Source organism: Rhodococcus sp. ACS1, from assembly GCF_002300155.1.
GTDB lineage: Bacteria > Actinomycetota > Actinomycetes > Mycobacteriales > Mycobacteriaceae > Rhodococcus_F > Rhodococcus_F koreensis.
In genome coordinates this window covers 1-56,621 of the sequence record NZ_NSDZ01000016.1, presented here as the reverse complement: position 1 = coordinate 56,621, position 56,621 = coordinate 1, and the positions used below count along the sequence as shown (strand labels likewise).

Annotated in this window: 51 protein-coding genes and 2 pseudogenes; 38 read left to right on the top strand and 15 right to left on the bottom strand. The window is 66.1% G+C overall.

Annotation, left to right across the window (positions count from 1 at the left end; genetic code table 11):
* The first annotated feature begins 707 nt into the window (after positions 1 to 707).
* Positions 708 to 1,295, top strand: a complete 588-nt coding sequence (locus CJ179_RS49830; protein WP_095866432.1) for a Clp protease N-terminal domain-containing protein — start codon at positions 708 to 710, stop codon at positions 1,293 to 1,295.
* 62 nt (positions 1,296 to 1,357) lie between these two features.
* On the opposite strand, the gene CJ179_RS53655 is transcribed toward CJ179_RS49830, so the two are convergent.
* Together CJ179_RS53655 and CJ179_RS53650 are read right to left on the bottom strand one after the other, a co-directional pair.
* Positions 1,358 to 1,762: a histidine phosphatase family protein gene (locus CJ179_RS53655; RefSeq protein WP_257016433.1), complete on the bottom strand. Its 405-nt coding sequence runs from the start codon at positions 1,760 to 1,762 to the stop codon at positions 1,358 to 1,360.
* Positions 1,674 to 2,006 (bottom strand): histidine phosphatase family protein, encoded by a 333-nt coding sequence (locus CJ179_RS53650; protein WP_257016432.1) that lies wholly within the window; start codon positions 2,004 to 2,006, stop codon positions 1,674 to 1,676. The genes CJ179_RS53655 and CJ179_RS53650 overlap by 89 nt, the downstream gene beginning before the upstream one ends.
* A gap of 489 nt (positions 2,007 to 2,495) precedes the next feature.
* Between CJ179_RS53650 and CJ179_RS49815 the strand changes: the two genes are divergently transcribed.
* Positions 2,496 to 4,091, top strand: a complete 1,596-nt coding sequence (locus tag CJ179_RS49815; protein ID WP_095866431.1) for an alkaline phosphatase family protein — start codon at positions 2,496 to 2,498, stop codon at positions 4,089 to 4,091.
* A 406-nt stretch (positions 4,092 to 4,497) separates the two neighbouring features.
* On the opposite strand, the pseudogene CJ179_RS49810 reads toward CJ179_RS49815, so the two are convergent.
* The 10 genes and pseudogenes from CJ179_RS49810 to CJ179_RS49765 form a co-directional block, all read right to left on the bottom strand.
* Positions 4,498 to 5,328, bottom strand: a pseudogene (locus tag CJ179_RS49810) (PucR family transcriptional regulator); the annotation flags it as partial.
* Between the two features lie 377 nt (positions 5,329 to 5,705).
* Entirely contained in the window at positions 5,706 to 6,053 is a 348-nt protein-coding gene (locus tag CJ179_RS49805; RefSeq protein ID WP_095866430.1) for a YidH family protein, read from the bottom strand.
* Between the two features lie 510 nt (positions 6,054 to 6,563).
* Positions 6,564 to 8,084: pseudogene (locus CJ179_RS49800) on the bottom strand (ATP-dependent DNA helicase RecQ); the annotation flags it as partial.
* 20 nt (positions 8,085 to 8,104) lie between these two features.
* On the bottom strand, positions 8,105 to 8,635 hold the full coding sequence (locus tag CJ179_RS49795) for a hypothetical protein (protein ID WP_095866428.1): 531 nt from the start codon (positions 8,633 to 8,635) through the stop codon (positions 8,105 to 8,107).
* A 70-nt stretch (positions 8,636 to 8,705) separates the two neighbouring features.
* Positions 8,706 to 9,431: a hypothetical protein gene (locus tag CJ179_RS49790; RefSeq protein WP_306454283.1), complete on the bottom strand. Its 726-nt coding sequence runs from the start codon at positions 9,429 to 9,431 to the stop codon at positions 8,706 to 8,708.
* 20 nt (positions 9,432 to 9,451) lie between these two features.
* Positions 9,452 to 10,810, bottom strand: a complete 1,359-nt coding sequence (locus CJ179_RS49785) for a hypothetical protein (RefSeq protein ID WP_095866427.1) — start codon at positions 10,808 to 10,810, stop codon at positions 9,452 to 9,454.
* 80 nt (positions 10,811 to 10,890) lie between these two features.
* Positions 10,891 to 12,213 (bottom strand): chromosome partitioning protein ParA, encoded by a 1,323-nt coding sequence (locus tag CJ179_RS49780; RefSeq protein ID WP_095866440.1) that lies wholly within the window; start codon positions 12,211 to 12,213, stop codon positions 10,891 to 10,893.
* Between the two features lie 5 nt (positions 12,214 to 12,218).
* Positions 12,219 to 12,560, bottom strand: a complete 342-nt coding sequence (locus CJ179_RS49775) for a hypothetical protein (RefSeq protein ID WP_095866426.1) — start codon at positions 12,558 to 12,560, stop codon at positions 12,219 to 12,221.
* Positions 12,561 to 12,611: 51 nt separating this feature from the next.
* Positions 12,612 to 12,824 (bottom strand): hypothetical protein, encoded by a 213-nt coding sequence (locus CJ179_RS49770; protein WP_095866425.1) that lies wholly within the window; start codon positions 12,822 to 12,824, stop codon positions 12,612 to 12,614.
* Between the two features lie 33 nt (positions 12,825 to 12,857).
* Positions 12,858 to 14,936 (bottom strand): FtsK/SpoIIIE domain-containing protein, encoded by a 2,079-nt coding sequence (locus tag CJ179_RS49765; protein ID WP_095866424.1) that lies wholly within the window; start codon positions 14,934 to 14,936, stop codon positions 12,858 to 12,860.
* A gap of 1,198 nt (positions 14,937 to 16,134) precedes the next feature.
* On the opposite strand from CJ179_RS49765, the gene CJ179_RS49760 reads away from it, so the two are divergent.
* From CJ179_RS49760 to CJ179_RS49710, 10 genes are all read left to right on the top strand, one after another.
* Positions 16,135 to 16,467, top strand: coding sequence for a hypothetical protein (locus CJ179_RS49760; RefSeq protein WP_054248314.1), 333 nt, complete (start codon positions 16,135 to 16,137; stop codon positions 16,465 to 16,467).
* Between the two features lie 36 nt (positions 16,468 to 16,503).
* Positions 16,504 to 16,902, top strand: a complete 399-nt coding sequence (locus tag CJ179_RS49755) for a hypothetical protein (protein ID WP_095866423.1) — start codon at positions 16,504 to 16,506, stop codon at positions 16,900 to 16,902.
* Positions 16,899 to 19,937 (top strand): ATP-binding protein, encoded by a 3,039-nt coding sequence (locus CJ179_RS49750; RefSeq protein ID WP_095866422.1) that lies wholly within the window; start codon positions 16,899 to 16,901, stop codon positions 19,935 to 19,937. The genes CJ179_RS49755 and CJ179_RS49750 overlap by 4 nt, the downstream gene beginning before the upstream one ends.
* Positions 19,934 to 22,021, top strand: a complete 2,088-nt coding sequence (locus CJ179_RS49745; RefSeq protein WP_257016429.1) for a hypothetical protein — start codon at positions 19,934 to 19,936, stop codon at positions 22,019 to 22,021. Before CJ179_RS49750 ends, CJ179_RS49745 begins: the two co-directional genes overlap by 4 nt.
* Positions 22,021 to 22,863: a hypothetical protein gene (locus CJ179_RS49740; RefSeq protein WP_179377987.1), complete on the top strand. Its 843-nt coding sequence runs from the start codon at positions 22,021 to 22,023 to the stop codon at positions 22,861 to 22,863. Before CJ179_RS49745 ends, CJ179_RS49740 begins: the two co-directional genes overlap by 1 nt.
* Complete coding sequence (locus CJ179_RS49735) at positions 22,860 to 24,407, top strand: peptidoglycan DD-metalloendopeptidase family protein (RefSeq protein WP_095866421.1); 1,548 nt, start codon at positions 22,860 to 22,862, stop codon at positions 24,405 to 24,407. Before CJ179_RS49740 ends, CJ179_RS49735 begins: the two co-directional genes overlap by 4 nt.
* Positions 24,408 to 24,701: 294 nt before the next feature.
* The gene (locus CJ179_RS49730; RefSeq protein WP_095866420.1) at positions 24,702 to 25,289 is read left to right on the top strand and encodes a hypothetical protein; all 588 of its coding nucleotides are present in this window, start codon (positions 24,702 to 24,704) and stop codon (positions 25,287 to 25,289) included.
* Positions 25,290 to 25,350: 61 nt separating this feature from the next.
* The gene (locus CJ179_RS49725; protein ID WP_054248308.1) at positions 25,351 to 25,917 is read left to right on the top strand and encodes a hypothetical protein; all 567 of its coding nucleotides are present in this window, start codon (positions 25,351 to 25,353) and stop codon (positions 25,915 to 25,917) included.
* Between the two features lie 275 nt (positions 25,918 to 26,192).
* Positions 26,193 to 27,020, top strand: a complete 828-nt coding sequence (locus CJ179_RS49720) for an MBL fold metallo-hydrolase (RefSeq protein ID WP_095866419.1) — start codon at positions 26,193 to 26,195, stop codon at positions 27,018 to 27,020.
* A 44-nt stretch (positions 27,021 to 27,064) separates the two neighbouring features.
* Entirely contained in the window at positions 27,065 to 28,189 is a 1,125-nt protein-coding gene (locus CJ179_RS49710; protein WP_143549089.1) for a GAF domain-containing protein, read from the top strand.
* 383 nt (positions 28,190 to 28,572) lie between these two features.
* Here the strand turns inward: CJ179_RS49710 and CJ179_RS49705 are convergent, their stop codons facing one another.
* Positions 28,573 to 29,013, bottom strand: a complete 441-nt coding sequence (locus tag CJ179_RS49705) for a helix-turn-helix transcriptional regulator (RefSeq protein WP_063886898.1) — start codon at positions 29,011 to 29,013, stop codon at positions 28,573 to 28,575.
* Positions 29,014 to 29,963: 950 nt separating this feature from the next.
* Between CJ179_RS49705 and CJ179_RS49695 the strand changes: the two genes are divergently transcribed.
* The 25 genes from CJ179_RS49695 (at position 29,964) to CJ179_RS53635 (ending at position 53,655) form a co-directional block, all read left to right on the top strand.
* Positions 29,964 to 30,254 carry a hypothetical protein gene (locus CJ179_RS49695; protein ID WP_095866437.1) on the top strand — a complete coding sequence of 97 codons (291 nt, stop codon included), beginning with the start codon at positions 29,964 to 29,966 and terminating at the stop codon, positions 30,252 to 30,254.
* Positions 30,251 to 30,736, top strand: coding sequence for a hypothetical protein (locus CJ179_RS49690; RefSeq protein WP_095866415.1), 486 nt, complete (start codon positions 30,251 to 30,253; stop codon positions 30,734 to 30,736). The genes CJ179_RS49695 and CJ179_RS49690 overlap by 4 nt, the downstream gene beginning before the upstream one ends.
* Complete coding sequence (locus tag CJ179_RS49685; RefSeq protein WP_257016427.1) at positions 30,691 to 31,128, top strand: hypothetical protein; 438 nt, start codon at positions 30,691 to 30,693, stop codon at positions 31,126 to 31,128. The genes CJ179_RS49690 and CJ179_RS49685 overlap by 46 nt, the downstream gene beginning before the upstream one ends.
* A 361-nt stretch (positions 31,129 to 31,489) precedes the next feature.
* Positions 31,490 to 32,761 (top strand): hypothetical protein, encoded by a 1,272-nt coding sequence (locus CJ179_RS49680; RefSeq protein ID WP_143549088.1) that lies wholly within the window; start codon positions 31,490 to 31,492, stop codon positions 32,759 to 32,761.
* Positions 32,762 to 33,032: 271 nt separating this feature from the next.
* The gene (locus CJ179_RS49675) at positions 33,033 to 33,632 is read left to right on the top strand and encodes a hypothetical protein (protein ID WP_095866413.1); all 600 of its coding nucleotides are present in this window, start codon (positions 33,033 to 33,035) and stop codon (positions 33,630 to 33,632) included.
* 473 nt (positions 33,633 to 34,105) lie between these two features.
* The gene (locus CJ179_RS49670; protein ID WP_054247826.1) at positions 34,106 to 34,894 is read left to right on the top strand and encodes a ParA family protein; all 789 of its coding nucleotides are present in this window, start codon (positions 34,106 to 34,108) and stop codon (positions 34,892 to 34,894) included.
* Between the two features lie 209 nt (positions 34,895 to 35,103).
* The gene (locus CJ179_RS49665; protein WP_054247827.1) at positions 35,104 to 35,340 is read left to right on the top strand and encodes a hypothetical protein; all 237 of its coding nucleotides are present in this window, start codon (positions 35,104 to 35,106) and stop codon (positions 35,338 to 35,340) included.
* A gap of 196 nt (positions 35,341 to 35,536) precedes the next feature.
* Positions 35,537 to 36,757: a DUF2637 domain-containing protein gene (locus CJ179_RS49660; protein ID WP_054247828.1), complete on the top strand. Its 1,221-nt coding sequence runs from the start codon at positions 35,537 to 35,539 to the stop codon at positions 36,755 to 36,757.
* Positions 36,757 to 38,637, top strand: a complete 1,881-nt coding sequence (locus CJ179_RS49655) for a hypothetical protein (RefSeq protein WP_257016426.1) — start codon at positions 36,757 to 36,759, stop codon at positions 38,635 to 38,637. The genes CJ179_RS49660 and CJ179_RS49655 overlap by 1 nt, the downstream gene beginning before the upstream one ends.
* Positions 38,637 to 39,434 (top strand): hypothetical protein, encoded by a 798-nt coding sequence (locus CJ179_RS49650; RefSeq protein WP_095866411.1) that lies wholly within the window; start codon positions 38,637 to 38,639, stop codon positions 39,432 to 39,434. The genes CJ179_RS49655 and CJ179_RS49650 overlap by 1 nt, the downstream gene beginning before the upstream one ends.
* Positions 39,435 to 39,613: 179 nt before the next feature.
* Positions 39,614 to 41,605: a cutinase family protein gene (locus CJ179_RS49645; protein ID WP_095866410.1), complete on the top strand. Its 1,992-nt coding sequence runs from the start codon at positions 39,614 to 39,616 to the stop codon at positions 41,603 to 41,605.
* 43 nt (positions 41,606 to 41,648) lie between these two features.
* On the top strand, positions 41,649 to 41,924 hold the full coding sequence (locus tag CJ179_RS49640; RefSeq protein WP_095866409.1) for a hypothetical protein: 276 nt from the start codon (positions 41,649 to 41,651) through the stop codon (positions 41,922 to 41,924).
* 9 nt (positions 41,925 to 41,933) lie between these two features.
* Positions 41,934 to 42,692 carry an HNH endonuclease family protein gene (locus CJ179_RS49635; RefSeq protein ID WP_257016425.1) on the top strand — a complete coding sequence of 253 codons (759 nt, stop codon included), beginning with the start codon at positions 41,934 to 41,936 and terminating at the stop codon, positions 42,690 to 42,692.
* A complete protein-coding gene (locus CJ179_RS49630) occupies positions 42,676 to 43,158 on the top strand; it encodes a hypothetical protein (RefSeq protein WP_095866408.1) in 483 nt (160 codons plus the stop codon). The genes CJ179_RS49635 and CJ179_RS49630 overlap by 17 nt, the downstream gene beginning before the upstream one ends.
* Positions 43,159 to 43,567: 409 nt before the next feature.
* Positions 43,568 to 44,050, top strand: coding sequence for a hypothetical protein (locus CJ179_RS49620; RefSeq protein ID WP_095866407.1), 483 nt, complete (start codon positions 43,568 to 43,570; stop codon positions 44,048 to 44,050).
* A gap of 731 nt (positions 44,051 to 44,781) precedes the next feature.
* Positions 44,782 to 45,288: a hypothetical protein gene (locus CJ179_RS52440; protein WP_095866406.1), complete on the top strand. Its 507-nt coding sequence runs from the start codon at positions 44,782 to 44,784 to the stop codon at positions 45,286 to 45,288.
* Positions 45,289 to 45,353: 65 nt separating this feature from the next.
* On the top strand, positions 45,354 to 45,902 hold the full coding sequence (locus CJ179_RS54370; RefSeq protein WP_373560206.1) for a hypothetical protein: 549 nt from the start codon (positions 45,354 to 45,356) through the stop codon (positions 45,900 to 45,902).
* Positions 45,903 to 46,380: 478 nt separating this feature from the next.
* Entirely contained in the window at positions 46,381 to 48,387 is a 2,007-nt protein-coding gene (locus tag CJ179_RS49605; protein ID WP_095866404.1) for an ADP-ribosyltransferase, read from the top strand.
* A gap of 65 nt (positions 48,388 to 48,452) precedes the next feature.
* Positions 48,453 to 48,623: a hypothetical protein gene (locus tag CJ179_RS52030; protein WP_164709583.1), complete on the top strand. Its 171-nt coding sequence runs from the start codon at positions 48,453 to 48,455 to the stop codon at positions 48,621 to 48,623.
* Positions 48,620 to 49,714, top strand: a complete 1,095-nt coding sequence (locus tag CJ179_RS49600; protein WP_095866403.1) for an ADP-ribosylglycohydrolase family protein — start codon at positions 48,620 to 48,622, stop codon at positions 49,712 to 49,714. The genes CJ179_RS52030 and CJ179_RS49600 overlap by 4 nt, the downstream gene beginning before the upstream one ends.
* 208 nt (positions 49,715 to 49,922) lie before the next feature.
* A complete protein-coding gene (locus CJ179_RS49595) occupies positions 49,923 to 51,164 on the top strand; it encodes a hypothetical protein (protein ID WP_095866402.1) in 1,242 nt (413 codons plus the stop codon).
* A gap of 405 nt (positions 51,165 to 51,569) precedes the next feature.
* Positions 51,570 to 52,082, top strand: coding sequence for a DUF6884 domain-containing protein (locus CJ179_RS53645; protein ID WP_257016423.1), 513 nt, complete (start codon positions 51,570 to 51,572; stop codon positions 52,080 to 52,082).
* 76 nt (positions 52,083 to 52,158) lie between these two features.
* Positions 52,159 to 52,785 carry a hypothetical protein gene (locus CJ179_RS49585; RefSeq protein ID WP_095866401.1) on the top strand — a complete coding sequence of 209 codons (627 nt, stop codon included), beginning with the start codon at positions 52,159 to 52,161 and terminating at the stop codon, positions 52,783 to 52,785.
* On the top strand, positions 52,782 to 53,093 hold the full coding sequence (locus CJ179_RS53640) for a hypothetical protein (RefSeq protein ID WP_257016422.1): 312 nt from the start codon (positions 52,782 to 52,784) through the stop codon (positions 53,091 to 53,093). Before CJ179_RS49585 ends, CJ179_RS53640 begins: the two co-directional genes overlap by 4 nt.
* A 220-nt stretch (positions 53,094 to 53,313) precedes the next feature.
* Positions 53,314 to 53,655 (top strand): hypothetical protein, encoded by a 342-nt coding sequence (locus CJ179_RS53635; RefSeq protein WP_257016421.1) that lies wholly within the window; start codon positions 53,314 to 53,316, stop codon positions 53,653 to 53,655.
* Positions 53,656 to 53,817: 162 nt separating this feature from the next.
* Here CJ179_RS53635 and CJ179_RS49575 read toward each other — a convergent pair whose 3' ends face one another.
* Positions 53,818 to 54,597 (bottom strand): hypothetical protein, encoded by a 780-nt coding sequence (locus CJ179_RS49575; protein ID WP_095866400.1) that lies wholly within the window; start codon positions 54,595 to 54,597, stop codon positions 53,818 to 53,820.
* A 264-nt stretch (positions 54,598 to 54,861) separates the two neighbouring features.
* Here CJ179_RS49575 and CJ179_RS49565 point away from each other — a divergent pair, with 264 nt between their 5' ends.
* Positions 54,862 to 56,085 (top strand): cytochrome P450, encoded by a 1,224-nt coding sequence (locus tag CJ179_RS49565; RefSeq protein WP_095866398.1) that lies wholly within the window; start codon positions 54,862 to 54,864, stop codon positions 56,083 to 56,085.
* A 308-nt stretch (positions 56,086 to 56,393) separates the two neighbouring features.
* Here the strand turns inward: CJ179_RS49565 and CJ179_RS49560 are convergent.
* Positions 56,394 to 56,621 (bottom strand): AlpA family transcriptional regulator (locus CJ179_RS49560; RefSeq protein WP_143549087.1); only part of this gene is annotated, 228 nt, incomplete at its 5' end.

Sequence of the window (56,621 nt, the reverse complement as noted above, 5' to 3'; positions counted from 1 at the left end):
CCGCGGCGCTGCTCCCGGCGCTCCGCGCCGGGAGGCGGGGCGAGTCGCTTCGCTCCCCGCCAGGGAGCCGCTGCGCGGCTCGCAGTGGGTCGATTCCCGTTGCCGTCGATCGAGTCGCTTCGCTCCTCTGAGTTTCCGAAATTAGGTTCTCACCTGCGCCTTTAATCGCCCCGTTCGATTCGGTCCCCCACACCCCAACGAGGCTGGGGAATCGGGTGGGTGCGCCCGACTCGCCGCCCACTCGCCTTCCCGCGCCACTCAATGTCATATCCACAGCATACCACCCACCCCCCATGCAACCCAACACAATCAAAATCTAAAAACAGCCAAAAATGTTGATCCACAACAGATTACGAACCTTACAAGCTGACATTTGTGCACAAAACACGTAAAGTCCTATTCACCAATTGATTACCGAAACATGTTGTCAATCAGCATCTTTCAAAAAACAGCTCAAAACCGGACGGAACAGACACCCGCGCGCCCGCCGACACCCCGGCGCCGGCACCCCCCGAACAGGTCGCCGGCGCCCCCACATCACAAACCGGGGACATGTCATCACACCAGGTCACAGCACCATTACGCCCACGGGTGCCGATGTCGCATCGATCCCACCCATAACCACCTACACACCGCCCAGAATGGGCAGCAGAGATTCAGCAGCGGATTCGCGTCGCTCGCGGCGACGCATGGGGAGGGAGCGCGTCATGGTGTTCGAGAGATTCTCCGATCAAGCCCGTCAAGTGGTCGTCCTCGCTGCCGGAGCCGCCCGCACCCACCACCAGAACTCCGTCGGCACCGAACACCTGCTGGTCGGGATCTTTGACGCCGGCGGCCCCGGAGCGGCAGCGCTGACCTTATGGGGCGTCACCGCGCCGGCACTCGAGAGCAAGCTCGCGGGTGCCAGCTCACCGGCGGGATCCGCCCCGGCCGCGGGGCACATCCCATTCACGCCGAAGACGAAGAAGGTCCTCGAGGGCAGCCTGCGCCAGACGGCACTGCTCGGGCACGAGGAGATTGGCACCGACCATCTCCTCCTGGCACTGCTCGACGACCCTGCCTCCACCGGCGCTCAAATCCTCACCGACCTTGTAACCCTCAGCATCGGCGAGATGCGTGAGCACCTCAGGCGCGAATTGGCCCAGCAGCCCACTCCCGGCCCCGCCCACCGCATCCCCATCCGGCTCAGCGACGACGAATACACCCGCGCCCACGCTGCCGCCCGCACCGCCGGCCAGAACCTCGAAACCTGGATCCACGACCGCATCACCGACGCCCTCGAACAACCCGAATAGCAGGTTCAACCGCCTACGACGAATCATCCGGGACGTGTCATAAGACCAGTTCAGATGGTCTTTCAATGCGGATCCTGCAGCCCACCCTCCAGGTGAGAGGTATCCGCGAGAGCGACCACCGCCCTGTTGCGCCAGTAATCGTCGTGCCGCAAATGGGTAATCGCCCCGGGCCTGGTCGCGAACGACGCGAACCCGACTGCCTCCGTCGGAACCTGCAGCCACGTAGTGACGACAAACGTCTGCGCATAGCCGTGGGTGACGACGACGTGGTCGTGATCGCGGTCCGCCATCAACTCCCGCACACACGCTTGCACCCGCGTCGCGACCTCGCGTCGAGTCTCCGCGCCCGGGACCGGTCCCCGGTGATCGAGCCGATCGTCATCCGGTGCCGGAATCTGCCGACCGGGACAACCACGCGTTCGGTCGCCCCTCAGCCTCCCCGAAACTGATCTCCCGCAACCTCGCATCCGCCGTGACCTCAGCACCAAGTGCGTCGGCGAGGATTCGCGCAGTCTCCGCGGCGCGTGCGAGATCAGACGTCGTAATCCGCAGCGGCCGGCCCATCTCCTCGCGGCGACGACGCAGCTCCTGCGCGACCAATCCGGCATCACGACGTCCCCGCGGTGTCAGCCGCGAGTCGAACCAGCCGCCCACCAGATCACGCTCGGTGTGCTCAGCATGCGGATGCGTCACGACAAACAGCTCATGCATGAACGGCACCATAAACCCCACTCACGCAAGGACACCGGGACGTGCCATCTTTCCAGGTCAGAGCACTCTTCGAGGCGGCGGTTCTTGCCGTCCATCCACGCGATCACGTCGAAGACGCGGAGCGCGGAGATCTCTTCGGGGAGGCCGCGGTCTGGGTGGCCGATACCGTTCAGTCAGACCTCGCTGGCTACGACTTCGTGCAGTGGCCCTCACAGGGACAACGCATGCTGCTGCCGCGCAAGCGCGACGATGGTCCGGTTTGGATCGATCCCCCCTACCGACGACACGGTTGCCGCCGTTGGCGAGCTATGTCAGCACATCGACCGGTAGGGAAGACCCTGGTCCGTGGTGTCAGGGCGTCCTGATCGCCCGTCGCGGCCAGGGGCATCGGCACACCGTTCGGGGCGAACGGTACCGACGGGCCGGATCCTGGAGTACGGTCCGCAAGAGACCGTCTCCAGAAATCTCGACAGACGCAGAGGAATCCTCATGTCTGAGACTCGTGCGAATGCAATGGATCACATGATCGTGGTCTTGTTCGAGAACCGATCGTTGGACAACGTGCTCGGCCACCTTTATGGCCCCGAGGACGGCAAGATCTTCGACGGTGTGATCGGCAAGGACCTGTCCAACCCGATCCCCGACTGGGCCGAGCACGGCGCCGAGCGCAAGGTCGTGCCGTACACCGTCGCCACGGACATGGACCTGCCCAACCCCGACTCCGGGGAGGAATACCCGCACACCAACACCCAGCTGTTCAACATCCAAAACGAGCACAACCGCTTCAAGCTCGGCGACGACATCACCGCGCCGTTCAACGCACCCGAGCCCGGGCAGACCCCGACGATGGACGGCTACGTCACGTCCTACATCAGCTGCTTCACCGCCGAGGAGGGCCGGCAGCCGACGTACGAGGAGTACGCGCAGATCATGACGGGCTACACGCCTGAGCAGATCCCCGTGTTGAACGGACTGGCACGGGCCTTCGGTGTGTTCGATCACTGGTTCTGCGAGGTGCCGTCCCAGACGCTGCCGAACCGTTCGTTCTGGACGGCGGCGACCTCGTCGGGGTTCAGTGTGAACGCGCCGGTGAAGAACTTCGCCCTCGACAACACCGCCGAGACGATCTTCAACCGGCTCGACGATCACCGCAAGACCTGGAAGATCTACGTCGCCGAACCACAACGGCTCTCGGGGACCGCCTTGGCCCATTTCCAACGCCTGAAGGACCGCGCCGCCACGAACATCGTGCCGTTCAGCGAATTCGAGAGCGACGCCGCCAACGGGACCCTGCCGGACTTCGCCTTCATCGAGCCCTGCCTCACCCTGGGCCACGCCGACTACCACCCGGCCTGCGGGCGAGCCATGGGACACGGCATCGCGATCCCCAGCTTCGATCCGCCATCGTCGATCCTGGGCGGCGAAGCGTTCCTGTCGCGGATCTACGACGTCTACAAGAACATGCAGTCCCCGACGGGCGCGAACGTCTGGAACACGACCTTGCTCATCGGCTGGGACGAACCAGGCGGTACCTACGACCACGTCCCGCCCCCCGCGGTACCGCCGCCCGATCCATCGGCGCCGGCCGGCCAGCACGGATTCACGTTCGACCGTTCCGGCTATCGGGTCCCCGCCATCATCGTGTCGCCGTGGGTGGCGGAAGGCGAGGTGTTCAACGAGGAGCACCGCCACACCTCACTCATCGCCACGCTGCGCGAGCAATGGAAACTCGGTGACCCATTCACGCAACGAGATGCGGCGGCCCGCACCTTCTCCCATGCGTTCACCCTCGACACGCCGCGCGACCCGAACACGTGGCCGGATCCCACACCGCGCCCGGTCCCCAAGTTCACGATGGATGCCCTCGCCCTCGGAACGGTCGTCTCGGTGCTCGGCAAGAACTTCCTCGACGGGTTGCGCGGTTACGCACACGAGCACGGGCTCACGATCGAAGGCGTCCCCGACGATCCGGACGCCGAGATCCCGGCGGAACATGTCATCGAGGTTCTGCAGAACTCCATGGCAATGTTCTTCCCCAAGCTCGCCCCGAACGCTTCCAGCCCGAGCACCCCGGTCACCAGCTGAACCCACCCGGGACGGGCGCTCGTTGACCGGCGCCGTCCCGACTGGAAGCGGTCGAGGCTGTCGGTGATCTCGGGCGATGCGCGCCCGCTGCAACCGATCTTCGCGCCGATTTCCGCAGTTCGTAGCGGTTGTCGCATAACCATCGGTTTTCGACAAACTGTTTTGAACCGACCAGGGGCGATCGACTGTGGGTTGACCGGGGCGTCGCGAGAACACATGTCGGACAAATTCAAGACGTGATTGAGTATCAGCGACTTTGGTCGCCCGCCGGAACGTACCAGTGGGATCGCGAACACATCGTTTCCCCGAGATCGGTGGACGCGATGACGAGCTCGACGACCTGCACCGACGGCTGCTCACTCGGGCGGTTGCGGTGATCATCGGGTTCCTGAGTTGTTCGTCAGGTTCAGGTGAGGACCCGAGGCCCGATGTGGTGGGCGAGTTCGAGTGCGAGTTCGAGCGCCAGCCGGCGTTCGCCGGGGCGGTGGCCGAGGAGTTCGGTTGCCCGCGCGATGCGTTGCAGGACGGTGTTGCGGTGGGTGTGCAGGCGGATCGCGGCGCGGGGTGCGTTGTCGGCTTCGTCGAGGAACACCCGCACGGTCTCCCGGAGCCGCGCTGCGCTGGGTGTGTCCGCGGCGAGCGGGCCCAACGTTGTGGCGACGAATTCGGCGGCGCGGTCTGGGTTTTGCGCTGCCAGCGCGGTGACTTCGAGGTCGCGGTAGAGCGCCAGGCGTGCGCCGTTCGGGTGCCCGCCGAGCAGCCGCTGGATGGTCAGCGCCGCGTCGTGTGAGCGGCGGAAGCCGGTGACGCCGGGTTGGGTGGGGCCGCCCGCGACGCGGACATTGGGTTGCGCCCGGCTGACCGCGTCGCGTAGGGCGTCGGGTGCGGGGTCGGAGTCGGTGCCGAGCCAGGCCCATAGTGTCGAGGTGCCGGCGGGCAGGGTCAGTGGAGGGCGTGCACCGGCGGCTCGGGCGAGGATGGTGGCGGCGGACTCCAGTGCGCCCTGGACCTCGCCGGGTGGTTGGGCCCACAGCACGAGCGCGGTGTGGCGTCGGGCGAGTTCGTATCCGAGGCGTTCGCCGGCGCGGCGGCTGTCGATCGGGGCACCGTCGAGGATCAGTCGGACGGTCTCGGTGCGGCGTGCGAGCGCACCGCCGAGGACCTCCTCGCGCTCGCGCTGTGCGTCGGCGATGACACGGCCGATCACGTGGTCGACGTACTCGAACAGGTGCCGCGAGAATGCCTCCACGACGAGGATGACGTTCCCGGTCATATTGGCATCGAATACGCCGTCCATGCCGAGGCAAGTCGCTGCGTCTAGGACCCGGTGCCGAAGGAGACCGCTGTCATCGCCCAGAGTGCCACGCTCTGGCGTTGTATCAACTCAGCTTCCGTTCAGTTGTGTCAGCCCGTCGGAGCGGGGGTCGGATCCGACCAGGAATGAGTCGTCTGCGGGGTCACGCCGGACCACTTGGAGGTGTCCGACCGAATCATCAAGCGGTTCCAGCATTTTCAGCCGGAAGCCTGTATCGCTCAGATCGAATACTGCGGGCGCGGGGACAACCCCGAGGTAACGGACCCGCGATCTGTGCAGACGGACGCCGTTCCCCTCGGTCAGAGGAGAACCACCGCCGCGACGACCGCGAGCAGGGTGACGATGCTCGAGATGACGACAGCGGTGAAAGTGGCCGGTGCGAATTGCCCGGATTCGAGCTGCCGGCTGATGACCCGATAGCGGACCGTGCCGTAGACCGAGACCAGCAGGCCCGCGGCGAGCAGGATGAAGCCGGCGGCCACGGCGTGGTCGCCGCGGTGCGGTGCGAATTTGGCGACCGCCACACCGAGTGCGGCGACGCTGATCCCGGTGCGGTGCCAGGCGAGATAGGTTCGCTCGTTCGCGAGGTGGTCGCGGGCGGTGCTCCCGGTGTTCGGCTGGGTGGGTCCGAAGATGTTACGGCTCATGCGGCCTCCCCGCTCTCGGGCGCAGCGTCGCGACACGCCCACCGATCGTGTACCAGTGCAGTCCGCGTCCGGCAGACGGCTCGGTGAGTCGACGTGGGCACGGCTCCGACGGGTCGGCCTGCGGGGACCACCTGCCTCTCCATCGTCCGGCACACCGCGTCTCGGTGTCTTCGCCCACCACGCACCACAAGGCGCCCGCCCCGTTCCTCCGCTGCGAACACAGCTACGGTGCTGGTCCCGGGCGGTTACGACGGGTTCGTTCGAGTCCGGTCCGGGCGGCGGTGGCGAGGAGTTTGACCACGATCGGTGACCGGGGCGGATCGGCTGGGATGAGAGCTCGGGCGTCGCGTTGGCGCGCCCGAAAGCCCATATGGGGCATAGCTGCCCATATGGGCTATAGGTTCTCGCGGCGTGCCTGTTCCGATCCGTCTCTACCTGGCGAAACAGACTCAGTTATCGGACGTCCCGGAATTCCGCTGCAGGCGGGATCGGCTGATTCCTCGCGCCTCTCCCCGCGCAGGTGTCGCACCGTCCGCATTCTGTGTTGTCGTCGAGGTCTGGGTCGTCGAGTTGTCGGCGAAGGAAAGCCATGCGGCAGCTATCGGTGTGCTGGTAGTCGATCATGGCCTGTTGCTCGGCGTTCCGAGCGTCCTCGAGTCCCTCGTAGCGTTCCCGGTCGTAGGTCCACCGTGCTCCAGTGTCGATCCACCCGCCGCGTACTCGCCGCACTACGCCGTCTATCTCGAGGACGCGCAGGACCATCTCCGTCCTCCGGCGATGAAGTTCGGTTTTCTCCGCTAGTGCCTTGATCGTGTGGGGTTTCTTCTTGTCGAGTGTGTCGAGTAGTCGCCGGACAACCTCTTCGCGGGGGAATGCGAGGGATCCGAAGTAGTCCCAGATTTCCTGGTCCTCTCGGCCCGGAAGCAGGATCACCTCCGCTCGGTCCGTGGCGCGGCCGGCGCGGCCGATCTGCTGGTAGTACGAGATCGGTGACGCTGGTGCGCCCACATGGACGACAAACCCGAGGTCGGGCTTGTCGAAGCCCATGCCCAATGCGGATGTCGCGACAAGTGCTTTCACTCTGTTGGCCAGAAGATCCGCTTCGAGCGTGACGCGCTTGTCGGCGTCGGTTCTCCCGGTGTAGACGCACACACTGTGTCCGCGCTCCGAGAGTGCGGTCTCCAGTTCTCGGGCCGCGTCGATTGTCAGGGCGTAGATGATGCCCGAGCCCGGCAGGTCACCGAGCCGATCTGCCAGCCAGATGCCGCGGTCGACGTGATCGTCGAGGTGAGTTACGGACAGGTGCAGCGAGGGCCGGTCCAAACCGCCCCGCAGGACGATCGCGCCGTCGTTGCTGCCGCTGGCTCCGACGCCGAGCTGCGCGGCAACGTCGGCAATCACCCGGTCGTTGGCCGTGGCGGTGGTCGCTAGGACTGGAATGCCGTCCGGCAGCTGAGCGAGGAGGCCGGCGATGGCCCTGTACGAGGGCCGGAAGTCGTGCCCCCAGTCCGAGACACAGTGCGCCTCGTCGATGACGACCAGGCCCGCAGTCGCGGCGAGGACTGGCAACACCTCCTCACGGAAGCGTGGATTGATCAGGCGCTCGGGGCTGATCAACAGCACATCGACCCGATCGGCGGCTATATCGGCGCGGATGCTCTCCCACTCGCTGAAGTTGTCGGAATTGATCGTCGCCGCGAGCACTCCCCCACGCTGCGCTGCTCCGACTTGGTTTCGCATCAAAGCCAGCAACGGTGACACGATCACCGTTGGGCCCATCTTTCGCGATCGCAGTAGCCTCGCGGCCACGAAATACACCGCAGACTTCCCCCACCCTGTCCGCTGCACCACCAGGGCACGTTTGCGGTGCACGACGAGCGCTTCGATAGCTGTCCATTGGTCTTGATGCAATGCCGCATGCGGTCCTGCAATGTCGCGCAGCAGCTCTTCCGCGTGATCGCGAAGATTCACCGGCGGAGCCAGGGTGGGGACGTGTCGTTCTTGCTGGTCATCCACTTGTTTCCTCGTCATTCTGGGTTCTGGCGGGGGCGTTATTGGGTGCAGTCGATGTGCACGGACAGGTAGACCCGGCCGGTGCCGTAGGGGGAGTTCCAGTCCTGCGGGGCCGCGGCGGTGGCGGCGATGTCGAGTTGGTCGGGCTGCGACCAGTCCACCGATCTCAGGCTGTCGAGGTACTTGTTCGTGGTGTCGATGTCGCCGGAGAGGCCCTGGTCGGTGTTCTCGACGGTCAGCACCTGCGACGGGTGTGAGGTCTTGATGATCCAGCCGTGGGGGGCGCTGATCTCGACGGCCAGGTCGTCTCCGTTGCCGAAGCATCGGGCGGTGACGTCTTCGGGTTTGGGTGTGGTGATCTCGTTGTCGGAGTGCTGTTCTCCCCAGCCGATGATGATGCTGCCGAGGTCGTCGCTGGAATCGGTGACGACGGTGCCGCTTTGAGATGCGGACACACTGGCCGCGGCGCGGCCGTCGTCGCCGCCGCACGCGGTCAGCGCAGCCAACGCGCCCACGGCCACGGCGGTGGCGGTGGCGGCTGCGGATCTGCGGATGCGGTGCACGCTCATCTGTTGGTCCTCTCCGGGATCGCGAAGGCGGCCGGCACGTGGCCGGCCGCCTCGTTGCGTGTGACGGTGTTTAGGTGATGACGTCGACGAACCAGCGGCCGTCGATCTGTTTGGTGGTGATGGTCTGGGTGAACTGGGTCGCTGGTTGACCGGGGCGCATCTCGGAGAGGACCACCGAGTAGTGGCCGCCGGAGATGGTGATGGTGCGCAGGCAGTAGTTGGTTCCGATCGGGACGGTGTCGATGCCGGCCTGGATCTTCTCCGGTGCCGGGAGCGGCGAGTCCGGTGCGGCGAGGGCGCGGGCGGCCTGCCCGGATCGGGTCACGTAGTAGGCGTGCTCGAACGCGGCGATCACCCCTTCCCCGCTCTTCTGGTCTCCGCGGTCGGTGCGGCACTCGTCGCCGACGTCACTGGCGGCTGTGGGGCTCTGTGCGGCCTCGGTCGCCTGCGTGGGGGCGGGAGTGACCAGCTCGTCGAGTGCGGCCGCCGACGGGGCAGCGGGAGTGGTTGTTGCGGACTCGTCGGGCTGCAGCACGCTCCAGCCGACGGCACCGGCCGCGGCGATGGCCACCGCGGCGGCGACGGCGGTTTTCTTGCCGCCCCGAAGGGCCACCTTGCGTGCTCGTTTCGGTGGGGTCGGGTGCTGCGCTGGTGCGGTCAGGTCGGCGCGGCCGCCGGGCGACGCGGTCGTGCTGCGTCGGCCCGGCGTCGCCGTGGTGGTGGGTGCGGCCCCGAGAGTGTCGATCACTGCCGGATGCCGGGTCGACTTGCGCGGTGTGATGCTCGGCCGGTTCACGGCCACCACCCCTTTCCTGGTTAGGCTGCGGCGTTCTCGAAGGTCGACAGGAGCGTGTTGACCTCGGTCGGCATGGCGGTGCGCAGGTCGGCACCGGCCTCGAGGAGCTGGTTGCCGCCGGGCTGTTCGGCCACCCAGGAGGCGGCCTGTGCCCCGGCGTCCTGGACCTGGTCGACGGCCGGGGTGGCGGCCGGGGCGGCCTGGTCCGCCCAGTCGGTGGCCTGCTCGAGGACTGCGCTGCCGGTGGAGCTGGCGGTGGCGGTGTCGGCGAACTGTGCTGCGGCCTGGGTGTTCTGCTCGACGAACGCGGCCGCCGGCTCCAGGTCGATCACCGGGGCGGGCTCGGGAGCGGGCGCCGGGGCGGACTCGACTGCCGGGGCCTCGGGGGCCGGTGCCGGGGCGGGTTCGGGTGCCTCGCCCATGTTCTCGCCGGCGCCGTATGCGGCGCCGATGGCACCACCGATAGCGGCACCGACTGCGGCACCGGCAACAGCAGCCGGGAGCCCGACGGCTGCGGCGCCACTTGCAGCACCGATACCCGCACCGGCGGCGCCGCCGGCGACCGCGCCGGGAACCGCGCCGACGATGGGCACCGTAATCGCGCCGACCGGTCCCATGATCGATGCTCCCGCGACCGTGCCGATGACCGCGCCACCGGCGGCACCGAGAGTTGCGGCGGGCACACCGGCGACGACCGCACCGGTTACCGCACCGAGGGCGACACCGGCGGCGGCGCCTGCGGCGATCCGGTCCGAGCGGGTCGTCTCGATGCCGAGCGAGTTGAAGAACGTCGCACCCTGAGCTTCGAGAATGGACGAGGTGTTGTTGAGCTTGTCCGCCTCCTCCCGGGGGAGCCAGTCGGGCCGCGGGCCGCTGAGTGCGCCGAAGCGGTAGGTGTCGGGGGCCGCCTGGATCGGGGCGACGGGCTTGCCCGGCTCGGGTGCAGGTTCCGGTGCCCGGTACGCCTCCGGGACCACCTGCTCGTCGGACTCTGCCGACGGCGCCGGGGCGTAGTAGTAGGTGGGCTCGTTGTAGGTGGGCACCGAACGGGTCGGAGCGTTCTGGTACTCCACCGGGATCGGGATGTAGGTGTCCCAATCCTCGGTCGTGCCACCGCCGTTGTCGGCTTCCTGCGCGGGCGCGGCGGGCTCGGGGGTGGGGGTGTTGACGCCGGCCTGGCCGCCCTCGTTGGTCACCCCGGCCTGACCGCCGTTGTCGGTGATTCCGGCCTGACCGGGTGCAGCGTTCGCCGAGGGGGCGAGGGACAGACCCGCGGCGATGCAGGCGGCCACGACCGCCGCGGTGGCTCCGATCGGGGCGGTGTGCTTACGGTGCCGGCCGATCTGTCGGCGTGCGGCGCGGTTATCGGGAGTGCTCATCTCGGTTGCTGCCTTTCCTGGGTGACGGGAGAGTCGGGGGCGGAGAGAGACCTGGGCGGGCGGGTGCGAGGGTGGCCGGATCAGCGCGCGGCGGTCATCAGTTCGACGACGGTCGCGGCGATCACGGTCAACGACGTCGTGGTGGCGGGGCGGAGTCTGGCGGGGACGATGCGTTCACCGGAGGCGAACAACGGCTCGAAGGGCATCCGCAACACCGGCACTGCGTATTCGCAGAACGCCTCGACGGCGTCGTGTTCGACGATCGGCGCGTCGCCCGGACCGTCGGTGATGACGACGACCGTGCGGCCAAGAACGTCGCTGCCCGTGGCGGACAGGTGCAGCAGCAACCGTTCGGCGGACGAGGCGGCGTCGAAGCGCAGCGGGGCCGGGATAACGAGCACGTCGGCGGCCGAGATCGCCCACTGCCAGCTGCCGGCGAGGGGGTTGTTGCCGGTGTCGGCGACGAGGATGTCGCGGTGCTGGGCGAGGATGTCGGCCAGTTTCGCGGCGTCGTCGTAGCTCAGTCCCGACTCCGCGCCTCGGCGGCCGGCGACGATGTCTTCACCGGACGGCTGGCGGGTCATGTACCGCGAAAGTGCCGACGGCCGGATCGCGGCCGCGGTATCGGGGTGGGCGGCCAGCAGTCCGACCACGTCGCGCCCCTCGGCGGGAGGAACACCGACCCGATCGGCGAGACTGCCACCGATCTCGGCGAGATCCGCGCACGCGACCGTGCTGCCGCCGCGCACGGTCGCCAGCATCTGGGCCAGGGCCACCGCAAACGGGGTCTTGCCGACCCCGCCCTTGCAGTTGGCCACGGTCACGACCGAGAAGTCGGGAATCGGGCTGATGATCGTCGCTTCGGATGCGCGCAGCCGCATCTCGGCCGACTGTGCCTTCGGAGCAAGGCTGAGACCGAGGACCGCGTTGAGCCGGCCGCGCATCCCCAGACGCGCGGGTTCCCCGGCACCCGGGGTGACCTCAGGCGCCACCAGCGCCGACCCCGCCCGGCGGGGCGTGCTGGCTGCGGGGCCGCGCGGGCGGCCCTCGTCGGGGGCCCGGCGAGCCGAGTGGCCGATGGGCTCGACCGTGACACTGACCGGCTCGGGAACGGCGCCCTCATACGGTTCCGGGGTGGCCGGCGCGGTGGGCACCACCGGTTCGATGGGGCCGGTCGGGGCGGACCGCGACGCGGTGCCGTCGGGTCCGACCGTGATCTGGGTGGAACGTCCCGAACGCTGCACCGCGACCTCCACCGGGCCGCCCGCTTCCACCGCACGCGCCTGGCTGTACTCGTAGATGCGGTTGTGGATCGGCTTCCCGTCGGTGGCGACGATCTCCTCGTCGGTCCCCGCGATACGCGCGGTGGTATCCGAGAGGATCTCGACAGTGAATGCGTTCACCGGGGTCACCCTCCGAATGCGCCGACGGACAGCTCGGAGTCCATCTCGGCCACGGTCTTGTCGGCGTTGTCGAGTGCGGCGAGCGCGTCGGTGCGGGCCTGACCGTCCGGGAGCACCTCGATGATCTGGCGGCGCAACGTGACCGCGGCCTTGAACTCGTCGAGCCGGGAGCGGGTGAGCTCCTGGTCGTCGGAGAGCTTGGGCAGCCAGGTCGGCACCGCGTCCTTGAGAACCCTGCGCAGTTCGGTGATCACAGGGTCGTTTCCGCCCTTCGTCGCGAACGGCTCCCGCAGGATCGTGACGTCCTCGGTGGTGGGGGTGATGGACTGGGAGATGCGGCGGCTCATGACTGGGTCCTCCTGGTGTGGGTGGTGCGATGAAAATCGGGTGGGTGAGGTTCAGAGGCGGGGGGCGGTGATCGGCCCGAGAAGGCCGCCGATCGTGCCCCCGGCGAGGGCCGCTGCGCCGGCCACGGAAATCCCTGGCACTGCTGCGGTGAAGGCACCGCCGGGGGCATACCGGTGGGTGTCGGATGCTTTGTCGTGGCGTGGGAGGCCGAGGACTGTGTCGAGGACTGTGCAGATGTCCTGGGCGTCGGTCTTGTCGGTCATAGCGATTCCTTTCGTTGAGGCTCTGTGGGCGTGTCAGACGGTCGTGAGGATCTGGTCGGGTTCGGGAAGGAACACCACATCGGTGGGGCCGTAGTGGACGTTGGTTTTCAGTCGCCCGCCGGTGCCGATCGACAGCGTCGTTTCGAGGACGTCACCGGTGTCCTTGTCGCGGATGACGGTGACCGTGTCGACGGTCACCGGAACCTCGTTGCCCTGGTCGTCGACGAGGAGGATGACCATCCCCTCGGTGACGGCCGAGGCCGGGATCGCGTCAGCAGGGCTGTCACCGAGCACGACCGGCTCGAGAACATCCCCGCGCTCGCGCGCCCGCTGTGCCAGAACTCGTTCGGATTCGACGAAATCGCGCAGTTCCTTCGAGTAGAACTGCAACGTCGGGGGCTCGACTGGGGTCAGTCCTCGCACGATCGCCTTTTCTGCCTCCGAGAGCTGGTTCCATTTATTCGGGTGCGGGTCGACGTTCGGGGTCCACCACATCTGCGCATCCACCGGGGATCCGTCGAGGGAGGTGACCACGCCTCGGCCGGGGACGGAGGTGTCGACCTCGCGGCCAACCGTGGAGTCGCCCCACATCATCAGCGCACCGTCCTGGGAGAGGTGACCGAGGCTCATGCGGGTGCCGAAGTTGTCACGGGCGTTGCCGGAGGCGCCACCAAACAGCGAGGCGTCCGGGCGTTGCACCCCGAGCAGCAGGCGGATGCCGGCCGAACGGGCGAGGACAGCAAGGTCCGCCCACGCGCCGAGCGGATCGAGTTCTTTGAGCAGTGCACGGGTTTCGTCGTCACCCGTCTTGGCTAGCGCCTGCCACTTCCCGGAGAGGATGAAGAACTCGTCGAGCACCGCGATCATCAGCGGCAGCTGGGACGGTTCGATCTTCTTCACGTGCACGTACCGGTTACGGGCCATCATCTCCGCGTGCAGTGCGCGCACCAGCATCGCCGCGCGGACAAAGTCGTAGACGATCGCAGCACACCCGGGGTAGCCCTCGAGACCGTCGAGTTCGATCATCTTCGGATCGACACCGACGAACGGGATACCGCGGCGAGCCGCCTCGGTGAGCAGGGTGCGAATCACGGAGGTCTTGCCGCCACCGGTCGGGCCGACGATCAACGCGTGCGGTTTGTTCGACTTCGTCGAGACATCCCAGTACAGACTCAGGTTGCCGGCCCCGGTCGCGTACGGCAGGTGGCGCAGGTTCTCGTCGACCAACTCGAGCGGGTGGTCGACACGGGTGGGCAGCGGCGCCCGCAGTCGCATCACCAAGAACCCTTCGGACGGGGTCCACTGGGTGGCCCAGGTACGGCCCGACTCGTGGTCACCGGCGAGGGAGGCGAGTGCTTCCTCGACCTTGGCCTGGAAGCCGCGTGCCCCGCTGTTGAGCGAGCGGGTGAAGGTGATCATGTAGCCGGTCTCGACACCGTTCTCGTCGCGGGTGTCGACGGTGACGACCGGGTCTTTGAGCGGGCCGTCTTTGAGTGCCAGTTCGAGTGCCTTGTGACGCGCCGAGCGGGTGTCCGCCTCGGTCAGCTTGCGGGTAATCAGGATCCGGTCGCGGTGCGCGTCGTGGCGGACGGTGTAGGTGTACTTCCCGGTGCGCGACCCAGCCGAGCCGCGGACTGCGGCGGTGAATTCGTCCATCTCCTTCGGGCGGATGATCGCACCGCGCGGCAGCTTGATCTTCGCGGTCCGCAACGCGCCGATGCCGGGAGGGAACGGCACGCTCACTTTCACCGGTAGGTGCCGGGTGGTCTGGCGGATCTGAGCCTCGAGCATCACGCGCTGACGGTGGCCCCGGAACCGGGCGATGTCGACTGCGGACCAGGCCGCGCCGAGGAGTGCTAGCGGCAGCGTGTGCTCGTGGAGTGCGGCGAGGATCTCGCCCATCCCGTTGACTGTCTCGACGACGGTGGTCTCCGCCAATTCGGGTGAGTAGAAGGCGAGGCCGGCAGCGGCTACCGGAATGGGGGCGAAGGTCCGGTAGGGGGCGACGGCAGGCTTCGCCGCGGCCGCCTGCTCAGCGCGAGCGTTGCGACTGCCCGGGCCCGGACCGAACAGCTCGACGAGGAAGTCCTTCAGCGGATCTCGCTGTGCCATCGCCTCGCTCCTCTCGTCGTGTCGAGCCCGGTGCCTGTGTGGTCGGGCGTTGTGGATGTGCACCTTGGCAGGACTGCACGGTTTCGCTCAACCAGCCCTGTGGATAACTTTTTTGTGCCCGTTCGGAGGGCCTGGCTGCGGCACCGTTGTGGAGGGTCGTTGCGGTGCGCGCGCTGGATGTGTCGGGGGCTCTGAGGCATCCACGCCGGAGCCTGTGTCCGGCACCTCGAAGAGGCCATGCGGAGGTGGTCTCGGAGACCTCTGGGGACGGTGCCGACGACCCCCTTTTCGAGGGGCGTGGCGGACCCTCCGAGACGGCTCGCGCGGACCGTCAGCGAAGCGTCCGAACGAGGGTGCGGAAACCACTCTCACGGGTGGTGCGCAGTGGCCCGAAACGGCGTCCACTGGGGGCTGCCGCGCCGGCCGCTGCGCGCCGTCATCGAGCCGCTGATCGACCCCGCTCCCTGTGCCCCTTCCGGCCGTCTCGCACAGCCTCTGAGCTGCACTCTCTGAAATGGGTTGGCGCGGCGGGATTTCCATAGGTACACTCCCCCCTAGGCCCGAAGGGCCGGGGGGAGTGACCCCGAAGGGGAGGGCGTTTTCGCCCCTCTTTCGGAGCGGTCCGAAGCACCCCCTGTAGCACCGCCTGATTGCACTCCTCTGAGCCAGGCCTTCGCATCGCTCGCTGATCCCCTGTCTCTGAACCCCGTCCGGGCCTGGCTCACGCCGCGCTGCCGGACCGGGTCTCCCCCACCTCGTCAGCGCTTGTGGCGCAGCCCCTTTTCCGAAGTCCGAACGGACAGTCGGACAAGACCCCTGCGCAGCGTGTGTCGATGCACCACGGAAGACCCCTGCGAGGGCACCCCTAGAGCTTCGCCGTCACCGGGGTGTTTCACCGTGCACGCCGCGGGCCATCACACGGGCTCTGAGGACGAGGGCTAGCCGTGACAATCTGCCGTCCCGGTGCGGGTGTCCTCGTCCACTCGGCGGAGGCTGTTGCCCGACCGGCCTTGCCGACGGCCTGGGTGGGCCCGTTTCGGACCGGTCTCCGGCGGGCGGTTCCACCTGGCCCGGGCCCTGGTGTCGATGGCTGGGACAAAGTTATCCACAAGGCTGGTTGAGAACTTTCGGTCACTTCTCCTACGGTCTCGCGCAACCACATTCGTGGTATCGGTTCGCAACCTGTTGGAGAGGCATCATGTTCGCTATCGCTTCCACCGTCGTCGACTTGTCAAACACGGCAGCTCACCCCTCGGCCGTACCCGGTGTCGTGACCCTTGCCCAGGAGGCGGACGTCAACACCAGGAACCTTCGAGACTGGATCGGCGACAACGTCGTCTTCACCATCCTGGCCGTCATCGCCTGCGTCGTCCTGATCGGTGGCCTGAAGGGAAACCTGTCGAAGGTGTTCACGGTCGGTGGGTTGACGGTGGTGGGTCTGGCATTTCTCGGCATCGCCAACTCCGAGACGGCGGCCGCCGGTGTCGGCAACTGGTTCCTCGGCCTCATCGGCCTCAACCCCGGCGCCTGACCACGCGAGTTGTTCCCACAGAGGAAGGGGCGATAGGTGATCAACAACGACGACCTGCTGTATCGGGTGGACCGCCACTATCTGGGCCCGACGGGATACACCCTGCCGGTGCGGATTCGGTACACCGCCGGACTCGTCGGTGTAGCGGTGTTCGCGGTGGTGTTCTTGATCGCCCGCGCCGTTCTGCACCTGCCGCTCGGATACAAGTCGTGGCTGACGATGGCCCTGGTGACCGTCTTCGTCACCCACCACATCGCCAAGTACGTCACCCCGGACCGACCCCTGCGGTCGGTGTTCAAGGCTGCCTTCAACGATCTCAATGCCCCACGGCCCCCGAAGACCGGGGAGACGGTCACTGTCACCCTCCCCGACCGGCTGACCGCTGGCGCCCGACCTGACACGGCCCGTATCGACGGTGAGGACTCACACCGATGACCACCTACGACGACAACGACATCGCATCGCTGTTCGACCCTCAACTCGAAGACCCGGTGCCGGTGATCCCGCCAGGAGCGCTGCCGCCGTCATGGGCGGCGGGACGGCAGACGCCGGCCCCACAACCGGGCCCGCGGGCGTGGTCGGAAGTGGAGTTCCCTCCGCACCCGGTCACCGAGGTGCCCGAGGAGGTCGATCCCCGGGCAGAGGACCCCGCCGTCCTGGCCGAAGACACTCGCACGCCCGAACGCCGGCGCAAGCGCTCCAAGCGCCGCGGGAAGACGCCCGCCGATCGCGAGAAGGCGGCGGCGAAGAAGCGCGCCGATCGTGCCCGGAAGGCGGTGCGGCTGCAGCTGACCGGGACCTCCGGTCACATCACCCGCACCTCACGCACGTCGACGGCGTGGTTCGTGCAGAAGCAGGGGCCGTGGAACTTCCGCACCACCGGCAAGCAGCGGCGCTTCATCCGGGACGAGGCGATGGTGCTGACCAACCTGCAGCAGGCTGGTGTCGAGCGACTGCACCGGCGACTGGTGCGCACCCCGTTCCCGGTCGAGCAGTGGGCCAAGGACCACGACCAGTGGGCTGCCCCGATCGACGACGTCCCGGGCGCGCTGTCGTGGGCGGAGTACCTGCGCGGGCAGCAGCACGCGATGCTGTGGTCGAACGCGACGATCAAGGGCCGCTACTGGGGCATCGAACTGCCGCAGCGGTCGGTGCTCGGGATCGGGCTCGACTACCTCGCCAACACCCTCGGCTACGTCGCGAACTGGCCGCTCCTGGGCACCCTCTCGTCCCTGATCACTGGCTGGGCCGACGACGCCTTCGCACGCGAGGAGAAGGCGCTCGCCGATCATCTCGCCGAACTCGAACGGATCATGGCCGGCCGCGGAGTCAACGCCGCCCCAGCATCACCGACTGCAGTCGACTACCTGCTGCGCCGGTCGGCGACGATCGGCCTACCGCTCGCTGCGGGCGGCGGTGCCGCCGGTGCCGGCGACTGGGAAGAGGACGATGTCGCCGCCCTCGAAGACCTCACCGACCTGTCCCTGACACCCGGCGATGGCTACACCACCGTCTCCGGCGTCGTCGAGGGCCGCCGCTACACCGGTGCGGTCATCGTCCTGACCGTCGGACGCATGGCCCCGCTGCCGATCCCGGAGCGGATGCTGCCCTGGCAGGTCATCGGCGACCCCTCCGGTGAACCGCTGGAATGGTCGGATCGGATCGAGCTGCACGACAAGGCACAAACCATCCGCACCATGCGCTCGCTCACCGGCAAAATCGAGAACCAATTCGACCACTACACCGTCGAACACGACGAGGTCCCGCCGAAGGAACTGGCCGAGCAGCACACCCGCGTCCAGGACGTCATCTCCGACGTCGAAGAGGACCACTCCGGGCTCTCCACCCGCACCTCCGGTTGGTACCGGGTCGCCGTCGTCGGAGCGACCCCCGACGAGGCCCGCAAGAAGGTGGCCGGTCTACGGGAGATGTACAAGCCGCACATCGCCCTCGAACAGGAACACGGACAGTTCCAGCTACTACGCGAATTCATCCCCGGCGAGCCCCGGGCGAACATCGCCCACACACGGCACATGGACGTCGAAGCCGTCGCCGCAGGCATGGCCACCGCCGGTGACCGGATCGGCGACCGCCGCGGAGTGGTACTCGGGGAGACCTCGTCGATCGCGCCGCGCCCCGTGATTTGGGATTGCTTCGCCGCGCACGAGATCAAGCACAAATCCGGGCTCACCCCCATCGTCGCGGTGCCCGGTTCGGGTAAGACGTTCCTGGCCGGGATGATCGTCTACCAGGCGGTCCGCGCGGGCGCCTACGGTGTCGTCCTCGACCCCTCGGGGCCGCTCAAGGAGCTGGCGAACCTACCCGAGTTCCGGGACATCGCCCGGGTCTACGCGCTCACCGGCCGCGACTCCCGTCCCGGAGCACTCAACCCCTACCGCGTCATCATCGACCCACGCCGCGACGACCCCGAGTACGACACCCGCCATCCGGACTTCGCGCGCGTTGCCGACCCGTTCGCCGCGGGACAGGCGAAATACGACGCGGACATGCGCGCCGCGGCCGCCGAACGAGTCGAGGTCGCCGTGTCGGTGCTGAAGATGATGCTCACCGAACGGCACCTGCATCTCGAGCACACCGAATCGGTGCTGCACCTGGCCGCCAACCGCGTCGGCGGGGACCGCGACCACAACCTGGGCGAAGTCCTCGACGCCATCAAGGCGATCGGTAAGGATGATCCCGACCAAGCCGTGCGCACCTGCGCCAGTGGCGTGTATCAGCAGCTGGAGTTGATGTCCCGGCTCGCCGAAGCCCGGGTGCTCTTCCCAGAAGCCGGCACGGTCGGCAGCGGCGTGGACGACTTCGACACCGACATCCGGCTCACCATTCTCACGATGCCCGGCCTGCAGCTGCCACCCGAGGGCGTTCCCTCCTCGCAGTGGACCCCGCAGCAGCGGATGACCGCCCCACTGATGCACATGGCCGCGTGGCTGGCGAACCGGCTCGTCTACGAAAAGCCGAGGCACGTACGCAAGGTGCTGTTCCTCGACGAAAACAAGTACCTCGAATCCACCGGCGCCGGCCGCACCCTGAACCTTCGGATCGCCCGCGACTCCCGCAAGTTCAAGGTCCGCGCCCTGGTCTGCTCACAGCTGCCCGACGACTTCCTCGGCCTCGACGGCACCGACGACAAAACTGCCCTGACCTACGAAGTTTTCGTCGGCGACGTCGGCGGTGACCCGCACGCCATCGACGGGGCCCTCAAGCTCCTCAAACTCCCTGCCGGGCAGGGCTTCGAGGCTTTCCTCGCCGAACTCGGCAGCGGCGGTGAGGACACCCTCGACGAGGACACCGACACCTCCTACCAGGATCAAGCCCGCCGGTGGATGGTGCGGATGGCCGACGACGTCGAACTGGTCCGGTCGAGCTGGGTCCACTACGTGCACCTGTCCCACGTCTTCGCCGCGTTGAACTCGAGTACCGCGAAGAACGCCCTCGGAGGTGCCGCATGAACGCACAGTGGTCCCCCAAGCACGAGATGACCTCGAATCGGCGGCTGGCTGGGCGGCTGGGGCGGCTTCTGGCCGTCTTGGCGCTGGTGCTGGCCCCATTGCTGGTCGGCCCGAACTCCCCCGTCGCGGCGGCCAGCGGTTTCGCGTGCGACGAGGTGCCTGCCCCGGAGTACCCCAAGGGTGCGTTCCCCGCTGTTTTCGACGCGACGAGCACGGACCGCCCCGACAACGGGGGCACCGGATACACGACCTACGGGTGGGCGGGTCTGCAGTGGTACACCTACGATCTCGGTTGCGGCGCGGATCTGGTGCGCGCCCCGGGAGCGGTGACCGACACCAATTGGGGCAACATCTTCCTGGGGGTCGGGAAGTCCCTGGCCGCGGCCGCATTCTGGCTCGACGATCAAACCAAGACCGGTCAGGCCGCCGAAGACGCCGGGATCGCGCCCGCAATGGAGCAGTTCGACGAGGTCGTCTCCTCGATCTCGAACGGCATGCTCGGCATTTACGGCCTCTGGCTCGGTATCGGGCTGACCGTGGCCGGCGTGATCATGCTTTGGCACGCACTCAAATCGAACGCGGCCGGCGTGACGAAATCCCTGGCCGTTGGCGGAGCAGCCCTCGCCCTCGGCGCGCTGCTGGTCGGCGCACCCCAGCAGGCAATCCGGTTCGCCGATGACACCTTCGGGGCGCTGATCACCGATACACAGAACGAGATGCTGTCGGTCTCCGGCAGCGGCGGCAAAGGACCCCGCGACGTGCTGCTCGACGACATCTTTCTCGACGACTGGCGTAAGGGCTGGTTCGGCCCGAACTATGACGATGAGGAGAACCAGCTCGGTCCCAAGCTGCGCGATGCGCTCGCGTTCTCCTACGAGGAACAACAGCAGATCGAGAATGCACCGGACTCCAGTGTCGAGAACGACCTGAAGGCCAAAAAGGAGAAGGCTTTTCGCGAGGACATCGTCCAGCCGCTCAGTGACGACTACGGATTGTCCTACTACACGTTCCAGGGCAAGGACTCCGGCCGCCTTGCCATCGGGTTCATGGCGATGGTCAAGGTCGGTATGCCGTCCATCCTGTGGACCGGTGCATCTGTGCTGAAGCTGATTGCGCTGCTCGCGATTCGCCTGGCCATCCTGTTCGCCCCGATCTGGGTACCGCTCGCAGCCGCTCACGCGGGAACGTTGATGCGGGTGTGCAGGATGATCGCCAGCGCCTACATGTGGGGCGTGGCCGGTGCGGTCATCGTCGCGCTCTATTTGCTGGCCCTGGTGAAGTTGTATGTCACCGACGACGGGCAGATCGACGGGTCGTGGCGGCTGTGGTTCATGGTGATCTTGACGTTGGTGTGCTGGTTCATCATGCGGCCGTTCAAGCGGGTTTCGCAGACCTTCACCCAGAACCGCGCCGGCGCTCTCAACCGCAAAGCCCGTCATGCGCAGTCCTCGATGAAGCAGAAGTTCTTCAAGGGGGCCAGCGCGGTTGTCGGCGGCCCGGCCGGGGCGATGGTCGAGGAGGGTGTCGGGGCGCTGAGGAAGAAGACCAAGGACGGCGGCACCGACGAGAACGAGGCCGGCGGCAACTCGGCAGCCCCGAGCCGTCCGGAGGGGCGCGAGCTCAACCAACGGCGCCGGCACGAGGCCGATCAGTCACGCATCGCGGCCCGCAAGAAGATGGATCTCCTGCAGCGGCTGGCGGACTCACGCAAGGATTCCCAGAGCCAGATCCGCACCGGGGCGGGCAAGGGTGACGACCACGAGCCGGACAACAGCCACACCCGCGGCGGCCGCGGCCGCAGCGCAGTCCTGAGTGCGCTCGGCGCCGGTGGCGCCAGCCGTTCCGGGGGCGGAGCGAGCCACGGTGGCGCTCCGCGAGTCAGTGAGACCTGGGACGGCGGAGCGGGTTCGGCCATCGCCCCGACGAAAGTCTTCACCCCGACCCGCAAGGACGTCTCACCCGAGAAGGTGCCCGCCATGTCGGCGGCCTCCGGCAATGCGACTCCGCCTCGGTCGAATGCCCGCCTGTACGAGCCGTCCCTGTCTCCCGAAGTGCGGACGCACCCGAGCGAGAGGTACAGCTGATGGCCCGCCCCGCAGGCAACCCGGTCCTCGCCCCGATCCGTCGGTGGGTGCTGTACTCGCGCACCAACCTCACGATCAGCGTGGCCGCCGTCCTCGGAGTCCTGTTCCTCGCCGGCACCGTGTTCGGGGAACCCCCTGCGCCCACACGTACGCCGACCACAGCGGCAACGACCGACTCGACGACCACCACCACCGCGACGCCGTCGGACGAGATCACCTACGACCTCGTCGAGGTAACCGAGTCGGCCATCGCGGGCAAGACCGCGGCCGCGGTCGCGAAGAGTGCGCCGGCCACGGCGATGGCCTACGCACACAGCTACGTCGACATCTCCCAGTCGAATACCGAGTGGAAGACCAAGCTCGGCCGATACACCACCGACACCCCCGGCGACACGATCGTCGCCACACGTCCCCAGGGGCCCGTCGCGATCACCGGACCCACGACCAGCGAGATCGTCACCGGCACCGGTGACGATCGGCGGGCCGAGGTCACCATCCCCACCCAGGCCGGCGACCTGCGCGTGACCGTGCAGGTGGCCGAGTCCCCGAACGGGACGAAATGGCAGGTCCAGAACCCCTTTCCCACCCTCGACCGCGACGAGGTCGGCAAGCTCGGTACCTCCCCGTCCCTGGTGAGCGACCCCGCGCCCGCCTCGCGCACAACCACCGCACCGTCGACGACAACCTCGGCGACGACTTCGGCGACGGAGCCCACACCGTCGGCTACGTCCGATTCCGAGCCGTCACCGCCGGCTTCGTCCTACTCCGAGCCGACACCTGTGCCGGTGCCCGGACCTATCCCGATCCCCGACCTTGACACGCCGATCCCGGGGGCCCTGTGACCCTGCGCCGGCGCGGGACCGCGCTGCTCCTCGCGGCCGCGGCCACCACAGTCCTCGGGACAACGGCGTGCGCACCTCAGCCAGTCATTCCTCACGATCGGTGCAAGACCACCTCCGCCGACCACGACCCGAGCACTGGTGGCCAGATGCGGGCGTCCGGGCCGATCACTGCGCCTACGAAGGCCGGGACCACCACGTTCACCTCCGGTTTCGGGCCACGGTGGGGTACCGAGCACAAGGGCGTCGACTTCGCCGGCGCAATTGGTACCCCGATCTACGCCGCCCTCGACGGCGTCGTGGTCCGCTCCGGTACGGCCACGGGATTCGGGCACTGGATCGTCGTCGATTCCCTCGTCGGCGACACACCGGTCTCTACCGTGTACGGGCACATGTTCGCCGACGGGCTGATCGCCCGTGAAGGACAGCAGGTCAAGGCCGGTGACCACATTGCCAACATCGGCAACGACGGTGAGTCCACTGGCGCCCACCTGCATTTCGAGTACTGGGAAGGCGGCCGCTTCCAAGGCGGCACCGCCGTCGACCCGATGACCAAGCTCGGCGGCGCCGCAACGACCACCGATACCGCCGCGGATTCGGACAACATTGAGCTCGCGGCCGCGACATCGCCGATCGACTGCGCGGGCTTCGGCACCGTCGGTGGTGGTGAGCTGGCCGCCGGATCGGTGCCGCCAGAATTCGACCCGTGGATCCGCAAGGCCGGCAGCATCTGCCCCGGCATTCGGCCCCCGATCCTGTCCTCGCAGCTCTACGCCGAGAATCAGTTTCGGCACGGCGCCAACGCCCCGGTCTCACCGTCGGGTGCGCTCGGGCCCGCGCAGTTCATGCCCGGAACCTGGGCGACCTGGGGCAAGGACTACGACGGCGACGGCAAGGTCGACCCCCATTCGATCGGCGACGCCGTCATGGCTCAGGGGCATTTCATGTGCGCCCTCAACGACCAGGTCAACGCCGCGCTCGCGGCCGGCACCGTGACGGGAGATCCGGTCGAGCTGTCGCTGGCCGCGTACAACGCCGGTTTCGGTGCGGTGCAGTCGTACCGCGGTATTCCCCCGTATGCCGAGACTCAGAACTATGTCGCGAAGATCGTCCTCGGTCAGGCCAAGTACACATCCTTGAGCTCCACCGGCCGCCTGGTCCCGAATGGGTCGAAGGACGGCGGCCAGGTCGTTGCGGCCGCGCGGCAGTACCTCGGCACCCCCTATGTCTGGGGTGGAGGTAGCACCGGCGGACCGTCAGGTGGTGGCTTCGACTGCTCCGGACTGACCAGCTACGCGATCTTCACCGGCAGCGGTGGCAAGGTCACACTGCCGCGGACCTCGGAGCAGCAGTGGACCGTCGGCATCGAGATCCCGATCGATCAGGCCCAACCGGGCGATCTCGTCTTCGGATCCTGGGCCGCTTCCGGACCGGGTCACGTCGGCGTCGCGCTGGGTGGTGGGCGCATGATCCACGCCCCGACCACGGGTGACGTCGTGAAGGAAGCGCCAGAGATGAGCGGGATGAAGGCACGGAGGGTGATGTGATGAGTGGACTGCCCGCAACTGCTGTAGGTTCTCATTCTTCTTTTCGTCCTTCTTATCAATTTTTCGGACGCTCTGCGCCAGCTCTGGGCGGTCCGGAGGAATCTCCAGTTCAACGGCCTGCGACCGGACCTGTCGGGGCTTTGCCCAACGGGTAGCAGCCTCGATGGCCGAAGAAAGCGAAGAATCAGTGAGAATCCCAGCCGCAAAGGTAAGAAACCTCAGCAAATCCACTGGTGGCGGAACCATCCACCGAAAAGTGCGACCAGAACCTACAACTGCTGCAGGAGGACCGAGATGAGCGTGCATCGATTCCTGGCCGTGGTGGTGCTCCTCGGCGCCCTGGTCGCCGTCCTCGTCTATGCGTGCCGGCCGAACGGAGAAGATCCGCAAACCTTGCCTGCAGAGACGTCGACGCCGTCCGCCCCTGCACCGTCGATCACCGTTGCTCCAGTACCTCCGCCGACCGCTGCGACACCGGCGCCAGGCGCGGCGGCGGCGGAGGAGGCAGCCCGCCAGGCCCTGGCTGTCGCGTTCACCTGGTACCCAGCCACCGACCAGTCCCCCAATGACGGTTTCATCCGGGCTCGACAGTGGCTGACCGACAGCCTGGCATCGCAAGTGGCCGTCCCGGTCACGACCGAACGCGGACCCGGCGTGCAATGGGGACAATGGGCCACCGCGAACTCGAAGGTCGTCGCCGACGTGATGATCGGCTGCTCCGGGTGCCCGCCCGATACCGATACCCTCATTCACCGAGTCGCCACCATCCATCAGACCGCGATCACCGGTGACAACGCAGTCCCCGTCGCCCCTGACACCACCGTCTGGGTCACCCTCACCAAGGCCGGGGACAGCTGGCTCATCGACACCATCCGGTACTGAAACCAGTAGTCACCGCACCGAGTTCGACAACGCCGCCCTGCGGCAACAGGAGGGGAACCAGATGTCCAACCGCAGCCGCACGCTCGTCGGCCTCGCTCTCACCAGCATGATCGCCGCCACCCTGACCGCATGCTCCGGCTCGTCGAGCGATGACGGTCGGCCCGGCACCGTCACGCCCGCCGAATCGTCCGGTGGATCCGACGGTTGGGACGGCAACATCGCCATCGGCGTCGGCAACCGCAAAGGCGTCGACCTCGTGACCCTTCCTGCCCCGGACCAGGTCGATGTCCAGTGCCACGGCGAGGGTGACAATCTCACCGTCGACATCACCGCACCGAACGGGTGGCACGCCACCCTCACTCACGGATCCCAGACCATCACGGTCGAGAACGAGACCCTCAACTACCCAGCTCACGACTTCGCCGAATCCCCGGGGGCGATCGAGGCCGTCAACCGAACACGACCGAAGGGCAGCACGAAGCAGTATCCACTCGGCGTTACCTGGGACAAGCCATCGGTCGGAGAGGTCGAGATCCAGGTCGACGCCGACACCCCGCCGCACTGGATGGTGAATTCCCCGTACGAGGACTTCGACATGTACATGCACATCAGCTGCGGCCTGAAGTAAGAGCCGACGCAACGCACCTTCCGAGGGGACGTGTCGTCTACGCAGTTCAAAGCATCAATTGAGCGGCGCCAGACCGCGACCTCGGCACCCGGGCACTTCACCGCCAGCAGCTTTACCAAGCGTCCGATCGGACGCCCTCCTTACTGATGCGTAAGATAGTGTCGCGCCTTCAGGTGTGAAGGTTTCCCGGTTCTTGACGACTTCGGTTCCGGATGTGGCGGCCGGCATGGATCAGTGCCTGGTCACACCTGCCTATTTGCCCGGTGGTGCTAGCTATGTCTGGTGTTCGACGTGTCCATCATCTGAATTGCGGATCTTTCGATTCGCTCGCCAGCGGTCCCCTGGTCTCGCATGTCCTACTTTGCGAGACAAAGGACGGCTTGGTCCTAGTCGACAGCGGAATCGGCCGATCAGATATCGCCTCGCCGAGAAGTCGACTCGGCCGCGTCGCCCTGGCCCTCGGACCGGCGTTGCGTGTGGAGGAGACGGCCGCACATCAAATCGAAGCCCTCGGCTACCAACTCTCGGACGTACGTCACATCGTGGCGACGCACCTGGACTACGACCACATCGGTGGCGCACTCGACTTTCCCCACGCAACGGTGCACACGACGGCCGCCGAACTCCGCACCGCGCGAGCGCGGCGCCGGCTACCCGAGCGACTCCGGTATCGCCGCCCGCACGTCGAGGCGATCACCTCGTTCCAGACGTACGACGGGACCGGAGAAGAGCTACTCGGCCTTCCCGTCGCACACCCGATCCTCGGAGTCGAAGACGTGTGGCTCGTCCCGATGCCCGGACATTCCATCGGCCATGCCGGTGTCGCAGTCCGAACCAACAACCGCGGTTGGCTGTTTCACGCCGGGGATTCCTTCTACCATCGAGCAGCACTCTCCCCCAGTCGATCTGCACCAATAAGTCGCGCCGCGATGCTGGGTGCGATCGAGCTGACTATGGCCTCAATTCCCGCGAAAGTCCGTGCAAATCACCAGCAACTCCGCAAACTTGCGCACGAACCCTCACAGCGAGTGTCCGTCTTCTGTGCGCACGATGCGGTTCTGTTCGATCGGCTTCGCGCAGAACAGAGCCCGATTTTCCCCTGACCCAACGCTTACATAGGGTTGAGGTTGATGGAGGGGAGTTTTACGTGACAGACGTACTCGAAGGCCGCCAACAGAATGGCGCCCCGGAAACCAGCAATCAGGGCTGGGTAATTTTCGAAACTCTCGGTGTCGATGCAGGTCAGGAGCCTTGCGTCGTCTCCGAAGGCGGTCTCGCGCGCGACTTCGCGAGCCGGATGAAAAGGAGCTGGAGCGTCGCGACGAACCGTGGCGACGCCGCCAAACTCCGCGAGGCAGCACAGAAGGCCATCAGCGCCGTCCTCAAAGCCCGTAAACCACTCCATGATCGGGTTTGGTTGTCGCAGAACCGAACCGCGGTATCTTATGCGGCTCCCATCCTGTCTTCGAATGGGGAAATCTTTGGCGTGCAGGTATATATCGCAGCGGCCGGAGAGGCGCCGCCCCCTCCACGTACTGTCGGGACCTTCGAGTGGGATTTCGCCACGATGCGGTCCGAGCACACCCCTATCGTTGAGGAGAAGATCCTCGGTATCGACACCACCCAGCCAAACCGCAGCCTTCCCGAGATCTGGCGCTTCTTCACCGCCTTCGACAAGCGCGACGCCTACACCGTGTACGTCGGCCAGATCGGCCACGGCCAAATAGAACCAAGCCAGCCTTTTGCGGCCGAGATCAGCCTGGAGGGCGACGACAAGGTTCTACGGTGCGTGCACATGACAACCCGGGGCCGCGAGATCGGCGGCCGGAAGACTATCGCCGGCCTCATCCACGACCTCTCCGACGAGACACACCCCAAGCGGGATTTCCACCGCGAGTACAGCAAGACCCAGGCCATGACGATCGAGAAGTCGCTTGCCGAGCCGATGGGTATCGGATACCTGGAGCTGATCACGGGCCTGTTCCTGGAATGGGATGTCACACCTCCCGGACCGCTCGCTCGCTGGCGCACCGAGGTCGCTGAGATCCACGAGAAGAGCCGAGATGCATTTCTGCATGCCCGGGAATCACTTCGGAACGGCGACGCCCTCAGCCTCGACGTGGTGCTGTTCGTCCGGTTCTCCGAGTCAGAGGCGTGGACACCCGCCGAGTTGACCATCACCGGAGTGGCTACAGCCAGCGCCGAGCACGGTGTAACGGTGGTGCAAGCGATGGTGCTGGTACGCCCCGGCACCGGCCCGATCTGCTGGTAGTACACCATTCAATAACAGCGGCAATCGATCTCGCCCGCCCCAGCGTGCTGGGCGAGATCGACACACCGCCCGGATCGTTCGGTTGCAGAGTTCCTGCGGACTGCTAATCTGATGTCCGCGCTCCCCACCCGGGAGTTTCCTGAGGCTTGTCGTAGTCGGCTTCAGAAGAGGCAAAACAACGTGTGGCACACGTATATCTTCTTGCGCCACACCGGTCCCGGGGGTGGGTTATGTCGATTCGAGCAACCGAGCTACTTCTCTCAGCGCTCAGCGTTGCGAAGAAGTGGAACCTCGGGGTGTCGACGCAGAAATCGTCCTTCGCCGGCCGATCGTTACGCCTCAGCAGCACTTCCCCAGCAGCCCTGCGCCCGACTGCACAATCCTCAGTCGAGTGGCGGCCGGGCGCGCCCACGCTCGTACGCCGCTCGAATCTCGGTGACGGACACTCCGAGTTCGCCTGCAAGCCGTTCAGCGACAGCATCGCCGAGCTTGGCGTGTCCGCGTTCGAGAGCGGCGAGGAGGGATGTCGACACGCCGATGATCCCGGCGAGCTGCGCTTGGGTTCGGCCAGTCAGCTCGCGCAGCGTGCCGAGCTTGCGTTCCTCGACGGGGACATCTATCACCTCGTCCATTCGCAGTCCGAGGATCTCCACGACCCTCATCAATCGATCGACCTGAGGGGTCGATCGACCCACTTCCCATGCCGAGATCGTGGCCGTGCTCACATCGGCACGCAGGGCGAGTTCGCCCTGCGCCAAGTGTTTGTCGATACGGGCCTGGGAGAGCCGGGAAGGCACGAACCCATCCAGTGTTCGCCGGCTCATCCTGGGCAACCTCGCATAACGAGCCATGCTGCCCGACCTCCAGGACTGTTGTCACAAAAAAGTACGATAGATAAGAGCGTTAATGTGTAAGACTATATTAGAATCCCAAGGGGGATGAGCACCTGACTTCCCCCACACAACAAGAAACCCCCCGATCGCTACCAACGATCAGGGGGCCTCGACCGGAGCGGGGCTGCAACCCCTAGCCGGTCATAGCAGATTGGAACCTCTGCAATGAACACGTTAGCTGGCGCTCTAATAGAGCGTCCCAAGAAGCACCTATCCGCAACCCGATCGTTGGCAACCGCAAGTGCGGCTGACCTGGTACGCATCACGTCCCTGCACTCGACAATGGACGGACGCTGCACCGGATGTGGCTATGAGCCGACCATCATCAAACCGCTGTGCCCAGAGGCCGCGGCAGCACTACGTGAGCTGACGCAGCGCGATGCGAAGACGGGCACCCGCGGAACTCAGTTTTCGAACTTCTCGACCAGCGATCTGCTGGCCTCATCACTTCAACACCGCCCAACCTCTGCCGGTCGGTGCCTGCGCTGCGGATTCACCTACACCGCCGGATGCGAGGACTGCCCAGCACTCCGCGCTATTCGGAGGGAACTCGAAAGCCGCGGCGTCACACCGATTCGACCTGAGGCCCAAGATTCGGCACTCTGCTCCGGCCGAGCGCAGGCATGGGAGATCGAGGGACAGAGCGCAGCCCAGCTGCGGCGCGTAATTGACGCGTGCAAGCAGTGCCCGCTCCTCGCCCAATGCCGCACCGAGATCCTCCGGACAATCGAACAAGGTGAGCCGCCGCGCGGGATGATCGTCGCCGGCGATGCCTACGACCTGCGTGGAAACCGGATCGAGCACCACCTCTTGGCCCGGTACGAAGCAGTGGCCTCGGGTTCTCGAAGCCGATGGGACACGACGCGGGCAGGAGTCGCAGCATGACCGCCCCCACGCCCTGCTCGATCGACCCAGAATCCTGGGACCTGGATGCAGGTTCCTACCGCGCCGGCCTCGACGCGCAAGCTGAATGCCTCCGGTGCCCGCGACTTGCCGCCTGCCGGAGAGAGGTCGCGGAGTTGACCAACGCGGGAAGTCCCCCGCAGTCGATGATCTGGGCGGCAGTTGCGTACCGCCACGACGGCGGAGCCATCCTGACTCGCCGTGACCTGCGCGCCTACTACAACCGGAGCGAAGGTCAGCGTGAGGCCAACCGGGGGGCGGCGGCATGACATCGCTCGTCGATCGCGTCTACTACATGGCCACTGGCCAGCTGGAGTCCCCTGCCACCGAGGGCCCCTCAGCCATTCGGTGGAATTGGTTCGCCGACCTCTACGCCCACCCGCAGTGGGGTCTCATCACCGTCCCCGGGTTCTCGCAGGCAGAGGCGCAGACTGTCGCCTCCCTCTGCCGCGCCACACCGATCGGCTCGGTCGACTCGATCTCGGCGCGCTGGAACGCATTCGAGCAGCTCGCGGCGATCAAACTCGATCGCGCGCCGTCCGATTTCCCCTGGGCCGCGGTAGCAAACTCCGCGATCGACGCCCATGACTACTTGGCCAGCGGCAACTTCAGTGGCACCGAGACAGTAACCAGCGCCTTCTGGGCGCACCTCACCGTTCAACCGACAGAGATCGCCGAGAACCGAATCTCAGCGGCAATCGAGGCGTGGAATACCCGTTTCTACAGCTCAACGAGGGGGGCAGCCGCATGACAAACTTCACCGCCACCGACCGCCATGGGCACGAGTGGGAACTGATTCCGATGCGGGAAACGATCTGTGCTCGAAAGGTCGCCAAAGAAACAGATACGGCGACCGTGCTCAACGCAGATCAACTCCTCACCAACCACGGTCCCCTGCTGCTCTCGGCCGAGCGGCCGATCTTCAGCGCGGGTGCGTGGGATTCCCTTGTCGACATCGTCGACCTGGTCGCGGCAGATCCCGAAACGGCCTCCGTCGAGCAGATCCGGGAGGTCGCTTCTGTGGCCCAACTCATGCTCGCGGTAACGGCGCATCAGCAGCCATTTGAGGCCGTCCGAGAGCGGGGTCTGATTCCAGATTCAGCACGCGCGAGCCTCCACAGTCTCGAGGGGGGCCCGTGGTGAGATGGTTACCGACTTGTGTCCAAAGAGAAGGAAGTGCTCCGTGTGACTGAGTGACTAGCGAACGTCCTCGATAGCTAAATCAAAAGAGCAGACCCTCAGAAACAAGAAGACCCCCTGGTGGGGGTGGTTTCGGATCAGGAACCGCTTCCGCGGGATTCGTCGAGAAGGACTTTGGCAGGTCCTTCTCACCAGGAGGGTGATGGCCTTGGCGGGACCGTCACGTTCTCTCTGAGGTGAGTGTCGAAAGTTAGAGCTTTCGAAACTCGTACTGCGTTCCCCGAAGGGCTTACCTGTGACAGGTACGGTCCAGGGTAACCCATACCCTGAATCAGCATTGCTAAGTCGATCATCGACGCTCGGCGTGTCGTCTGACACTCCGGTGCATGCAGTCGATCCTGCTCCCGATCCGGAGTGGGCAGCACTCGTTGACGCAGCGCACCGCAACGTCAGCGAACTCGAACAGTTCAACCGTGCGAGTCGTCAGCGTGGCAGCTCGTGGGCACTACCCGTCGCTGACGGCGCGTACCGGGATATCCCGGTGTGGTCGGGTAAGGGTGCGTGGCTGCGGCAGCTTCGCCACGCGGTAACCAACACCGAGACCGGCCGAGCCGCGGTCAAACAGCGCCGCATCGGCGTTGAAACGATAGTCGCGGTCGCGGCCGCCCACGCACGATTCGCCGACTCCACCACCGGACGGGACATCACTGCTGCGGTGGCCACGATCGAACGGGCGGCAGGGGTATCCGAATCGGTGGTCCAACGTGCACGGCGCGTGCTCCGTGACCTGGGTATGGGCTACGAGGTCGTCCGCGGTCGCCAACTGCAGAGCCGTGAATTCATGGCCGCCGAGTTGCATCACGGCGGCCACCAGCGCGGAGCTGCGAGCGTGTGGGCCCTGTCGAGCCCCCGATGGATCATCGAGGCCGCTCCTCGACCAGTGGCCGCTCAGCGGCGCTCCCCCGCACGCTCAGTGCACCGGGCGCAGACACATCAACAGCGCCGCCAACGCCAGCAGGCTGCAGGCCGCAAAGCCGAAGCGGCCAATCCACAGCTCAGCGGGCGTGACACCCTATCTCTTGGTTCTCCAGTTCTTGAGAAGTTCTCTCGTAAGAGAGAACTCACCAAGCGCGCGACGCACGCAGGAGCAATTACCACCAACACGCACCGGCCCCTGCACACCCAACGCGCGGCCGCCCAACTCGCCCGTCTCGCCCCCGCACTGACGCCGGATGGTCACATCGGCCAGCTCATCGACGTGCTCGTACGCACCGGCATCGACACCACCCGCTGGACCGGCCGCGACATCGCCGACGCCCTCACCCGCGACACCCAAAACCGTGGGTGGACCTGGCCGGACGCGAAGAGCTGGAACACCGGCGGCTACTCGGTCCAAAACCCCGTCCGATACGCCCACATGCGGCTCTCACGCATCGATTTCACCGGCCCCTCCCCGAGCCAGCAACGAGCCGGAATCGACGCCCAGCGACGCGCTGAGCAGGCAGCACGCGCTACCGAGGGTGCGGAGGCCCGATCCCGGGCGGCAAGTGCCGAACACCGCGCGGCGATGCGAGCGAATTGGCGCACTCTTGCCACCGCCGCGAGCACCACACGCCCCGGAGGGATCCACGAATGATCACCGCCGCGAGCACCACACGCCCCGGAGGGATCCACGAATGATCACCGCCACCACCACCAAGCCGTCGTGTGTTCAATGCACTGGCACCAAGGGGTCCTCGGGGAAGGCCGGCCTCAAGCGCCGCCTGTTCGACGTAGCCGCGACCGCGGCTTCCGGAAACGGCACGGAGAGCGTCACTCCGCGGGTCCCCGCCGACACGGAAGATTCGGCATAAGGTGCCGGAGACGACCGCGTTCACCCCGCACCTACTTCGAGGACGGAGCCCCACGTGTCGACGAGCCAGACGAAGACGCTAGCCAAACGGCGCCGCTCCCCCGCTCGCCAGCAACGAACGGAGCAGGTCAGCAGGAACTCCGACTCGGTCCGCGAACGGCTACGCACCGGGGCCACCACCGTCGTCGTCGACACCGCCGGCAGCGAGATCGAACTCGACGACTGCACGTTCGCCAAAGCCAAGACGAACGAGTGGACCATCCGCATCATCGGTACTTCTCTGGTCCGCATCCACCTCGACACCCCGCTCCCGGAGACCGCGCACATCGTCGCCACGGACGCCGCCCGCCTCCAGATCACGGGCCGGGTGCGGCTCTACGCATACACCAACACCGTCGTCGACGCGTTCGACCACTGCATCGTGATCGCACGCAACCATGCCGGCATCAACGCCTGCGACAACACTCAGATCAACGCGACGGACAACACCTTCGTCTGCGCCTACGACAGCGCGGTGGTCTACGCGGAGGGCGATGCGGTAGTCCATGCCAGCGGCGACGCGCACCTCGTTCTCAGGGACAACGCTCGGGCGACCACTCAGCGCGGTGTCACCGTCCAGGGGCCCTCCCGCGGGAATGTCTCCGTCCGACGCTGAGATCCGTTTGTAGGCCGGCCCGTTTCCATGGGAAACAGTCGAAGAAGGACATGCTGAGTTCCTGGATACCGGGAAGTCGTGAAAGTTGCTGGACCCGGGCAATACGTTTCTCGCTCTCCTCCCCTGCGAAACCTGCGCCTGGAACGACACGGCCTGGGGAGAATTTCTGCGCGAAGTATGACCCCTGCATGGCTCCGGGCGGCTTCTGGAGCGGTATCTGACCTGGTGCTCCGCAACGTCAGAGGATCTCTGATGAGCAAAGAGCACCCTAGGTCAGCTGCTGCTATGTGAGATTCGGGTAGCAGAAGTGATCTGAGATTTCCTTAGATAACCGCATGTCACTGCAGGTTATATGCCCTTGCGCTACATACGATCTGACTAGATAACTGAAGCAAACCGAATGTATGGGTACTAGTTATAAGCTAATATAAGCTTATATAAGCTCCCATATGGGAATAGGAGAGGGGAGGGACATGACGATCACTGCGATCGCGAACCTCAAGGGCGGTGTCGGAAAAACGGCGGTCGCCAACGGGCTCTCGCATGCCGCAGCCGGAATCGGTCGAACGGTACTGCTGGTCGACGCGGACATGCAGGGCAACTCCACGAAGCACCTGACTGGCTACACGACATCCGAGCCAGCGCCGAACTCGCTCGCAGATGTTCTCGACCGTCAGACGGATCTGCCGGCTCGCGATGCGATCGTCGCGGCGCGGCGCGAAGCGATTCATGTACTGCCGTCGGGGTTCGCTGAGCTGCAGGCCGTCTCAGATCAGCTCGGCACCAAGCCCGGGGGAGAGATGTCCTTTGCCCGCGCTCTCAAGCCGGTCTCCAGCGACTATGAGCACATCCTGATTGATTGCCGCCCGGCAATTGACCTCGTGTCCCGGAGTGCCCTGTACGCCGCCGACAACGTTCTGATCGTCGTACAGCCGGAATCGGATGCAGTCGACGGCCTCGATTCAATACGCGAGGCTCTCGAAGACCTGGCTGAGTACATGAACAAAGTCCTCCCGATCGCAGGGATAGTCATCAACAAGATTGATGGCCGCCGCAACGATCACGCGGAGATCGTCGCCTACCTCAAGGAGTACGCAGCTGAGGACGGTATCGCCCTGCTTGGCGACCCGATCCCGCAGAAGGCGGATATCTCCAAGCTAACCAACGTTGGTATGGGATTCGATGAGCATCCAAGCCAGCCGGTCTGGTCCCGCAACCTGCATAAGAACTTCATCGAGATCCTGGAGAAGGTGGCCCTCTGATGAGCGCAATTCCCCAACCCTCCCGACCCGCCCCTCGCTCGCGCAACACGTTCGCTCAGGCAGCGGCAAAGACGACTGCAACGCCCGAAACTGTTGAACCAGAGGCCGCCGCAACGCCGTCTGCCGCACCCGCAACAGCCGCTCGCTCCGCAACATCGCCTGCAACATCGCCTGCAACGCCGCGGCAACGCAAGGCCGCATCGGCGCCGGTGAAACCGACTTCGGAGAAGAAGCGCAAGGCTCAAACCACCGACATCCTGCTGTCGCTGGAAGAAGAACTGAAGGACCGCATGGTCGCCGCACTCGAACACACCCGCCCCCGAACCGGGATCAAGAGCCAGCAGGTGTTCATCCGCACCGCGATCGACCAACTCTGCACCAAGCTCGAAACCCAGTACAACAACGGCGAGCCCTTCCCCGCACCCGCCGACGAGATCGCCATATAACCCCTATGGGCAGGAATTCGCTATATGGGCTATATGGGCTATATGGCGCAACGTTGCGCAGAAGCGAAAATGGCACCTGCCAGCACAAACAGCATTGCGTAGCAACGGCCGCAACGGCCGCAACGAGAGAGACCCCGCCGGGGCCTAGCCGGCGGGGCCTCATCGACCGGGACCCCGTGGAAGGAAACCCCGATCTATGAATGACCTTAATCTCAAGGCCGCACGAATCCAGCTCCGCGCCCTGATCGCGGCCCTGGTCATTGCGATCCTCATTGCGGTGGGCATCACCGCCGGCGCGTTCGTCCTGTCCTTCGCCGTGCAAAGGGACCTCGCATTGCAGGCCGGGATCCCGCAATACCTCACCTGGATCTTCCCAGCCATCGTCGACGGCGCAATCTTCGGCGCAACGATCTCCGTCGTTGCGCTCAGCAAGATCAGCGGCAGCGCGGCGGGGAAGCGGTTCTTCCTTTGGCTCGCCGTAGTCGTGGTCTTCATCAGCGTCTTCGGCAACGCCTACCACGCACACCGCGCCGGAGAAGCCGCTGCACGCAACGTTGCAGCCGGTATCGAACTGGGCTACACCCCGCTGACACCGACCGGGGCCTCGCTCATTGCGATCATCCCGCCGCTGCTGGTTTTGGCGTTCACCCATGGCGTGGGCATCCTCATCCGCGCCATCGGCACCGCCCACAGCGAGTACTCCGCGGTCGTGAACGCCGCATCGGCGGCGCCCGCGACCGTCGACCACACCCCCGAGCACAACGCCGAGGCCGAGACCGTCCACGATCCCGCCCCGATGCGCCATCAGACGGAGTCTGTTGCGCGCGCCCACGACGTTGCGCCGGTATCGGCCGTTGCCACCGCGCCGATTGCCGAGGCCGCCGACTCGGCGCCGCGAGCGACGTCGGCCGTCGCCGCCGCGGAGCTGGTGTTCGAGGACCAGACCACCGTTGCGGCCGCAGTGGAGCCTGCCGTTGCGGCGGCCCCGGAACCGGTCGTTGCGGACGCTGACAGTGTTGCCGAGGTTGCGGACCTGGGGGAGCGGGGCGTTGCCCGCAACGCGCTGGACGAGGACCGCAATGCGCTGGACGAGGACTCCCAGGAGATCTACGTGTTGCCGGACGAGGAGCAGACCATCGAGAACCTCCTCGACTTCATCGACTCCTGCGATGATTTCGAGCCCGTCGTCAAGGACACCGCCCGGCTGCGGATCACCGAGAACCTCAGCTACGCGGAAATCGCGGGGATTACCCGGGCCAAGGCGGCCTCCACCGCAATGCGCCGCTTCGACAAGGTCGCGCAACGCGCCGTGGAGGCCGGATTCCGGACCCCGCCGCTGCCCGAGGTCGACGACGCAACCGATAACCGCAATGCGGCAACACCGGACCTGCAATACGCGTTGGTGGGGGCACGCTGATGTCCCGCCCGGGCAAGGGCGGCGACGATCAGTTCGCGCTCTTTGACCTGACCGCCGGCGAGGCGGTCGAGGGGGAGGTGTCGACGGACCCCGGAGCGGCAACAACGACCACCGAATCGGACGTTGCGGTGCAACACTCACCCGTTGCGGACGCAACAGGAGCCGACGTTGCACGGCAGGGAGTCGGCGATGAAGCAACGTCGGAGGAGGACGCAACGGACGCTGGTGTTGCCGACGATGCAGCCGAGTCGGTCGCAACGCCGACGCCGGTGTGGGAGTCGTTGCCGGTGGGGGAGGAAGCGGATGGGCATGCGTTGATCGTGACCGCCGACGGGACGTACACGCCGTCCGGACGGGAGCTGACCGGTCCGGTCGATTCGGTCGAGAAACTCGACAAACTGATTCGCTGGGCCTCCCTGACACCGCTGGGTGCCCCTCCGCAGGTGTGGATCGTCAACCACGGCGCGTGCGAGGCATTGGGGTGGGTGATCGATCCGGGCAGCGAAGACGACTTCGACGACATGGAGGCGCTGCGTACCCGCGCCGCCTCCGATCTGACCGCCGTCCTGCAGGCCACCCTCACCCCGATGCTGAACGCTGGGTGGGAGTTGCGTGGCGATCCGGGGCACGTGGTGCACCTGTCCCGCAGCATCGGCAAGTTCACCTCGATGGTCGATGTTGTGATCGAGCCATACGTGTGGACCTACTGGAACAAGGACTTCGGCTGGAACAACCGGGTCGGCGAGATGGGCATCCTCGGCTCACCCACCGCCGGAACGTATCTCCCGGACGACGACCTGCCGGCCGCACGTGAACTGGGGCGCCGGCTGGCCTGGTCCGCGAAACACCTCGGCGTGCTCCCGGGACCGACCCCGGCCCGCACCGGCGCCGCGATCCTCGACAAGATCAAGCGCGAACGCACCCGCTCAGGCAAAGGCATCGTGGTGGCAACCGCCGGCCCGGTACCACCGCTCGACGGGCCCCCGCGCGGCGACCTCGAACCCGCGGTCGGCTGGACCCGAGTACCCGACACGCAGGATGTGGACGGCACGAGCCGGTTGGTGTCCATCGACCAACGGGCCGCCTACCTGGCCTCGGCCGGCATGTTCGAATTCGGCTACGGGCAACCCCAACTCCTGACCGGCGGGGCGGCGGCCGCTGCGGCGGTGAGGGACAAGGGTGCCCCGTTCGGCCTGTGGCGGATCACCCTGCCGCCCGGGCAAACACTGTCACTGCCCGAGAAACTCCCGTTGCCGCACCCGCACATGCTCGCGGACCAACCGGTGCAGACGTGGGTCACCTCGGTCAGCCTCGACGCCCTGCGGGAACCGGTCGCGGATGGGGGGATCGGAGCCGACCTCGACGACCTCGACATCACCGAGTCCTGGGTCTACCCACAGCAGGGCCGGACGCTGGACAAGTGGGCGAAAATCCTGCGCGAGGCCCGCAAGACCGCGGTGGACACCGACGACGAAGCGACGAAACGATTCATCGGCTCCTGCTACAAGGGCCACATCGGGCGGATGGTCAACCCGGACATGTGGACTGCCAAGCAGATGCAACACCACCACCAGCCGCTCTGGCGCGCGGCGATCATCGCGCACTGCCGGTGGCGCGGCCGCCGCGTGGCAATGCGGATCGCCCGCGAACACGGCCGCTGGCCGGTCCGCACCGTCACCGACTCCTGGGTATACCTCCTCGCCGACGGTGAGGACATCGCCGACCCGAGCGAGGCGCTGGGGAAGATGTCAGTGGAGAAGGACATGGTCCTCATCGACACGCTCCTGTCTGACCTCGCTTCGGCCGAGGATGTGCACGATGTGAATCTGGCGATCAAGGCGGCATTCGCCGACGAGGACGAAGGGGAGGGGGTGCTCTGATGGCCCTGCATCTTCCGAAGCCGCGCACCAAGAAGCCCGCGCAGGAGGCGGTCGGCCTCGACGGACTCAAGGTTTCCGTCGCCAACGCCGCGACCAGCGGTGTGGAGAAGTCGAAGCAGGTCAAAAGTGGGGGACTGGCAGGACTGACCAGCAAGGTCTCGGTGAAACAACTGCGCAAAGAGCTCGGCAACGAGGGCCTGCGGCAGGCCGCGATCGATGCAGGCCGCACACCGCCGTCGGACCGCACGTTGCGCCGGTGGGCGCAACAAGGCCGCATCCCCCACCCGGATGTCGTCGAGCGAGCCCAACGCCGCGCCGCGATCGAACGCCTCGGGGGCATCGACGCGGTGGCTGCCAAGATCGGCCGGTCCCGCTCCGCCGTCTCCCGATACCGATCCGGGGAAACGAACGAGTTGCGCGCTGACGCCAGCAAGAAACTCAAGAACGTCAAGGCCGAGGACATCATGAAGCGCGCCGGCGTACTGCGCCCGGACGGAACACCGAAGAAGGCGGTCATCCGCGTCAAGGGCGGCGTCATGGTCCGCAACGGAGCCGACGAGGGATACGACTACCGAGTCCGCACCCTGGATTTCGAGAACTCCGACACACCCTTCACCAGTGAAGAGTCCCGCGAACTTGCCGCCGCGTTGGCAAACGACGATCACGCCCGCGTCGTTGCACTGCTGGAGCGGCACGCCACTCTCGACTACCCCGAGAACAAGGGCTTCGACAAGTACAGCGACCAGTTCGGATTCCACTTCGACCACATCGACTCCGTCCACATCGACTGGATCTAACATCCAGCCGCGGCCTCCCAGGCTGGGCAAACTGAGTTATCCACAGGGCTGCTGGAGATTTCCGCGCCAACTCACGACACTGTGCCCCTCACCTCGACGTGGGCATGGCCGGCTGGGACAAGCGGTACTGCCTACCGACGGGTGCACCACCACTTGTCCGCCGGGTAGATGAGGTATCGATGCCTGCCACACGTCCGACCGCTCGCCGCGTACTCGCCGCTGCGGTGACCGCGACGGTCGCCACCGGAACGGCAGCGCTGACCGCCCCTGCTATCGCACACGCAGACCCGGCGGGGTGCGCCGCCACATACAACCTGTTCATCCCCGGAACCTGGGAAACCAACGAGACCGCGGACCCCTCGGTGCCGGTGGGCATGCTCAAACCGATCGCCGACGCCATCAAGACCACCCAGGGGGCCCGGGCCGAGGTCTACACCCTCCCGTACATGGCCCGCGCGTTCGACAATGGCCACACCTACGCCGACAGCAAGTCCGACGCACGCGCAAGGGCAGACAGCGTGCTATCCGATGAGGCAAGCAGGTGCGCGCGAACGAAGTTCACGATCACCGGCTATTCCCAGGGCGCGGACGCGGCCGGTGATCTGGCCTCCGCCATCGGCAACGGCAACGGCCCCGTCCCACCCGAACGAGTACTCGCAGTCGGACTGTTGGCCGACCCAGGTGCCGGCACCAAAGGCGCCGCTGTCGTCGGTCCGCGCTCGACCGGGACCGGCATTGCCGACCCGCGCCCGCAGGGGATGGGCAAACTCTCCGGACGCGTCGCGTCCATCTGCTACTCCGGCAAGGACCTGTATTGCTCGATCCAGAAGGGCTCGAACCCCCTGCTCGGATCGCTCGGCTCCATCCTGAGCAAGTCACCGAGCACCGGTACCGATGCTGCCGCGGCAGGCGGAAATTCGACCGTTGCTACCGCATTGACCTCGGACTTCTCCAAGGCTGACCTACCCGGGATCGGCGCGAACACCACGTCGTTGGCGCAGCAGAGCAGCGCGAGCACGATCGACGTCGCCCAGGTCGCGAAGTCCGCCACCTCGTTGATGAACACGCTCACACCGGTGGCCGATCTGATTGCGAGCGGCGCCGCGAACTCTGCAGCCACCACCCAATTGACCACCGCAGCGCCCGGCACGGCTGAGCACGCCGCCGGCCAGGTCCTTGGCGCCGCCTCGCAAGCAGATCTGTCGAGCGCACTGACCACCGCGGCGAAACTCGCGGACACCGCGTCGTCGCTGGTGCAATCGGGGACCACCACCCTGCCGTCCGCCTCGCCGGACGCGACCGCATTGTCGACCGCGGCCGGGACACTGAGCACCCAGGTCGCACCGCTGGCCGCCACGCCCGCCGACGCGCTCTCGTCCGCATCGAGTGTGCTGTCGGTGCTCAAACCGAGCGTCGTCGTCGGCCAGGCGCTCAATGTGGTGACGAACGTGACCGCCCTCGACCTCCCCGCCATCCTCCGCAACCTGACCCTGCTCCCGCAGAAGGTCGCCGCCCTCGACGCGCGCGGGGCACACCAGATCGCGGGGGAGCTGAACAACCTTTTCTCGCCGTTGGTCCGGCTGGCCGCGGGTGTCGACCTGCGGTGGGTCTCCCAGATCCTCTCTGTCATTCCCGATCCGACCGGGTACACGCAGATCGCCGCACTGGTGACCTCGATCCTGGGGAACGTCGACATCGTCCGGCTTGCCAACCTGGTCGGACAGATCCAGGAAATCGCCTGGGCGGCCGTCGAAAAGCTGCTCCCGCCCCCTGGGCAGATACCGGACCCACTCGGTGCCGGAGCGGCGATGACCGGACTGCTGCCGGTCGGTCTCGACCTCGCCTCCGTGGCGGTGAACATGCTCAGCGGGAAAGCCACCAAGACCGACGTGGCACTCCTGGGCAAACAGTCGAACACTGCCTCCAATGCGATCACCACCCAAGCTCAGAACGTCGACCTGCCCGGCCTGACCGGATCGTTGACCACGATGGCCAGTTCCCAGGGCGCAGACGACCTCGCCGCCCTGGTCGGAGAAGGACTGAACGCCGCGAGCTTCTTCGCCTCCGGTGCACACACCGACTACGGAAACCTCGTCGTCGACAACGCCGGCCGCAGCGCCATCAAGTGGCTGTCCGACTGGCTCAACCTGCAAATAGGCCGGGCCGCGTGACCTGCCTCCGATACCGAATCTGCACGTAGAGAGGCGAACTGTCATGACTACCCACCGATCACACAATCCCGCCGCACGGTGGGTCTGGTGCGCACAGTGCCGACAACGCAGCTACCTCGCTCGCGGCGACGCCAAGAAGGTCCGTAAACAGCGCCACCACGGCGCCAAAGGACTCGCGGTGTTCGCCTGCCCGCACAACCCCGGCCAGTTTCATGTCGGCCTCCGCCCAGCCGCGCTCGGCAACGGCACGCTCACGCGAACGCAGCTGCGCCGGAACCAGCTGGGCCTGTTCACCGACGGCGCGGCCGCGACCAACTGAGGAGAACTGATGGCGAACAAGTTCCGGGCGCTGGCCGGCGGCTCCATTCTGGCCGCTGCGGCGCTCGCGCTCGTCGGCCAGCAGAGCGTGCTTGCCGTCGTCACAGACATGAACACCACCCTGGCTGACGTCTTCACGGTGGCCGACACCGAAGAGCCTGCACCTGCCCCAACAGATGCCCCACCAGGCCTCGACCAGCTGAATGCCGCGCTGACCGTTGTCGACGAACTTCCCACAGTGCCCGGATACGACCGAGACTGCGGCAAAGGGAACGGCTGCGTCTTCGGCACATCCTGGACCGACAACTACACCGGCCCGGACTCACACAACGGCTGCGACACCCGCAACGACATCCTCAGAACCCAGTTGATCGACGTGCGATACAAGCCGAACACCCATGACTGCAAGGTCATCTCGGGCACACTCAACGACCCCTACACCGGTACCACGATCGCGTTCTCGACCGAGAAGCCCTCCGCTGTGCAGGTCGATCACGTCTATCCCCTCGCGAGAGGATGGCGAGCCGGAGCCGCCACCTGGACCCCGGAACAACGCGTCGCCTTCGCTAACGACACCGCCTCGAACTTGCTCGCATCCGAGGGCAAAGCGAACCAGGCGAAATCAGACCAGGGGCCGGACACCTGGCTACCCCCGAACACCGCATTCAGGTGCGAGTACGCGCAGAACTACCTGGCAGTCGCCGCCAAATACCACCTGGCCGTCACAGTCGGCGACGTCGACGCAGCACGTCGTGAGTGCACTCGGTGACCAGCCGAATATCAACAACGACACGAAGGAACTTCAGATGATCCTCAACGCCGATGCAGTCCACCGTGAACTCCCTATCGACGAACAATGCTTTAGCGCGCTGAGAAACCGCGACCTGCGCCTGAGTCGCGCCGATAGAAAGATTCTTTGTCGTGTAATACGGCAAAAGGGGAGTGAGGCGTACTTCGTCGGTGGGCTGCTGGGACTCGAGATGGTTCTCTTCATACTGATTGCAGGGGTTCTCATGACGTTGGGCGATGACCTCGATTTACCGGTCCTCCGAAACCTCGCCGTAATCGCTCTGTGCGGAGCCGTGGTCCCCGCTGTCATGCAGATCCTCCGGTCGGTACTTCATTCCTTCAGACCGATCCGCACCTGGCTTACCCGCCGCGCCGAGCTTGCCCAGGACCGCGCCGAACACGTGTTGTCCGAGATCTCAGGACGAATTGCACACGCGACCGACTGACAGGGATTCCCCGAAACACACCCGGACCCACCCAGCCGATAGAACTTGCAAAGGACGCCCGCGGAGGGTCGATCCTGACTTCCCCCCACGAAGTTGATGTGTGCCATGCTGAGGGCACAGTTCGTGAAAGCTTGGGGGAGGCATGGCTGTTCAAACACTGACGCGATCCGGCGGAAGACATGGCTGGACGATCCGTTGCGATCTGTGTGAGCACCGGTTCACCGCCGCAGTGGCTGGCAAATCCGACGCGTGCAGCTTCGCGCAGACCAACGGGTGGATCATCGACGGCACCACACGTTGCCCAATGTGCGCGGCAACGCAGTCGGCGACCGACCAGGATGAACCTGCGGCCGGGCCGCAGGCGGAGCTGTGGTGAGGTAGACCAGTCGTCAGCGAAAGGGGAGAGGCGATGGGGGAGTCCAATCGGTCGGGGCAGGTACTTGTCATGGTGTCGTTCTGGTGGAGTCGCGGAGACGAACTCGCCAACCACCAACTCGGGCAAATCCTGACCCGAGCGGGATGTTTGGACGGGGAGATCACCGACGCCGCGGCCGTCGATCGTGCCCTGCGTGCAGTCGGTGACGAGCCGGCACTTGTGGCTGAGCTGGACGAATGGTGGCAAATGGTCGCGGCCCGCCGAAGCGACAACACCACACAGAATCCTGGTCTCAGCCTCGGCGGTTCGATCCGGTACCTCACCGACCGCCTGGACGCGGACCGAGTTACCCCGGAGTCGATCGAGGAATGCCGCCGGCAGATCGCAGCTCTCGATACCCAGATCGTCAGTGCGAAAGACCTGCCCGAACTGGCCCACCCCGATGCCGAGATACTCTCCCTCCTCGCCCGCTACATGGAGGCGCGGTCACGGGTATTGGCAATGACTTCAACGTGATCCAGTCACACGGGTAACAACTTGTGTTGAAATCGGTGGCAGCTTCGTGTTCTGTAGGCATTGCGGGATCCTCCCCCCCGAGCCCGCAATGGCCGCTCAAGCCTCCCCTTGGCATCTGAGCGCGCCGGAAGCGCCCCAGTCTGGTTACCAGCTGGGGCGCTTCCTATGCCTTGTCGATCAGCCCAGCCGAGCCCCTCATGGGACGAACTGGAGCCGGTGATCATTCGTTTGAGCTAGGGAAATGACACGTCCCCTTCACTGCGTGTCAAAGTCGAGAGGAGACGATGCGATGACGAGCGCCGCTGATCCCCGCCGGGTGAGTATCACCGAGGAAATTCACTCTCGGCTGTTCTCTGACTACAAGCGCCCATCACGACCCGGCCCTCGTCGACCTGAAACCGCCGGCGACGGGCGCACTTCGCCCCAAAGGGTGGAAGGCCGCTCGCGACGTGATTCGCAGGATTTGCTGCCTCGGTTGTAGTTTCGATGGCGGACTACCGCGCTCTGTGTGCGGATGCCGAGGCCGTCAGTTTGAAACACACCGGAGGCTGGCGGGCCGGGCTCACCCTGATCTGTCAGCGATCGAAGTTGTCTGGATTTGCCCACCGGTCCGCTTGAGGTCGGGGCCGACGCACGGAGGTATCCGAACTGTGGTGCCGCATAGGCTGGGGCAGAAGTACCGGTGTCCGCCACGTGAATGAGCGGCACTGCGTCTGGTACACATCACAGGCATGAAGCTGAGAAGTGTTTCCCTTGCGGTGTTCGCCGCTGTCCCGGCGGTAGCCCTGCTGACTGCCGGCACGGCTGCCGCGGCACCGGGAGATGTCGCCCTGACCGCCACAGTCAGTGGAAGCACCGTCACTACGACGATCACCAATAGCACTGGTGCGGACGTCTTCTGCATGATTTACGGCACGAAGCCGGGAACGAACCCCGAGGTGGACCCGATCACGTTCTCAGCCGGGTTGGGTGATTGGCTTGAGGGTGGCGCTCTCGATCCCGTGAAAATCCCCGCCGGGGGCGGTCCGCTCGCCTACCCGGACATCCCCGTGGGTGAGTACCAGGTCGACTGGGCGTGCGCGAACAACTATTCCGGTGAACCTGGCCACGAGGAATGGGGAACGCCGGGGGCGATTAGCGCCTCTGCGACGACACAACCCGTCCTGGTCACTGTCAGCGCTGTGCCTGCGCCAGCTCCGGCTCCCGGGAGTGGGTCTGCCTCAATTTTCGGTTCCTGAGAATCAAGGCATCTGTTCCCGTGTCGCCCAACGCTCACCCGGTTTGAACTCGGTCCCTGAGCACGGTGGTACGTACAGCGTCGTATCGCAGTGGCGACAGAAGTACGTGCGATGCCCGCCGTGCCCCGCGCTGGCGCACCCGCAGACCTCCCACCCGACCAGGCACGTTCCGCCGATCAAATCGTGACCGTTGGGGCACTGGTCAGGGGCGGTTTCTGTGGACCTCACCTTCTGATCTTCGCACATATGTTCGACTTTGCTGCTATGCTGGTTATGCCCCGGTCCGGAGGGAAGCCGGCCGGGGCATAACTCCAGTTCAGAGACGTAAACGCGACGCCGGCGGTCTTGTGCCTATCGGGCAGGTCGGTACCGGGTTTTCCGCTGTCATGCGCCGCCGGTTGCGGGACCTGCTCGCCCTGCTCGGGAGGTCGACGAGCCCACTGGCCGCATCGTTGGCGTATGCGGCAGATCCGTGGATTCGCTGGGCCGAGGCGAAAGTCGTTGTCGATGTGGATTTTCGGGAATTCACCGGCGGGGGCCTCCGGCATCCCTCGTTCAAAGGGGTTAGAGCAGACGTCCCGCCTCGCGATGTCAGGCGCAGCTCTCTGCAGTAGGCGCCACAAGTCACGACCAGGCAGCTCTGCATCAGCGCGTCGCTAAGATCGGCTCGATCGCCGACTTCCTTCAGTGGTTCGACAACACCACCCACGCCGAAGCGAACTTCGACGAGCACGGCCCGACCGTGCTCCGCGGCGATGGGCGAATGGACCTGACCGTATACCCGGACGGGCGAATCGATCTGAAGTTCGACCCGAAGAAATCAGACCAACAGCAGTAGACGGACAGGCATCGCCGCCCGGTTCTGCCGCCCGGTTCTCTCACTGCCCGCGATCAGTTCCCGACATACCGACCCAGGGGGGAGGGGACATGTCATCTCCCCAGTACTCTGCGCTCATGTGTCGCTCGAAATCACACGGAGCCCGCCGGTGCCCGGGGTGCGGTAGTTACAGTGCCGCAGCGAAAGCGAACGCGAACCGCCGGCACGGCCGTAACGCCCGGAAGAAGGTCGTCGACCACCTGAAAGAGCAAGGGATGGTCGAGACAGCGGCCGCGGTGCAGTCGGCGCCACCGAGCATTCTGCCGGAGTTGATGGCCGCGTTGGGCATCGACCAGTCGGTGCTGGGGGACACCCCGATGCCGAGTGTGCACGCGAACCCGCCGTCGGCGAAACTGCTGATCGCCCACGCCGAGGCCGAGCGGGCGAAGTTGACGGGCCCGCAGATCACCTCGGCGCAGGCCGCTCTCGATGAGGCCGAGCAACGCCTCGCCGACGTCGATGCCGAGGCCGAGGAAGCCCGCAAGGCGGTCAACCGAATTCGGGCCCGACTGAGGAAGGCCAAGAAGGCCGTCGAGGACGGCACCGGCTCACCGTCCGACGTCGCAACGAAGCAGCAGGCCCTCGACGACGCCAAGCAGGCGCATCTCGACGCCAAGCGCAGGCAGGTCGAGGCCCGGGAAGATCTGGCCGCGGCGAAGTTCGGGATGCGCGACGACATGGCCACTGGCGCCGAGCGTGATGCGTACTATGCCTCGCTCTCGGATGACGAGGTCGATGCGATCGCCCGGTCGGTGAACCGCCGCGCCGCACCAGAAGCCGCAAAGGCACTGGCCGAGGGCGGACAGCCGACCCTGTCATCGACACCGCGGGATACCAGCGTCTACAACGCCGGCACCATCGCGATGGAAACCGGGTCCGGTGTCACCGAGGTCGAGGGCCGTGTCCTCGATGGCGGCACCGCGATCTACCGGCGCGGGTCCTCGGATTTCATCATTCTGCAGCGCAAGGGCGACGCCTACCATCCAGTGGGCCAGGCCACCGGCAAGAACGATGCCCTCGCGAAGGCCAACTGCATTCCCGTCCTGTCGGAACCAGAAGCGCTACCCGCGAACGCCACCGAGCTGCAGAGACAGGCGCACGCCATGAAGGGAGACGTGGCACTCGAAGTGGCGCGTCGAGCTGCCTCAGGTCTCGCGTCCACTCCGGCCGCGCAGCAGGCGGTCATCGACGAGGAGATGGCCGAGTCGAAGGACAAGTTGACCGATTCCGCCGGTGGAGGCCCGGTCCGCGCAGACATCCACGACGGCATCAAACGGCACCGGCGGACGTTGCGGCAACAGTCTGCAGTAAAGGCTGGCGAGCAGGCGCGCGCGAAGGCCCTCGCCGATGGCGCCAGCAAGGCGGAGGCCGACGCCGCCTACGCCAAGGCCCACCGCCGGGCACTCGGTATACCGACCCTCGGTGGGGGCACGATTCCGCATTTCGACCACGAGATCCCTCCGCAGAGTCTCGGCGCGGACAAGCACGCCAGCCTCTGGCGGAGTGGAATCCGCGCCTACGGCAGGGAAACTGCCGACGACTACGCCGTGATCGCTCAGCGGGCCGGTGACCTGAAGTCGTGGGGCTTCCAGGTCGGGCCGGGGGGCCATGTGCAAACGTCGAACATCGGCGCGCTGACCACCTCAAACACAGCGTTCGTGCAGAAGGTATTGAGCTACAAGGAGCGCAGCGCACTGACGACCTACACCGGTGGCAGCTACCGCTCGATCAACGCCGCCATCACCGGCCGCGACGCCAACCCCTCTGGACACGTGAAGACCGTGGTGTCCCAGCTGGACTCAGCGTTCGACAAGTTCCGTGAGCACAATCCGAACACGACACCCATGACACTGGTTCGCGGCACGCAGATCCCCAGCGGGTGGAAGGGCACCACCGAGGAGTACATCGACTCGACGTTTACCGTCGGTTCTAGGATGGAGATCGGCAAGGTGACCAGCTTCAGCACCAACCACAGCACCGCCCACAACTTCGCCGGCCACCCGCCGTACATGATGGTCGTCCGCACCCGCGACGGACTTCCCGTCAAGTCCATCTCCAACTACTCGTCCGAGGACGAGGTCGTCTTGCCGATGGGTACCAACCTGCGGTGCGTGAAGGTCGACCACCACGGCATCAGCGGCCGGCCAACGGTGTACATGGTCGCCGAAGACCTCGTCGCCGAGGCCGAAGACGGCGGCAGCTCCGCCACGAAGGTCGCCTAAATCCATATTCAGCAGCCAAAATGACACGTCCCCTCCTCGAAGGGGCTGACGGAAGGACCCCCACGATGGCCGCACTCAACGACGAGCAGCTCGACGAGATCCGTCGGCACCTCGACGAAGGCATGACCCCAGACGCGATCGCGGACTACCTCGGCCGCGTCGCCGACCTCGATCTCATGGACATCGAAACTGTCCGCACCGCCGCCAACGCCATCGCACGAGGACAGACCCCATGACCGTGACACCGTCGATCGACCAAGACGCGACACCGACCGAGGGTTTCGCCATCCGGTACGCCAACGCACTGACCGGCCTCGCCGCCGGCGACGCCTGGGGATACCAGGTCGAGTTCACCAGCTACGCACAGATGCCGGCCTACCCGGTCGCCCCACCGGCCGGGACCTGGACGGTCTCCGATGACACCCAGATGACCATTGCCCTTCACCGGGCTCTGGCCGAGGTCCCCGACTTCGCCGACATCGAGAACGTTACCGACGCCATCACCCGACAGTTCCTGCTGTGGCAAGTCGACCCCGACAACACCCGCGCCCCAGGCCGCACCTGCATGACGTCGCTGCACAACCTCCGCGCAGGCGCCCGCTGGTACGACAGGGACGGGGCCGTCGAATCCGCCGGCTGCGGGGCCGTGATGCGCCTGGTCCCCACCGCCTTCGCGCCCGAACCGTATTGGTTGGGCCTGACCGCCCTTCAGGCCGTGATCACCCACAAGCACCCTCGGGCCGTCGTCCCGGCGCTGCTGCTCGCCGATGCCACCCGCCACGCCCCGGCCCAGCGCGGACAGTTCCTCGAACATGCCCTCACGACCGCAGCGCAGATCTACAACGGCACCAGCACCTGGACCGAGGACCCCTACCTACAGGACGTCCTCGCCCCGATCGCAGGGGACGTGTCATCTTTACTGGTAGATGGCTTGAATGACGACGTGGCCGACGCGCTGATGCGCGCCGCGGACAGTCGGGACCGACTGCAGGATGTCGAGCCGGCAAGCTACGGCGACCCGTGCGCCGGCATAGGTGAAGGCTGGGAATCGGCCAGCGCCGCCGCCCTGGCTCTCCTGGTCGCCGACATGGCTACCGCCCCGGGCGACGACGTTCCCGCGCTGACCGGCCCCCAGGCGCTCGCCTTGGCCTCGACGAGCAACGGCGACTCCGACTCCATCGCCTGTATCGCCGGCGGAATCATCGGCTCCGCGCACCCTGAGCCCGACTACTGGGCAGCGAGCGGACTCAATCCGACTTTCGAACCCCGCTACGCAGAGGAGCTCGCCGCCGCAGCGCGTCAGGGGACGTGTCGTCCGCCCTGGTAAAACGCGGTATCGGCGAGCCGCCGCCAGCTCGTTGATCGGGATTCGCTCCAGCGCTCCGCCCGTCGGCACGACCTGTGCCGGCGGGCATTTCGCTATCTAGGCGGCGTCCCAGTCCGCCCAGCCGGTCGACCTGTCGAACGTCTCGTCCCGCCCGGAGGCGCCCCTCAAGGTTTGACATCACAGCGTTACGCTGTAAGGTAATTCTTGAATGAATCACGAAGACAAAGGGGGAGCCGCGATGTACGACCTGCCGATGACCAACCTGCCGGCCGCGCTGGCGCAGATCGACAAGGCCAACGCCCGCCTGGCGCGCAACAACATCGCCGACCGGTTCACCTACGTCCTCGACCCCTACGCCCGCGAGGAGACCAACGCCCTCGGCATCACCACCGCGCAGCAGCGGGTGCGTCTGAACCTGTCCGCCCCGCGGATCGGGTTCGACGGCTGGGTATTCGTCGCCCGCCTGGTCGAGGAGGAGGCCGGCTACGTGACCTTCTGCGCACCGGGGCAGAACCTCGATGGCTGGACCCGCCCGGACACCCCGCACTGCGACTACTGCGGCAAGTTCCGCCGCCGCGCCAAGCTGTACGTGCTGCGCCACAGCGACACCGGCGAGATCAAGCAGGTCGGCGCCAGCTGCATCACCCTGTTCCTCGGGGTGAAAGTCGCCGGACTGTGGACCCTCGAATACGACCTCGACGAGCACCTGCCCGCACTGGGCGGCGAAGAATGGGGCGAACCGGCGGCAACCCGTGGAGATCGGTCGCTGCACAAGCTCGACACCATCGCCCTCGCACTGGCCTTCTCCAACGGCGGCCGCGGCTACATCGCCCGCGCCCGGGCCCGCGACCGCGAGATCCCCGCGACCGCAGACACCATCGCGACCGCCGTGTGGGGTCTGCAGTTCATCCGCAACAGCGAGGTCCGCCGCGAACTCGAAGACGGCGTGACCGAGGCCCGCCGGATCCGGGCCGATCAGCCCGAGCTGATCGACGCTGTCCTGGCCTCCGCCTCGACCGTCGATGCGGCCAGCGACTACGGGATGAACCTGCGCACCCTGCTCGCCGGGGACTACGTGTCCGCGAAGTCGGTGGGTATCGCCGCATCGCTGGTCGCGGTCTACGCCCGGCAGCAGCAGCAGCTGCAGGCCGAACGCGCCACCCTCGTCCCCGGATTCGTCGCCCCGAAGAGGGCCAAGGTCACCGACCTCGACGCCACCGTGACCGTCTCCCGCATCATCGACGGCCACTACGGCGCCAAGACCCTGCTTGTTCTTCGAACCGAGGAAAATCAGCTGGTCAAGTGGTTCGCCACCGGGCTGCGCGACTTCGAGCCCGGCCAGCGGGTGCGGATCCTGCGCGCCACCGTCAAAGACCACGAAACGTTCCGCGGCCAGGACCAGACCGTGGTCACCCGCGCCAAGCTCGAGGACCTCGAACCCGCCGCGTAGCGCACACCTCAGACACGGCGCGGCAGACCGGATCACCCCGGCCTCCCGTCTCCGCCCCCGGAAGGACTCCGCCCATGCCTCCAATGATTCGCCCGCACTTCAGTTACAACGACCCCACCCTCACCTCGCCGGAACCGGGCAAGGGCCTGGTTCTCGAAGTCGGCCTGATCTTCTCCCGCCCCGGCATCGGCCCCAAGGGCGGTGGCCAGTACGGCGGCATCCCCCTGTCTGTCGGCCCCACCACCACCCTGTTCCGCCGACACGACGGCATCGAAATGCGCCTGCCGAATACCGATTTGCTGCTGTGGCACACGCCGTTCCTCACACAAGCCCACTACCGCGGCGTCACAAGCCTGCACCGACGCCCCGGTTGGGAATGGCTGACATGGACCCTCGCCGACCACGTTGCCTACGACGGCCGTCGCAGCGGTCCCCGCACATGGCGTCGTCCCCGTCGCCGACGGGGAGGCCTCACCTCTGGTGATCGTGCCGTGCGGTGGACGCAAACGCGACGAGCCAGCCCCCGCTGGAGCCCTCTATACCGGCTCCTACCACCGACTTTGCCAAGAGGCTGCCCGCCGACTGGCACCCCTCGACAGCATCCAAATACTCTCCGGACTGCACGGCTTACTCGACCTCGACACAGTCGTCGCCCCGTACGAAATGCGCCTCGGCCGCCCCGGCTCCGTCACCGCCGACACCGTCCACGCCCAGGCCGCTGACCGAGGACTCCTCGGCGCCCCGGACGTCGTCGTGCTGGCGGGGCGGGACTACAGCCGGATCGTCACCGCCGTGTGGCCGCACGCCCGCACTCCGCTGGCCGGCAGCCGCAGCATGGGCGAACAGCTGCAGCGTCTCGCAGGAATCGCCGCCGGTGGAGGTCTCGACCACACTGGCCTGCATCAGAAGTCGGCATGACCCAGACATGTGGGTATGCCGCGCTACATTGCCCACCGGGCAACTCATGCCCGGTCTTGGTAGGGAGGAGACAAGAATGCTGAACGTTGCAATGCTCGCTCTGGGGGTGGCGTTTCTGGGCGGGGCGCTGTATCCGCTGCTGGGGGTCGTGCGGAGCTGGAGTGATGGGGATCGATCCAAGAACCAGGCGACGGTCGCAGCCATGTCGCTCGTCGCCCTCTATGGCCTGCTGTTCCTCTACTCCGGGGTGGCAGGGCTTTTCGGCGCACGACTGTCCGCCACAACCATCCTCGCTTTCTTCGGCGTAACGGTGTTGGTCGGTACGGTCTTCGCGGTGGCGAGCTTGTACTCGAAACGCCGCGCATGGTCGCTGGACAACGAACTGCGGGCCGCATCTGGCCGCCCCGACCGCCGTCACTGGATGCCGCCGCTGTTGGTTGGACTCGTGTGGCTCTTGGGCGGATTCATCGCCCAGTTCGGCGTGCTGCTCCTGGTGGCCAGCATGAGTATTGGTGAAAGCTCGCCTGAGACCACGACGGACGACCTCGGCGCGACCGTTGCGATTGTGTTCATGGCTGCCGTCATGGTGATCGCTGCTGGTGCTGCGGGCACCCAGAAATGGCGGCTGCACCGAGAAGAGAGCCGACTGCAGGTATCTGACCGCATGCTGGCGCAGCGAGGACACGGAGGCGGAAGTGGATGAATGAAGACGACAACATCGCGGCGACCTCCCTGGACTGGTCCACGGTCGTCCTGAAGGAATCCGAACCGCCGCCGTCCCGCCCAGCGGAAGACGGGCTGATGACTGTGTTGCTCGGCGTCGTCGTTCTCTCGATCGGCGGAACCATTCTGACGGCGATCCCGCTGCTGTTCGCCGGGGCAACGGTCGCGCTGGCAGCCTTCGCGGACGTCGAGGTGAGCTTCCTCACCGACCACTCCGACGCCTTCTGGACACTGGCCGGCGCAACCGCGGCGACAGTCCTCGTGGGGGCGCTGCAGTGGGCGGCATGACAGCGATCGGCGCAGCCAGGAACAAGCGAAAGCCCAACGAGATCACCGGCAACCGATTGGCCGCTGCACCTCACGAGGTGCGCGAACTCATGAGTGACGCTGTCCTGACCGTCGAAACGATCAAAGATTCCCGCGTGGCGAGAAGGTTTGTTCACCGACGTGGACCTGCGGGCGGCTATCTGGGACATCGGCTCCCGGGTTCTCGCGGCCACAGAACTGCATGACGCCATCACCGCGGCGGGCGAATCCGGTAACGGGCGCGCTTGCGCCTGAGGACGACCAGACCTACGCACTGTCGTGCGCCCGAATCGCCCACGCAGTCCAGGCGTTGCGATGTGCGGCCGAAGCAGTAACGCGGCTGTCGGCCGAACTCGCCACCGCGGATGCGCTCGCACAGCAGGGCGCCGAGCGTGCCGAACGAGCAGAACAGGCCGCAGGGCGAATCGGGCGTCTGGTCGCGGCGCAGGCCACCACCCCGACGACGCCGGCCACGGCGGTCACCGACCGCAGTGAGACGATCACCACCCGGACGCTCGCATACAGGGAACTTCGTCAGGCCTGACCTGGGATAACGAAACCCCAGCCCCTCCCAGGGCTGGGGTTTCGTCTGTGTTGGGCGAGGCGAGGATCACGTCAGCCGATTCGGTGGACCACAGACGCGCGGGGACGTGTCATCACTGCAGTTCAAACGGTGTTACTGGCGCAAACCGCGCTTCCCGGTGAACTACCGCGCAGTGGTGCGGGCGTCGACGAATCGGCGGATGACCTTGTCCCATCCCATCGACTCGAGGAGTTCCGCGGCGGCGACCCGTGAGGTGAGTGACCGCATCACGGCGATGTCGAGATCGCCGCTGATGCCCAGGACATCGTCGAGGCGCAGGCAATCGACGTATCCGTGGTCCGTCCAGGGTTCGACGTGGCCGTCCCAGTCCGCGGTGTCGGCGTACGGCCCACCGAGACGCAGCTTTCCGCTGCGGTGGATCATCACGTACCGGGGAACCACCTGCATCGCCTCGTCGGCATTGGCCAAGGTCACGTCGGGATCGGCGGCGGGATCTGCGCTCGCTAGCCGGCGGTCGTAGGACGCCGTTTTGACCGTCGCGACCTCGACCAACGCCCGCACATAGACCCATCGAGCCCGCTCGACCGAGTCCGCCCACGCCGATTCCTCATCCGCGCAGGAGAACACGTTCTCGGCCGAGGTCCGGATCAGCAGCCTCGTCCCCACCCGTTCGTGATCGGCAACCAGGTCCCCGTCGACGACGAGTTCGTCGTCGTACTCGCGGACACCGGTGATCGCCGCCACCGCGAGCACCTCGTCGTCCGGCGCGGTGACGAACAGTTCACGCTCGGAGCCGACGTTCTCGGCATCACCGGGAAAGGGGCCGCGACCTCTGGCGAACGCTTCGGACTGGGTCAATCCGGCCCGAAACCCTGCCTCGGTCACCCCCAACGGATGATCGCGCACCACTCGCAGGTCACCGAGCCGAACCCTCAACGTCACAGGTCGATCCTCCCCAATTCATCTCCGGCACACCGCCGGAGCACCGTTAGATGATAGCTATTGACCTGCGACGATGCCTCATCAGTGTGGCCTAACCGAAGTGAAAAAATGTGGGCCGAGCTCCGCTTCTCGAACTCGGACACGCCGATGATCGTGTCCTCACTCAACCACCTCAGGAGCACCCTTTTCGTGTCAACGACGCGGCCGAACCCTTACTTCCCCAGTAGGGTCGCAGGCATCTGTTCGACCGACCGAGGGGGACCGGTGACGGGTTCTGCGTCCGAAAAGATCATCTCGCCCGCATCACGGGCGTTCTGGGACCGCAGTTTCGCGGGCCGTCGCGCGATGTTCGAGGAGCTTCGTCAGCGTTCGCCGATCGAGTTCCACGCGGAAACGGCCGGTCCGGGCTTCTGGTCGGTCGTCGGATACGACGACGTGGTGGCGGTGAGCCGGAACCCGGAGGTCTTCTCCTCGGCCAAGGGCTTCACCATCGACGACGTCCCGGTCGAGATCCTCGAGTTCGCCATGTCGATGATCGCCATGGACGACCCCCGTCACCGGCGTCTGCGCGGCATCGTGCAATCGGCGTTCACCGCGGCGTCGGTGCGGGGCATCGCCGAGCGGGTGCGCGGCTACGCTGCGCAGATCGCCGCGGACCTTCCCCGAGATGCCGAGTTCGACTTCGTTCCCGACGTTGCGACCCGGTTGCCGGTGCAGGTGATCTGCGAGTTGCTCGGGATCCCGGAGAGCGACCGGCCGATGATCCTGGCCGCGGCGGCCGACGTCATCGCCGGAGGTGGTGATCAGGAGTTCGTCACCGCACCCGGCGGCGCGGCCGGCCTGGGCCAGATCTACGGGTACGCCCTCGAGCTGGGCGAGCGACGCAAGACGGATCCCGGCGAGGATCTAACGTCCCGGCTGGTGTCGACGGTGGTCGACGGCGAGACCCTCACACCGACCGAGTTCGGTTCGTTCGTCATCCTGCTGATCACGGCTGGTTTCGAGACCACCCGGCAAGCATTGGCCTGGGCGCTGCATCTGCTCACCGAGCACCCCGACCAGAGAGAACTGCTGCTCGCCGATTTCGCCGGCCACATCGACAACACGATCGACGAGGTGATCCGCTACGCCTCGCCGGTGCCCTACATGCGGCGCACCGCGACCGTCGACACCGAGCTCGGCGGCGCCCACATCGCGGCGGGGGACAAGGTCGTCATGTGGTACCTGTCCGCGAACCACGACGAACGCATCTTCGACGGTCCGGGCCGGTTCGACATCACCCGCGCGAACGCAGGCAAGCATCTCGGTTTCGGCGCGAAAAACATCCACCACTGCCTGGGTATGAACCTCGCACGGCTGGAGCTGCGCGTCATGCTCGAAGAACTGTTCACCGCCCATCCCGCCCTCCACGCGGTGGGCGAACCGGAACTGCTGCTCTCCGCGTTCATCAGCGGCATCGATTCACTTCCAGTCCGGACACGTGACTGACGGTGCCCCGAGGCGCCACCTCGACCACCGGATAAAAGAAGCCTGACCTGCGAAGATGACATGTCCCCTCCGCTCTGACTCCAAACGGGACATCGAAGAGTCACCGGGGTCACTCGCTCACTCCGGTATCCGACTTCGGAGAATCGTCTAGCGGCAGAGTCTCCGAACGCCGAAACGCCCCCGTCCTCCCAGCGTGGACGGGGGCGTTCCGGGGTCGGGAGAGACAGCCGGCGGGCAGGGGCATGTCATCTGTGCAGCTCAGGGTAGAGAGTCGAACTCCAGTGACATCGAATGCGGGCGAACGCCAATCACTCTGAGCGTCGGCGCCGAGGCTTCTGCACATCGGTGCGCGCGCCCTGCCCGGGTCTGTTGTTAGCCCACTCGATGACTTCGCCGCGCTTCCACAGCGGCGTTCGCCCGATCTTCTCGACCGGGGCCGGCGCCTGCCCCCGGGCGACATACGAGCGCCACGTCGAGGCGGAGATCTCGGTGCCGGACTCGGCCTTGATCAGGTCGATGCACTCCTGCGAGGTGAG

Bases quoted from the DNA above. Each gene is read 5' to 3' on its own strand.
- CJ179_RS49605 (WP_095866404.1), top strand. From the start codon at position 46,381: ATGGTCGAGACAGCGGCCGCGGTGCAGTCGGCGCCACCGAGCATTCTG.
- CJ179_RS49765 (WP_095866424.1), bottom strand. From the start codon at position 14,936: ATGGCACAGCGAGATCCGCTGAAGGACTTCCTCGTCGAGCTGTTCGGT.
- CJ179_RS49750 (WP_095866422.1), top strand. From the start codon at position 16,899: ATGACCACCTACGACGACAACGACATCGCATCGCTGTTCGACCCTCAA.
- CJ179_RS49775 (WP_095866426.1), bottom strand. From the start codon at position 12,560: ATGAGCCGCCGCATCTCCCAGTCCATCACCCCCACCACCGAGGACGTC.
- CJ179_RS49830 (WP_095866432.1), top strand. From the start codon at position 708: ATGGTGTTCGAGAGATTCTCCGATCAAGCCCGTCAAGTGGTCGTCCTC.
- CJ179_RS49725 (WP_054248308.1), top strand. From the start codon at position 25,351: ATGTCCAACCGCAGCCGCACGCTCGTCGGCCTCGCTCTCACCAGCATG.
- CJ179_RS49640 (WP_095866409.1), top strand. From the start codon at position 41,649: ATGACTACCCACCGATCACACAATCCCGCCGCACGGTGGGTCTGGTGC.
- CJ179_RS49660 (WP_054247828.1), top strand. From the start codon at position 35,537: ATGAATGACCTTAATCTCAAGGCCGCACGAATCCAGCTCCGCGCCCTG.
- CJ179_RS49730 (WP_095866420.1), top strand. From the start codon at position 24,702: ATGAGCGTGCATCGATTCCTGGCCGTGGTGGTGCTCCTCGGCGCCCTG.
- CJ179_RS49795 (WP_095866428.1), bottom strand. From the start codon at position 8,635: ATGAGCGTGCACCGCATCCGCAGATCCGCAGCCGCCACCGCCACCGCC.
- CJ179_RS49690 (WP_095866415.1), top strand. From the start codon at position 30,251: ATGACATCGCTCGTCGATCGCGTCTACTACATGGCCACTGGCCAGCTG.
- CJ179_RS52440 (WP_095866406.1), top strand. From the start codon at position 44,782: ATGAAGCTGAGAAGTGTTTCCCTTGCGGTGTTCGCCGCTGTCCCGGCG.
- CJ179_RS49705 (WP_063886898.1), bottom strand. From the start codon at position 29,013: ATGAGCCGGCGAACACTGGATGGGTTCGTGCCTTCCCGGCTCTCCCAG.
- CJ179_RS49650 (WP_095866411.1), top strand. From the start codon at position 38,637: ATGGCCCTGCATCTTCCGAAGCCGCGCACCAAGAAGCCCGCGCAGGAG.
- CJ179_RS53640 (WP_257016422.1), top strand. From the start codon at position 52,782: ATGAATGAAGACGACAACATCGCGGCGACCTCCCTGGACTGGTCCACG.
- CJ179_RS49635 (WP_257016425.1), top strand. From the start codon at position 41,934: ATGGCGAACAAGTTCCGGGCGCTGGCCGGCGGCTCCATTCTGGCCGCT.
- CJ179_RS49760 (WP_054248314.1), top strand. From the start codon at position 16,135: ATGTTCGCTATCGCTTCCACCGTCGTCGACTTGTCAAACACGGCAGCT.
- CJ179_RS49595 (WP_095866402.1), top strand. From the start codon at position 49,923: ATGAATCACGAAGACAAAGGGGGAGCCGCGATGTACGACCTGCCGATG.
- CJ179_RS53650 (WP_257016432.1), bottom strand. From the start codon at position 2,006: ATGCATGAGCTGTTTGTCGTGACGCATCCGCATGCTGAGCACACCGAG.
- CJ179_RS49645 (WP_095866410.1), top strand. From the start codon at position 39,614: ATGCCTGCCACACGTCCGACCGCTCGCCGCGTACTCGCCGCTGCGGTG.
- CJ179_RS49770 (WP_095866425.1), bottom strand. From the start codon at position 12,824: ATGACCGACAAGACCGACGCCCAGGACATCTGCACAGTCCTCGACACA.
- CJ179_RS49740 (WP_179377987.1), top strand. From the start codon at position 22,021: ATGGCCCGCCCCGCAGGCAACCCGGTCCTCGCCCCGATCCGTCGGTGG.
- CJ179_RS49585 (WP_095866401.1), top strand. From the start codon at position 52,159: ATGCTGAACGTTGCAATGCTCGCTCTGGGGGTGGCGTTTCTGGGCGGG.
- CJ179_RS52030 (WP_164709583.1), top strand. From the start codon at position 48,453: ATGGCCGCACTCAACGACGAGCAGCTCGACGAGATCCGTCGGCACCTC.
- CJ179_RS49600 (WP_095866403.1), top strand. From the start codon at position 48,620: ATGACCGTGACACCGTCGATCGACCAAGACGCGACACCGACCGAGGGT.
- CJ179_RS53635 (WP_257016421.1), top strand. From the start codon at position 53,314: ATGACGCCATCACCGCGGCGGGCGAATCCGGTAACGGGCGCGCTTGCG.
- CJ179_RS49785 (WP_095866427.1), bottom strand. From the start codon at position 10,810: ATGAGCACTCCCGATAACCGCGCCGCACGCCGACAGATCGGCCGGCAC.
- CJ179_RS49670 (WP_054247826.1), top strand. From the start codon at position 34,106: ATGACGATCACTGCGATCGCGAACCTCAAGGGCGGTGTCGGAAAAACG.
- CJ179_RS49720 (WP_095866419.1), top strand. From the start codon at position 26,193: ATGTCTGGTGTTCGACGTGTCCATCATCTGAATTGCGGATCTTTCGAT.
- CJ179_RS49805 (WP_095866430.1), bottom strand. From the start codon at position 6,053: ATGAGCCGTAACATCTTCGGACCCACCCAGCCGAACACCGGGAGCACC.
- CJ179_RS49695 (WP_095866437.1), top strand. From the start codon at position 29,964: ATGACCGCCCCCACGCCCTGCTCGATCGACCCAGAATCCTGGGACCTG.
- CJ179_RS49655 (WP_257016426.1), top strand. From the start codon at position 36,757: ATGTCCCGCCCGGGCAAGGGCGGCGACGATCAGTTCGCGCTCTTTGAC.
- CJ179_RS49815 (WP_095866431.1), top strand. From the start codon at position 2,496: ATGTCTGAGACTCGTGCGAATGCAATGGATCACATGATCGTGGTCTTG.
- CJ179_RS49745 (WP_257016429.1), top strand. From the start codon at position 19,934: ATGAACGCACAGTGGTCCCCCAAGCACGAGATGACCTCGAATCGGCGG.
- CJ179_RS53655 (WP_257016433.1), bottom strand. From the start codon at position 1,762: ATGCGAGGTTGCGGGAGATCAGTTTCGGGGAGGCTGAGGGGCGACCGA.
- CJ179_RS49620 (WP_095866407.1), top strand. From the start codon at position 43,568: ATGGGGGAGTCCAATCGGTCGGGGCAGGTACTTGTCATGGTGTCGTTC.